Consider the following 57,671-nt stretch of genomic DNA (forward strand, 5'->3'; position numbering starts at 1 on the left):
GCACTCAAAGGTTATTCAAAGTGCCCACACAGTTTGTCTTCTCTCTTCTTAATGAACCTGCCCCGAAGGCGTGCTGCGTATTCTACTGATTTCACCCTCAGTGTCAAACACTTTTTTCATTTTTTTTTAATTGTTTTCTTTTATTTATCTAGAGTAGTCCATATCGATCTCTACCAGCCCATTTTGGACATTTTTTGCCTCAACAACTTGCACTTCACTTTAGTTTTTGAGTAGTTTGTGATACAGAATATGGAAGAGTTCACCGATAGACTAAGATACGCCCTACGATGAAACTCAATATAGAATTGAAATTAGTACTGAGCTACTTATAAATATATAAACTACTATCTGGTACGCTCATAAGTGCGGAAGGTCAGGTCGTATTCGTTTTTTTCATCACATGGTCTAAATTGTTCATCACAACAAAGCCATAATGATTCATCAATTTCTGGAAAAAAAACATCTGCTGCAAATTGATGATGGATACGTGTTATATATAGACGGCTTGCTTTTCCTATTGCTTCCGCAAAAAGTTCTGCGCCACCTATAATCATAATTTCAGGGAATTCTTCTGTTTGCTTGATGGCTTTTTCCAAGGAATCAACTACAGTAACTCCTTCAATTGACGATACATTACGGCTGAGTACAATATTTAATCGTCCTGGCAGTGGCTTCCCTATAGAAGCAAATGTTTTCCTTCCCATAATAATGGGCTTACCCATGGTTGCAGATTTAAAATGTTGTAAATCGGCGGGTAAATGGCAAAGCAATTGATTATTAAGGCCTAATCCCCCAGTTTCATCAATTGCAGCAATTAAACTAATCATGATTTCATCCTAGATAATGCCATAGCTTTCGCCATATCGACAGCAGCAAACATTGAGCCCGAATCGAGTCTATTTTTGCCTGCTAACTCTAAAGCAGTGCCGTGGTCTACTGATGTACGTATTATAGGTAAGCCCAAAGTTACATTCACTGCATTATGAAAATCAGCATACTTAATTACGGGTAAGCCTTGATCATGATACATGGCAACATATGCGTCACAATTTTTTTGATTACTATTAATAAACATTGTATCTGCGGGCATAGGGCCTTGAACATTCATACCGCGTTCTTGTAATACAGTTAAAGCTGGAGTGATTATCTCAATTTCTTCACGCCCCAAATATCCCGACTCCCCAGCATGTGGATTTAAACCCGCCACTTTAATGCATGGTTCTTTAATATTGAAATCTTGAATTAATGATTGATGTACCTGAGTAATCACTTTAATAATGAGTTCGGATGTAATTGCATCAGACACCATACGCAATGGAAGATGAGTAGTCACTAATGCTACCTTCATTACATTACACGCCAGCATCATCACCACATCTACTTTATAAAATTGTGCAAAAAATTCTGTATGACCAGTAAATGAGATGCCCGCTTCGTTAATATTTGCTTTGTGGACAGGAGCCGTAACTAAACCAGAAAAATCACCTTGCCCACATAATATGGCAGCCTGATTTAATAACTCGATTACATAAGGAGCATTTTTGGGGTTAAGACAGCCACTTTGAACTGTCTCAGGACAAGTTACCGAACATACGGTCAAATGACCAGGTTTAGGCTCAATAACTTGTCCGCTTTTATAAGGTGTAAAACAAATATCGCAATTTAGTTCTTCAGCTCTGGCCTCCAATACAGCCTGATCTCCTAAAATTACCAAAGGAAAACCATACTCCGCAAGAGCCAGACATAAATCTGGACCAACTCCGGCAGGTTCTCCGCTGCTTATAAGCAGTGGCTTCACGCCAGTTCCTTTTCAATAATATTCACATAAGCATCCGAACGTATGTGTTGTTGCCAATTTTGAACTGCTTCGGCAAATTTTCGTTGTTGTAAAAATTGGCGTACTTGCTGCTTTTTAAATGCCTCCGAATCATCTTCTTGTTTACGACCAAGCACTTGAATAAGGTGCCAACCAAATTGTGATTTTACAGGAGGACTAATTTCGTTGACAGCAAGCTTATCCATGGCTTTCTCAAACTCCGGGACTAAAACCCCTGGCGAAACCCATCCTAAATCACCGCCTTTAACCGCACTGGATGAATCCAGGGAATATTGTTTTGCCATTAGTGCAAAATCTTTACCTGATTTTAATTGCTGATAAATGTTCTTCACTTGTTTCTTTGAATCTTCAGGAAGCATGCTTGGATCAGGCTTTAAAAGAATATGACGAACATGGGTTTTGGTAATGACATGATGTTGATTGTCTCCACCAATAGAAACCAGTTTAATTAACTGAAAACCATTACCTGCACGTAAGGGACCTGCTACTTGGCCCACTTTCATGTTCACTACTTCCTTTGCAAACAATTCTGGTAATTCAGCTAAATGACGCTCACCTAAATCTCCTCCTTCCAATGCAAATTCACCACTGGAGTTTTCGATAGCCAGACGGCTAAAATCTCCACCTTTTTTAATCTGCACTAATAAAGAATCAGCTTTGCTTTGTGCTTTTTTTACTTCTTCAGATGTAGGTTCTTCATTTAATGGAATAACTATATTCTGAAGATGATAGGTGAGCGCAGAACGATTAATTATTCCGCCTTCCGTTTTAAGATATTGCTCGACTTGCTCATTCGAAACAGCAGCGTCCCGCCCTACCGCTTTTTGTTGTAAGTTAGAAAGCAGAATTTCTTTGCGAATATTTTCTCTATATTCATTCCAAGTCATTCCTTGCCTAGTAATTTCCTCACGCAACTGAGTTACAGTAGCGTGGTTCGCAGTGGCTATTTTTTCAATTGCCTGATTTAACTCCGTATCATCTACAGTAAGACCATGTTGCTTTGCCATTTGCAGCTGCACATTCACATCAATTAAATGTTGAAGAACTTGCTTACGCAACACCGAATCTTCTGGAACTTGCATTCTTTGCGCAATAATTTGTTTCTTTGTTAATTCAACTTGTTTGTTTAGTTCACTTTCTGTGATCACTCCGTTATTAACAACTGCAACCACCTTATCCAATAATTGTTTCGCTTCGGCCATACCAACGACAGCAAACAATATGCATGCAAGGGTTATTTTTTTATACATGTTAATCCTTATTACTTTTTTTTCGAGCAATTTAGGTTATTTTTATTCAAAACACAAGCGGCTCTGTTTTAATTTATACCACTATTCGATCTAACTATGAAATGGATCACTATATCCGGGAATATAAGTACGCAATACACTTCCAGGATCACTATTTGCCACTGATCCTAAGCCTTTTAATAAAATTTGCAAATAGATGTTGTTATTATATTGGGGCATATATTCTTCATTTAAACTCTTAAACGTCCTTCCTCCCAAAATTCTCACAGCCCAACAGCAACTATCATACTGCATTCCTAATAAAGACATCATGCTGTAATCTTTACTAATATTATGACTGTATGCACCAATAGCGCTCCATCGATCACTGATAGGCCATGCAGCAGAAACCATACCTTGATGTAATGCATTATCAACTCCTGCATTATTCCTAACTTTGGTCACATCTCCATTGACTAGGTAGCTATAGCCAAAATTAATAACCGCATTAAATTTAGGTTGATAGTGTAAATTTAAATCTCCATTGTTTGTCGCAGAAGTAGCAGGATCCCATACATAATCACCCAGAATTTTTAAAGACCGACTGAAGTGATAAACCACCCGAGAAGCTATAGGAGATGTTCCAGAAAATGGAGATAAGTGTCCAATTTCAAGAGGACTTGCGGTACAAATGCCGGTAGGACTACGACATAACTGTACTTGTCTATCAGTAAAATATTTGATTTGGCCAACAGAAAAACTGGCTAATTCAGCACCGGTCCCTTCTGACATCCATCGAGTAGTTACTGCGTAGGATAATTGATTTGCATCACCAATTCGGTCGAACCCTGAAAAACGATTGGTTCTAAAAAGCTGATCAAAATTAAAAATCATATTGGCAGTATCATAGATAGGTAGCTGACTTTGATTATAAAAGGGAACATACAAATAATATAAACTTGGCTCTAAAGTTTGCGTATATGAATTACCCTTCCAATTAAAGTTTCTATCAAAAAATAAACCGCCATGAGTACTAAAACGCGGAATAAAGCGGTTATCTTCAGTGTTCGTATCAACCCAATTATTCTGGACCTGATAGTAGTTTTCTACGAACTCAGCCGATGGTGTAATAAATCCCCAACTAACTCGCTGCGGCACTGAAAGGATTGGGTTAAGATGAAACCTAGGTCCCTGAGGCATTTTTCGCACAAAAAATTGTGTTGATGTTGGCCAAAAAAACTGATCATATTGCCCAGTTATATTTAAATTTGCTTGTGCAGGTAATTCATAATAATAACCACGAGCATTTATTTGAGGTAAACGCTCATATTGATCAAGAATAGGGGTCTCATTGATCGGATGTAATGTTTGAAAACTTTGAACCATACTTCTAAAAGTCCAATGTTCTGTCGAATAGGTTAAATCAGCTTGACGCAATAATTGTCGCTGGGTAATTCGGGCCAAATTGGTACTAAAATCCTGAAAGTAATAATCGTCAGAAACTTGTTGAACATTTACATTTAAACGCAAATTGGGACTCAATTGCGTGGTATCACGTACCCCATATAACCATCGGTTTGTTGACTTATCTCTAAAAAAAGGAAATTCTTCCGCATGATTGTTCAAAAAATTCCGATATGCAGCATCATTCGGTAAAAAACTCCCAGTAAGAAATCCGACACTATGTGGAGTTAAATATCGGAAATCGCCACTTAACATGACGTTCCGCTCGGTATAAAGATGCGGTGTTAAAGTCAAATCGTAGTTGGGAGCAATATTCCAATAATAAGGAAGTCCTAGATCAAAGCCTCCTACATTGGAATACCCCACTATCGGCATTAAAAAACCTGATTTACGTTCTTTAGTTGTTGGAAAACTCAGATAAGGAACATAAAGTAGAGGCCAGTCATGGATGCGCAACTTCACATTCCTGGCGACACCCATTTTTTTCTTGTTATCAATAACGATTGATTTAGCCTCAATATCCCAAGCTTTATCTTGTGGCGCACAGGTAGTATAAGTCGCTCGACGTAACAAGTAATCTGAATTAGGGAAACGCTGCATTAGACTAGCCCTTCCCCATGCAGGTAATATTGCCGAATGTTTGTTGGTATTAAAACGGTAGAGTACATCTTCAGTTTGACCTGATTTATCTTGAGGATTAATTGTTGCTTTACGAGCAATCAATATTTTATCAGGTTCCAGATAATGAACATTACCTAAAAACTCAATTTTCGTGACCTCTTTACTTTTGGGATCCCGATATACATGCGCTGTTTGGGCATTGACTATTCTTTGGCCTTGCTGTACTTCAACATGTCCAGATAAAGTTGATGGCTTATCCTGATAGAAAGAAACTTTATCTGCCATAATCCTGATTTCATCAGGTGAAGCAAGCGGTGTAACAGTGAGGGGTTGATATGAACCAAGACAAATCGGAGAGCTTTGATCGGCATTCCAACCCAAGCACTGGGCAAATTTTGACCTAACCGCATCCGTTAAATCAACATCACGAGCGATCACACATGCTTGAACAGGTTCATTAATTAAAGAAGCAGAATGGGCTAACGCATGATAAATTACCATGAGCAAAATAAGTAAGGTCGTACATATGCTCATCAAGAACCATTTAAATGAAATCTTGTTCACGGGTAATAAAATGCCTTATTATGCACACAAAAATATGTAACTAATCACTTTAGATCGTCGCGTTCACGCTAAAGGTATTGCGGTATAATTCATACCACAACATTCTCCTTTATTCTCTCTATTCATGAGAGAGGAGATCTTGGTTATAAGTTACAACCAGAAATAATGATGGGAAAGTATACCATGCATGCTAGAGAAAACGCACTTAAAGAATGGTTAATTGATACGCTAAAACTACAGGATTTCCAATTAGCTCCTTTGGCTGGAGATGCCAGTTTTAGACGATATTTTCGTCTTCAATATAACGGTCTCACACGAGTTGTCATGGATGCGCCTCCAGGAAAAGAGGATCTAAAACCTTTTATACATATTGCACAAATGCTGGAGAAAGTGGATGTTCATACGCCGAAAATTCTGGCGGCTAATTTAGCGGATGGATTCTTATTATTAAGTGATTTAGGAGATCAACTTCTTTTGAATGATCTTCATTCTGAAAATGTGAATGCTCATTACCATCATGCCATAAACACTTTATTTAAAATTCAAACGTGCCCAACTCATGATCCGATACTTGCACCGTTTGATAAAGCGCATATGCTCAAAGAAATGAGTTTATGCCCCGAATGGTTTTTTAAAGCATATCTTGATTTAAAACTAAATCAGGATGAAAGTACTTTAGTACAACAAACCATGGAATGGATTGCAACAGAAGTAGCTAAGCAACCGTTGACTTTTATCCATCGTGATTATCATTCTCGCAATCTGATGCTTTTACAAAATGAAGCTGAATCAACCTTAGGAGTTATTGACTTCCAAGATGCAATGGTTGGCCCATTCACCTATGATTTGGTTTCTTTACTCAAAGATTGTTATATTTCCTGGCCGCGCAGTAAAATTCTAGAATGGGTGGAGTTTTTTTACACTCAAAGTGCTTTAACTAAAGATTATTCCTTGCCTGAATTTATCCGTGCATTTGATCTTTGTGGTTTACAAAGACACTTAAAGGTTTTAGGAATCTTTAGTCGCTTGTATTTACGAGATAGCAAACCTGGATATCTTAAAGACTTACCTTTAACCTTAAAATATGTCCTTGAATGTACAGAAACTTATGAAGAATTGCATTCTTTCTTCCAATTTATGCAAATGAGAGTTGATCTACCATGAAAACTGCTATGATATTGGCTGCTGGACGTGGCGACCGTTTAAAGCCGCTTACTGATATCACCCCCAAAGCGCTGTGTATTGTTAAAGAAAAGCCTTTAATAGAACATCATGTAATCAATCTAGCAAAAGCAGGTTTTGAACGATTAGTCATAAACCATGCCTACCTTGGGGGAAAAATTCGACAACATTTAGGTGATGGAGCTCGTTGGGGAATTGAAATTTGTTATTCACCTGAACCGCCAGGAGGCTTGGAAACAGGGGGGGGCATTGTAAATGCACTGCCGCTACTCGGCGATAAACCGTTTATTACCGTCAATGCGGATATCTATACGGATTTTGATTTCTCTCAATTACAACCCGAAATTACTCGTGCAATTCATGTAATCTTAGTAAATAAAAATCCAGCCCTTAATCATCCTGGAGATTTCGGATTAATCAATCAAACTCAGTTGAGTAACGAAAATCGAAAATATACGCTTGCAGGTATCTGTTGCTATCATCCACAAATATTTGCAAATTACAAACAAGGTCGCTATTCGGTTGCCCCTATAATCCGTCAATACGCGGATCAAAATAGGGTAACTGCTTGCCTATATGAAGGCCTTTGGTTTGATATAGGAACTCTAGAGAGACTACATGCAGTGAATAAGATTTAACAAAAAATCATCATTCTTCACTACATGTACTAACTTAAGCCCTTATTTAATGCTTATTCAGGGGTAAAAAAAGAGCCCTAATTAGCTAGGGCTAATATTTGTCGGTTGCACTTCGGGCTCGATTTTCTCCGCTTCTTCGGCCTCGATAACACGTTCGACAGCTTTTTGAGCTGCGGCCTTCTTGGCTTCTTCCAATCGATGTTCACCTGGATAGTCTCGTTGTCGAGATACAAGTGGGGTTTCAGCATGATTACTTTGTAAATAATCCTTAAAGCCTTGTGCTGAATCAGCCATTATCGCTTCTACTTCATCTGCTGTCAGTTGTCTCGTTTTATTTCCTTCTGCGTCCGTTTTAAAGAAAAAACCATTTTCAGTTAAAACTTGATGTTCATTCGCTAACCATGCGTTAAACAATCGATCTAATGCATCAACTGTTTCTTCATCCAACGGAGGAGCTCCTTTTTCTATAGATGCATAGCCGCGAACAAAATGTCCTTTGTCATCGCCAGCCTGCTTGACAGCAAAATCGAATCGAATTCCTGGATAACCTTTTTTCTCTAATAATTCAACAGCCTCTTGGGTAATTCCACGATGTATATTTTCAAATTTGGAACTCGGTGGTATACCAGCCCAGATTTTCTTTTCTTCTTCAGAAAATTTATATTCCACAAGTTGGGTAAACTCATCTACTGCTTTTAATATTTGTTGCGCCACTTGCATTTTCTCGGGCGATTTCTTAAAAGCTCGTGAATTATCCACTATATCATGGACTTGTTGTCTTAAATATTGAGCCAACTCTACTGAAGTTCCTGCGAGTTGCATTGCTTTTAAAAGATCTTCTCTAACAAATGTTTTATCATTAACCGATGATATTACAGGTGAAGTTGCAGACATACATTAATCTCTCACATGAATTCTATTTTGTATTGACCTAATTATAGCAAACCAACACTGTTTATAAGATAACTTCTTTTTTAGCTCGTCTGTTAAAAATTTGTAAATATACGCCAGGAAACGTATTTTAATTCTCTTATTCTTTGTTCGCGGCAAAACCGATAGAACTCAAAACGTAAACCCGCGGTTTCCCGAGGGACATCCATTCCTTAAGAAGAAGCATCCTCCTGCATAAATGGTGATTTAATCTCGTCAATAACCGAGTTAAATAACTGGTTTTTCATAGAATCAAAAGTAAACTCATCAACTAAAATAGCATCCCATCGAGCCGCTTCGGTTGCAAGTAACGCATCCATTTCCTGTTGTGTGAGTTCATTACTCACCACTTTTGCTTTCAATTTATCTTTTAACTTACCAAATTTAACCCGTCTTAAATCACCCACTTTTTTGGCAAGATCATCTGTTTTAATGATTTGTTGTAAAGCATGCTCCACTTTGTCTATTGGTTGTTTTGCATCCCCACTTAAATAAACTAGATTTTTCAATCGATCACGATACTGATTATTTGTGGTCATCAATCGTGCTAAATTCTGATCCAACTTATCCGTTGGGTAACGCATCGTTTGCCCCAAAGGAAATGCCAAAACACGAGCAAAAGCGCCTAAAAATCTGGATGGGAAATTGTAACACAACGCGATCATTGCTCGTTGGGCATGATAAAAACAATAAGACACTGCCCATTGAGCGTGCACTAAATCATCAGGATTTTCATTATTCAATTGCACATTGCGTAAAACCGCCATTGCCATATAAAGATAGGACATACCATCAGCAAGACGTGCTGAGAGACGCTCTTTACGTTTTAAATCCCCACCAAGCATAATCAAAGACAAATCCGCAAGCCATGCATATGCGTGGCTTAGACGAGCCAAACGTTTATACTCACGTTTCATTTTTTGCTTAGGAGCGCTAATAAATATCCCACCTGTCCATCCAGAACAAATTGTTTTGGCAAAATTTTGCATGAAATATTGAATATGTTTCCAGATTACATCTCTAAAAGCCTCTTTATCCTGATTAGAAATTGCGTAAAATTCTTGACGGATATAAGGATGACATGCCATCGAGCCTTGTCCAAAAATCAACAAGTTGCGTGACATCACATTGGCTCCTTCCACCGTAATAGAAATAGGCACTCCATTATAAAAATTAGTAAGATAATTACGGGGCCCCACAACTACGGCACGTCCTGCATGAACATCCATCGAAGCATTAACCACAGCTCGCGCCAATTCTGTATTAAAATATTTCGCAATCGCCGATGCCACAGACGGTTTTTTATGCTCGTTCACTGCGGCTACCGTCAGTAAGCGATTTGAATTAATCAAATAATTTAAACCTGCGATTTCTGCAAGTTTTTCTTCAATTCCTTCAAATTGACCAATTTCCACATTAAATTGGCAACGTATGCGGGCAAAAGCACTCGTTGCGAGATAACACGTAGAGGAAGAACCTGCTCCAAGCGCCGGTAACGAAATGGAACGACCAATCGATAGACATTCAACTAACATTTGCCATCCATTACCTATTCGTTGCTGTCCACCAATCACTGTTGTTATTGGCACAAAAATATCTTTTCCACGAATCGTGCCATTCATAAAGGGTTGATCAGAAGGTAAATGGCGATTGCCAATTTCTAGATTTTTGGTATCGCGTGGAATCAACACACAGGTGATGCCTTCTTCTCCTTCACCCTGCAACAAACCATCGGGATCTTTCACATTCACTGCGAGACCAATTAAGGTGGCTACGGGCGCTAAAGTTATCCAACGTTTATCTAAAGTAATGTTTAATCCAAGCACCATTTTACCATCAACTTTTTTCTTCATGACGATTGCAGTTGATTGAATGGAGGTTGCATCACTACCAGCCCCGGGTTCAGTTAAAGCAAAGCAAGGGATATCAATACCTTTTGCAAGACGGGGTAAGTAATGATTCTTTTGTTCTTCGGTACCATAATAATTAATTAATTCGCCAGGGCCCAAGGAGTTAGGTACCATCACGGTTACCGCAGCAACCCCCGAACGACTGGATATTTTCATTACCACATCAGAATGCCCACGCGCAGAGAATCCCTTACCACCATATTCTTTTGGGATGACCAATCCAAAAAATCCATTTTCCTTCATATAGGACCAGACATTTTCAGGTAAATCACGTTTTTGGCTAATTTCCCACTCATCGATCATACTGCATAAAGTGTTCGTTTCATTATCAAGAAACGCTTGCTCTTCTGCGGACAGCACTGTAACTACACTTGCTAATCGGTTCCAATTAGGAGTTCCAGTAAAAATATCTTGTTCTAACCAAGTATCACCGGCATTAAGTGCCTCTTCCTCTGTTTTGGATAACTTAGGAATCGACTTGCCAGCGGTTTTATAAAGGTAATCCGCTATCGATGCGCGTAACGGCTCAAGGTAGACTACGAGTAGTGCAACAATAATCACAAGCCAGAGCAAAAAACCAATTATCCAAGGCAAACCAATAGCAAATGTGGCAACAATTAAGTAAAAAACGCTACCCAACTCCCAAACTAATGGATTCATTGCTCTATAAAGAACAATTAAAGTAAATATTAGGTAAACTAAAAAAAACAGAATGGCCATAATATCAATACCTTCCCTTGCTTTGCATAATAAAGGTGTAGTATATACTCTTTATTTTACGAGTAGCAATTGAGCATGAACCAACGTTTGGTTTGGAATTTCGAATTTACTCCCAAAACAAGCTTGTCTTTGGCCACTTTAGTGGATAAAAAAGACGAAAAGATAAAATGGGAGCGACGTTTTTTTTGGCCGGATAATACGATAATTACCTTAAATATTATTGATCCGTCATTACTCGACTTAGCTCAATACAAGCAAAAACATCGAGAAGATTACTATTATTTGCTACCAGGAACAAATTACAACATTAAGAAACGTCGGGAACAATTGCTTTACAAGCCTCTACTCAAACAATCAAACCATGCTGCAGGTTATGGAGCAAAAATAATTCTTAGCGGCCCTCAAGATCAAATTCTTCCCCCCGACCTACATGAAATAGCGCAACAGGTTGAACGAGAAGGAATAGAAGTTTATGTCAAAAAGGAAGCGCTTATTTATAAATTACCGACCAATCCAAGTATAAAAATTGAGCTCGCTCGTCTCGAAGTATGCAATCAAATTTATTTTAGCTTATGTATTGAAGGAAAATCGCTGCATTTGGTAGAGACTATTTCCAAACACTTGCTGGATGAGCCTGTTTCCTGCGAATATGTAACTTTCCTGAAAAATTTAATGAAATTATGATAAACACCTTGGTCGCGATCATTCTAAGCTTTGGAAAAATTGGTCTTATTTCCTTAGGTGGTGGGAATTCAATGTTAAAACTGCTGGAGTATGAGGCTGTTGAATATCGACATTGGATAGGGCAGGAAGAATTTATCGCGATGGTGGGTTCAAGCTTTATTTTTCCAGGATTAACTGGTGTCAAATTATCTGCCCTTATTGGATATAAAGCGGCCGGAATCACCGGTTTAATTCTTGCTGTTCTCAGTCTTAATTTACCAGGACTCCTGATGGCTATAGCCGGCTATCATTGGCTTACAAGCCATAATGGACCTGGAATGCGAAAAATAATGATTGGCGTACAATATGGCGCATTAGCCCTGCTCGCAGCCGCAAGTTACTCCGTTGCTCAGGGTGTTGTAGGGATGTATTTTTCAATCCCTATGGCGCTGTGTTGCTTTGTGTTTTTCCTTGCTTTGACTTTTTGGAATTTATCACCTTTTTATGGGTTTCTAGGATTTATCGTTGTATGTTTTTTTCTGGTTCGTTAAGACCTAAAATAGTACCATAGCCAGGCCTTATTACTTTTTGTAAGAAAATGGAGTTACCCTTGGACACTGTGTTGGATAATCCTGAATACTATATCAATAGAGAATTCTCTATTATCGCATTTAATCAGCGTGTTTTGATGCTGGCTAATGACGAACGGGTTCCTTTGCTGGAAAGAATGCGTTTTCTAAGCATTTGTAGCAGTAACCTCGATGAGTTTTTTGAGATACGGGTAGCTGGGCTTAAAGAAAAAATTGCCATGTCATCAGGAAAATTAACTATTGATGGGTTACGCTCTGATGAAGCATTTAGCCAAATCAGCCAAAAAACACATAAACTAATTGATCAGCTTTACTCCATCTTTAATAAGCAACTTCTCCCAGCCTTAGCTAAGGAAAATATTTATTTTCTTGATACCGAGCAATGGACCGATGACATCCACTTGTGGGCAAAACATTATTTTAAACATGAGATTCAACCAGTAATTAGTCCTATCGCTCTTGATTTGGCACATCCTTTGCCGCAACTGATTAACAAAAGTTTAAACTTCATTATTTCTTTAAGTGGTAAAGATGCTTTTGACCGTAATATTAATTATGCTGTAGTGCATGCCCCCAGATCGATTCCTAGAGTCATTCATTTGCCTTCAGAGTTGTGTGGAGATGCTCATTATTTTGTTCATCTTTCATCTATTATTACTACCCATGTTAATAGTTTATTTCCAGGAATGGAAATAAGTGGTTGTTATTCCTTTCGTCTAACTCGAAATAGCGATCTTTTTTTAAGAGAGGAAGAAATTGATGATTTGGCCAAGGCCGTACAACGCGAGATCTTTTCTCGTCATTATGGTCATGTGGTTCGACTGGAAATTGAAAAAAATTGCCCCGAAAAAATTGTGGATTTTTTATTACAAAAATATCATCTCCGTCATGAAGACACCTATTATTGTGATGGGCCAGTTAATATACAGCGCCATTTAACTGCGATTAATAGCATTGATAGACCTGACTTGAATTACCCGCCTTTTTCAGCGCAATACCCTCAATTTCCTAAATCAGAACGAAATCTATTCAATGTTATTGATGAGCAAGACATCCTTCTCCACCACCCCTACCAAAGCTTTGAGCTCGTTATTGATTTTGTTAGACAAGCAGCAAGCGATCCCAATGTTTTGGCAATTAGCCAAACTTTATATCGTACTCGTTCAGAATCCGTAATGGTCGATGCTTTGGTTGATGCAGCTCATTCGGGTAAGGAAGTGACAGCAGTTATCGAGTTACGGGCTCGTTTTGATGAAGAGTCCAATCTGAAATTAGCAAACCGTTTACATGCCGCGGGCATTCTAGTGCTTTATGGGGTAGTAGGGTATAAAACACATGCTAAAATGACTCTAGTTGTTCGCCGAGCTCATGGAAAACTAAAGCGTTACGTCCATTTGAGCACCGGAAACTACCATGAATACACGGCAAAACGATACACTGACCTAGGTTTATTAACTTGCGAACCGACGATCACCTCTGATATCCAAATCATTTTTCAACAGTTAACCGGGCTGGGTAAAGTAGTCAAACTCAAAGCACTAAGTCATTCGCCATTTACGTTACAAAAAACATTACTTCAATATATCGAGCAATGTACTGCAGCTGCATTAAAAAATGAAGACACCGAAATCCTTTTAAAAGTAAATGGATTAGCTGATAAAACGATAATTCAAGCTTTATATAAGGCATCACAAGCTGGGGTGAAAATAAATTTGCTGGTGCGCGGAGTCTGTTGTCTCAAACCCGGAATAGCCGGTATTTCGGAAAATATACGTGTGCTTTCCTATATTGGGCGCTTCTTGGAACATCATCGAGTATTTTATTTTCGTATTCATGAAGAGGAACATTATTTTTGTTCTAGTGCTGATCTTATGGAAAGAAATTTATACCATCGCATTGAAATTATGTTTCCAATTCTGGATGAAAACTGCAAAAAACGAATCAAGCAAGAAATTATCAAAAACTACCTCAAAGACAACAGCAATACGTGGGAAATGCAAAGTGATGGTAGTTATAAACCCGTAACCCAAGGAAATACTTGCGCTCAAGAAAAACTGATTAAGCTTTATCAAGATGAAGGAAGGACTATATAAATAATGTAGTACCTGGGGCTACTTTGCTGTCCTCAGGTTTACCGAAAACACGTTAATTGGGCCCGTTCACCAAGTTGTAAATGCGCCTCTGTTCCCAAAGGAATCGGGAAATTAATGAAACCATGACCTATTCCTGCAATTCTGAGAACTGGGATAGGGCTACTTTCAGCAAAACGTTTTAAGATAGGTTCAATTAAAGAAGAACCGTTCGGTTCATCACCATTGAGAAAATCTCCCACTATGATTGCAGCCGCATTGGTAAAAATGTTTGCTTGCTTTAAATGTTCCAACATTCGATCAACACGGTATCCTCGTTCACCAATTTCTTCGAGCAAAATAATTTTATCTCGACCATCCATTTGCCAACACGTGCCCACCCCAGATTGAATAATTGCTAAATTGCCTCCAATGACCTGAGACTTAATAATATCTTCTTTTTGTGCAGGGTTATTCAATGGAATTAGACCAGTGAACTTAACCGGACCCTCACCAAATAAAATAGATCTCACAGCAGCAATTGATTCTTTGGAAAATTTATCAGGCGCAGCAGCACCATGAATTGTTGGCCACTTCCAATGTTGTTGCAAATAAAGATGCAGACACGTGATGTCACTGATGCCAATAAATAGTTTGACTGATTCTGGAGGTCCAACTTCTGCTAATTTGGGGATTAAACGTGTCGAACCGTAACCACCACGCACACAAATTACTGCTTTTGTGTTGGGATTGTGTAGCGCGCTTTTCAAATGTTTAAATCGCATCTCATCTGTATTAGCACATAATAAATCTGGAGCAAAAATGTCTTCTTGAACAATACATTTTAATTCCCAAGACTCTAGTAATTCACTCAACTCAAGCAATTGACTGTCCGTACTACGAGATGAAGGTGCAATAATTTCAATCGCATCTCCAGGGCTTAATACAGGTAATTTTTTCATTCTTTACCTCTTCAAAACTTTTCATGGGGATAAAAACTAAGGTATGTTGACATTTATCTTCACCACCTACGTTCCGCGATTTGTTCGCTGAGTCCACAGCGATCTGATTTATAGCCAAACATTTCAGCCTTTATTCTCCATTCCTGGATTACGCGAACAAGTCGCGGAACGTGGACTACGATGAATTGTAATCACACTATTCTACTGCAATTTTTTTTAAAGAAAACAAAGTAAAATGTTTCAAATAGTTACGCTCTCTTCTCGTACTTAATGTATACATTTAAATTAATAGAGTTTTACTTAATTTTCCTGGCTCCTCACATACTAAACGAGGCAAAAGATATCCTGGTAAAAGTTTTTGTAGTTGCTGATAAATTGCTTGTACCCTATCAAAAGGCAAATCAAAATGTGCGGCTCCTTTTACTTTATCCAATCGATGTAAATAATAAGGTAAAACTCCATATGCGAATAAAGTTTGACTCAAATTAGCCAAGATATGAGCCTCATCATTTATTCCTGCGAGTAAAACAGTTTGATTCAGCAGATGACATCCTATATTTTGCAACTCACGAAGCGCTTGGCGTACCGAGTCATCCAGTTCTTGCTCATGGTTACAATGCAACACGATTACCTTGTTGAATCGAGTTGTTTTTAATAGTGAAAGCAAGCCATGCTCGATCCTTTCTGGAAAAACCACAGGAATTCGTGTATGAATGCGTAAGGTATGTAAATGAGGAATTTCTTCCAATTGTTTTATTAACTCAGTCAGTACCAAATCGGATGCCAATAAGGGATCTCCGCCACTTAAAATTACCTCGGTAATACTGGTATCTTGGGCTATATAGTCACAAATGGCTTTAAATCCGTTGCGGCCAGGATTATTGTCTTGATATGGGAAATGTCTGCGAAAGCAGTAACGGCAATTCACAGCGCAAACCCCAGTCAAAGTTAACAACACGCGACCGTGATATTTATGTATTAATCCTCGAATTGGATTACTACTACGCTCCTCTAAAGGATCGATACTATACCCTTCATTTCCCTGTAATTCATCTTCGGTTGCTAAAACCTGGAGCAATAAAGGATCGCGAGGATTTCCTTTTTGCATCCGTTTCGCAAATCCTAAAGGAACACGACTGGAAAATTGCTTTTCAGCATGCACGTTTCCAGTAGATAAAGGCAGCTCCAGAAAACTCAATAATTCAGTAACAGAAGCAAAACCTTGCGCCAAATTTTTTTGCCAACTTAAAGAGGTATCTCGCATTAATTACACAGACTTGATAAACTGTGCGAACTTTAACTAAAACCAAGCAAAATCTCAACTGTGGAGCACTAATGGCAATTTATAGCACCAATGAATTTAAAAATGGCTTGAAAGTAATGGTTGATGACGCCCCATGCAGCATTCTCGACTGTGAATTTGTAAAACCAGGAAAAGGACAAGCTTTTACTCGCATTAAAATCCGTAACTTGAAAACAGGTCGAGTTGTAGAACGCACGTTCAAATCAAATGAAACATTACCTTCTGCTGACGTTGCCGATGTGGAAATGCAATATCTTTATAATGATGGTGAACACTGGCATTTTATGGTTCCTGAGAATTTTGAACAATATGCCTTAAGCCAAGAAGTACTCGCAGATGCGGCCCAATGGTTAAAAGAGCAGGATATTTGTATCGTTACCCTTTGGAATAATGAACCAATCCAAGTGACACCACCTAATTTTGTGATTTTAGCTATTACTGAAACAGATCCAGGATTAAAAGGTGATACCTCTGGAGGTGGTGGAAAGCCAGCTACCTTAGAAACAGGGGCTGTAGTACGTGTTCCCTTATTTGTACAAACTGGAGAGTTAATTAAAGTAGATACTCGCAAAGGGGAGTACGTTTCTCGAGCTAAAGAATAATTCAAATGAACTCCCTAATTTTTAGGGAGTTTTTTGAATGTGAAGTAACACTTAAAAACCCAATTTCATTTAAATTAGTTAAAAGTAGATGAAATCAATAGATCCTCGCACCTAAACACGAGGATCTGACACCTTAGAAAAACCAAGATGTAATTAATAAACCTGATAGGTATTGTACATACCCCAATACCCAACATCACCTAAATCGTTATAACCATAATAATAAGCATCGCTATCATTATAATAATCTACATCCCAATAAGGACTAGTATGATAACTGGCCGAATAAGTGTAGGCTGGAGTCTTGTACGCTGGGGTATAATAAGTCTTAGTATAGGATGGATTATAATAAACACGCTCCGTAACACACCCTGTGACTAAAAATGTGATCCCTGATACCATTAAAATAAGCATTAATCTGTTCATGATCTCGTCCTCGATAGTGAAAACTTAGAGACTTAACATAAAAATTTACCCATGGTGCCAATGATGCCATCTGTTCCAGTGATGCCATCGATACCAATAGGCGTAATTGGTTGCTTTGGGTAAATTATTTTTAACTACAGCAGCATCTTTCCTCAATGCTGGATTCTCAAGAGCAGAGGGTAGAGCCGAAAAAGCAGGTAGAGCTGTTAAGAAAAGCGGTGTACTTAAGACTACGGAAATAATTAGTTTTTTCATAATAGCCTCCTGGCCTTTATTAGAACTCTAATTTCTGTAGCTTAAGTATACGATATGTATATAATTTAATCAAAATGAATATTATTATAAATTATTGGGATTTTTACTTAGAAATACAGGCGACGACTTCCTGTATCCTGAGCCTCTTACGTGATTCACTCTGGAGGTTTATGGAGTGCTTTAGGCTTCCTACTAGGTACATAGGCTTGCTCACCACACTCCAACACAACCTCCCAATCTGAAACTATTAAATGGTTCAGCCAGGATTAGTCATCACCTATATGTATAAATAATAGACCATTGAAGGTAATGGCTGTGTAATTTTTGCACAAAATTTACTTATTTCTTATCTCTCGATAAATGATTCGCAGAAGCTTGTACTGTAGGCATAATCGTCATTTCCTCGATATCCACATGTTGTGGGCGAGTAATACAATACAGTATCGCATCAGCTATATCATCAGCTAATAAAGGTTGAAAATCTTGATAAAATTCTTTTGCCTTTTGTTTATCATTCCATCGTACTTCACTAAACTCAGTTTCTACTGCACCCGGAGCAATTTCAGTAACTCGAACAGGGCTACCTAACATATCCAATCTCATTGATTTTGAAAGAGCATGTACAGCATGTTTCGTCGCACAATAAACATTCCCATTGGGATAACATTCATGACCAGCCACGGAACTGATATTTACTACATGACCACGACCTCGCTCCAACATACCAGGAATCAAAGTACGACTGACATAGAGTAGTCCTTTAATATTGGTATCAATCATGATATCCCAATGTTCTTCAATTCCCTTTTGCAAAGGCAAAGTATCTAAAGCTAACCCTGCATTGTTAATTAATACATCAACAGATTGCCATGAGCCAGGTAAAGAACCCAATTGTTTTTTAACTTGCTCAGGATCACATACATCTAAAGGCAATACGTAATGTTCCTCTCCATAAAGCTGAGTCAACTCTTTTGCTAGAGCTTCAAGACGTTCGACTCGTCGAGCACAGAGTATTAACCGAGCTCCATGCTGTGCACACAACCGAGCACACGCCTGACCAATTCCACTGGAAGCTCCGGTAACTAAAATAATTCTATTGGTTAAATCGTTCATCTCTTGCCCCTCATTTTTGCAATCGTAAAATTTTACTGTTTATTAGGGTATATTGACAATTAAAGAGATCCAAAGATCTCTCCATGCTCGATGTGAAGGTATTAAGTTTGATATATTTTTCCTAGTAATGCTTAGCTTTTTTGCAATAATTGCATCACTTCATCGTCGGTTGTTTGTGAAAAATCATTGTACCACAATCCTACAGCATAAAAATTAACCGGGCGCATTGGGCAAATAATCTCGTCAACTAAAGGGGCGATTTCATCACAAGTCGAACGTGCGGCAACTGGCACTGTAACCATAATTTTTGCTGGATTTCGCTGTTTCAATGCGGCAATTGCAGCTCTCATGGTGTAGCCTGTCGCAATACCATCATCCACAAGAATTACAGTTTTTCCTGCTAACTCAGGGAACGGTTTCTTACCACGATAAACCAATTCACGTCGTGATAATTCTTCTTGTTCTGACTTTTGAATAGTACTAATCGCTTTTTTTGATATATGCAGGGAATTGACTATCTCTTCGTTAAAAACAGTTATTCCGCCAGAAGCAATAGCCCCCATAGCCAACTCTTCATGTCCCGGGACGCCAAGCTTACGAACAATAAAAATATCAAGTGGAAGCGAGAGTTTACTTGCAATTTCGTAGGCAACAGGAACACCGCCACGAGGTAATGCCAACACGATTACATCTGTCCGTTTCGCGTAATCCTTTAGTGAATCCACTAGAACACGGCCTGCTTGATATCGATCATCATAGTTCATTGCCTTATTCTCCAAACGATCTCAATTTGAAGTCTAGTTCATACTTTGGAAGGTCACAAAATGGATTTCGCAGCATCCTTCTGACTTTTTTCCAATCTATAACTCATATCTTGTTCTCGCAAGTTTATTTATTCCATTGTGCTATATTTTAACAATCAGCTGTTCTCAAGGAGGATTTAGCGATGAATGTAACAGAAAAGATCATCAAAGCACATCTTCTAGAAGGCAAAATGGAACCCGGTAAGGAAATTGCCTTAAAAATTGATCAAACTCTGTGTCAAGATGCTACAGGAACTCTGGTCATGCTTGAATTGGAAGCCATTGGACTTGAACAAACTAAAGCCGAAATATCCGTTCAGTACGTCGACCACAATCTAATTCAAGAAGACAATAAAAATCCTGACGATCATCTTTTTCTTGCAAGTGCAGCAAGAAGATTTGGTTTTTATTTTAGCCGGCCTGGAAATGGCATTAGTCATGCAGTACATATGCAAAACTTTGGAAAACCGGGTAAAACACTAACAGGTTCCGACAGCCATACCTGTGCCGCTGGCTCTTTGGGAATGATTGCCATTGGTTCGGGTGGGCTCGAAGTCGCACTGGCTATAGCCGGCTACCCGCTGTATATAAAAATGCCCAAGGTTATGGGTATTCATTTAACAGGCTCCTTACCTAAATGGGTCAGTGCAAAAGATGTCATTCTAGAAATGCTGCGACGTTATAATGTTAAAGGTGGGGTAGGCTACATCTTGGAATATTATGGAGAAGGATTAAAACACTTAACTGCCATGGACCGACATGTAATTGCTAACATGGGCGCGGAGTTAGGAGCAACGACTACCGTTTTTCCTTCAGACGAAATCACCAAAGAATTTTTACTAAGTCTAGGTCGTGAAAAAGACTGGATGGAATTAACCGCAGATCCCAAGGCTTCCTATGATGAACACGTAGAAATCAATTTATCTAAATTGATACCCCTCATTGCAAAGCCTACTAGCCCAGGTAATGTAGTCCCTGTAGCCGAAATAGCCGGCGAAGAGGTTTATCAAACCTATATTGGTTCCTCTGCGAACCCAGGATATCGTGATTTTGCAATTGCTGCTGAAATAGTCAAAGGTCAGACGATACACCCCAATGTATCATTTGACATCAATCCATCTTCGCGAACCATTTTAGAAGAGTTGGTACGCGATGGCTATTTAGGAAGTCTTATTCATTCGGGAGCGCGCATCCATCAAGCAGGATGCAATGGGTGCATTGGGATGGGACAAGCACCTGCAACAGACAAAAATAGCTTACGAACCGTACCTAGAAATTTTCCGGGACGTTCGGGTACAGAGGAAGATAAGGTATTTCTTTGCAGCCCAGAGACTGCAGCGGCGTCTGCATTGACAGGAGTGATTACTGATCCCACAACATTGGACATGCCCTATCCAGAAATAAAAATACCCAAGCAAAGGATATTAAATCCAGCATGTTTTGAAGGACCGTTGCCTTTAGAAGAAGCAAAAAAAATTGAACTAGTGAAAGGCCCAAACATCGTAACTTTGCCAGAATTTGAACCATTACCTCATTCATTAAAAGTACCCGTATTACTCAAAGTAGAAGATAATATTTCAACTGATGAAATCTCTCCTGCTGGTGCAAAGGTTCTTCCCTACCGTAGTAACATACCTAAAATTAGTGAATTTACTTTTGGTCATGTCGATCCTGATTACGCGAAACGTACTCAAACACATAAAATGGGCCATGCGATTATAGGTGGAGAAAATTATGGTCAAGGCTCTAGCCGAGAGCATGCAGCTTTAGCTCCTCGCTATTTAGGTTTACGAGTAGTCATTGCAAAAAGTTTTGCGCGCATCCATTGGCAAAATCTGATTAATTTTGGCATTTTACCTTTGGTTTTCAAAAACACTAAGGATTACGATGAAATCCATCTATATGATGTTGTTGAAATCCAGGACTTACCAGACATTCTGGACAAAGAATCATTTAAAATAAAAATTAATGATAAAGAAATTGAGGTAGCACAAACCTTGTCCAAACGTCAAATTGAACTGCTTATTGATGGTGGATTAATTAATTGGGTGAAAAAAGATCTAGCAAACAGGAACAATGCGCCAAATTGATTCCATCTCAATGTGTTAGACACAAATTGTCTATATATAGTGTCATTCCCCTGCACGGGAATGACATCAATTAAGCGGAATTAGACTTCAATTTAGAGAAAAAGGGAATCATTAATACTGACATTGATTAACCCACTCAGCTCAAAATGGACCCAACCTATGGGTATCATTGCAGCAACAATTATCAAGAATCAAACTTTAGTTTTGGTCCTAAAGGTACGATTTGTGTTGGGTTTATGGTTTTATGACTAAAATAATAATGTTGCTTGATATGTAAAAAGTTTACAGTGCCGCGTATTCCAGGATGATGATAAAGTCTTTCTAAATAAGGCTGTATCGCTTCATAATCACTAATTCGCTGCTGATTGGTCTTGAAATGACTGTAATATACCGCATCAAAACGAATTAACGTGGTAAAAAATCGCCAGTCCGCTTCAGTTAACTGCTCACCCAGTAAATATTTTTGGTTACGTAAGCGTCCATCCAGTTCATCAAGTAAAAGAAATAATTGGATGTATGCCTCCTCATAGGCCTCTTGAGTTGTCGCAAATCCACAACGATAAACTCCATTGTTAATGGCATTATAAATTCGGTCATTTAGTACATCAATTTCCGCACGCAGAGATGCAGGGTAAAAATCTTGATTATCCCCTGTTAAATGATTAAATGCCTGATTAAACTGACGAATAATTTCCGCTGATTCATTACTAACAATGGTTTTTTCCTTTTTATCCCATAAAACAGGGACAGTAACTCTACCTGTGTATTTCTTATCTGCCTTAACATAAAGTTCGTATAAATAGTTCAATCCATAAAGGGTATCTCCAGTAGCACCCATTTCTTTTTTAAACTCCCAACCTTTTTCAAGCATATGCGGATGCACTATAGAAACATCAATATAGTCTTCCAGTTTTTTAAGTTTTCTGAAAATCAAAGTCCGGTGGGCCCAGGGACAAGCAAGAGATACGTATAAATGGTAACGTCCTTTTTCAGCAGGAAATCGAGCATTGGATTCATTACTGATCGCGGAATGAAATTGGGTGGGTTCTCGTTTGAACGCCCCTCCTGTTTTAGAAGTATCGTACCAAACATCATGCCACTGACCATCAACGAGAAGTCCCATGATTTTTTCCTTATAAATTCATAAAAGTAATCTGCAAAACGGTTTATATTAGAAAACTTTTTTTACAAATTATAGATTTTGTCTATTGCAATCGACATTAGAAAAGAATAGCACAAGAATCATTAATTCTTATCCCTCAGGAAACTCAGCTGTTCTCATGCTATGATGCTTGACTCAAAACATTTTATTGACCCATTAATGAATAGAAAAATAATATGTATTGGCGGCATAACCATTGATCGGAAATTAACCTCACTTCATCAATTGCAATTGAGGACATCCAACCCCGTTACATCCATCTCAACATTTGGCGGTGTTGCTCATAATGTAGCAAAAAATCTTGCATTGTTGACGAACAATGTTCATATCTACAGTGTAGTAGGCCAAGATAATGATGGACTGCAGGCAATTGCACATTTAAAGAATATGGGTATAGGAATCCAAAATATCCTTACAATTCATAATAAACCCACAGCGCACTATGATGTTCTTCTCGATAAAGATGGAGAATTAATTCTTGCTTTAGCCGACATGGAAATTTTTGATCATGTTCCATATGACCAATTCACCCAATCGTGGCAAGAATGGACTAATGAAGAAATTATTTTTCTAGATACCAATTTACCTCATACAATCATTGAATATGCAATTCAAATAGCAGGCATCCAAAATATTAAGTTATGCATTGATCCGGTTTCAGTGATTAAAGCCCAAAAATTACCATCTTCCTTAGAGAATGTTTTTCTGTTGAAACCAGACCGTTTTGAAGCAGAAGCATTGACCCATACCCGTATTCATTCAGTTGCTGACTGCATCAGAGCAGGAAAATTGTTGTTAGATAAAGGGGTTAGGAATTGCATTATCAGTTTGGGAAAATCTGGTTATGTAATTGTTAATGAAACCGTTCAAAAACATGTTCCAGCATTTTTTATCGATCCAATAGTCGATGTCAGTGGAGCAGGCGATGCTTTCATTGCAGGGATCCTCTATGAATTGAAACAGAACAAATCAATTATTGATGCCTGCCATACAGGGGCAGCAATGGCGGCTTTAACCGTACAATCGTGCCACACCGTCAATGAACAAATTAATTATGAAGCATTAAAAAATATTCAATTAAACCATTCAGTAAGAGAAACTCATCATGAAACAATTTTTTGATTATTCCCCAGAAGTAAAAACAGCGCTCGAGCATAAAAAACCGATACTGGCATTAGAGTCCACAATTATTTCCCATGGGATGCCTTATCCTGATAATTATGAAACCGCACTAGCAGTAGAGCAAATTGTGCGCGAACATGATGTCACGCCCGCAACAATTGCTGTGATTGATGGAACAATTAAAATTGGTTTAACAGCTAATGAATTGCAGCAATTTGCAAACAATAAAGAGGTGTTGAAAGCAAGCCGACGCGATTTACCTTTTATAGTGGCCAATAGACACTCTGCCGGAACCACGGTTGCTGCAACCTTATTTTGTGCTACTAAAGCCGGTATTAAATTATTCGCTACTGGAGGAATTGGCGGGGTTCATCGAGGCGATGCTCAAGATATTTCGGCTGATCTCATTGAAATTTCCAGAACACCAATTGCCGTGATTTGTGCAGGTGCAAAAGCTATACTGGACCTGCCACGTACCTTAGAATTTTTAGAAACGATGAGTGTACCAGTCATTGGTTATCGCACGAAGGTACTACCCGCGTTCTATACCGATGCAACCCACTATCCCTTATCAACCTGGGTAGATGATGTATCAACCCTTGCTCATATATTAACAGCGCATTGGGATTTAGGCATGTCATCAGGAGTCTTGGTCACCAATCCAATTCCTACTGAATTTAATATCCCAATTCAGGAAATTGAACCAGTAATTATGAATGCGATACAAAAAGCGGAACAAAATAACATATCAGGAAAAGCATTAACTCCTTTTCTCTTAGCCGAAGTAGCTCAGCTCACCCAAGGAAAAAGTTTGCTTGCCAACATTGCTTTAATTAAAAACAATGCACGCCTAGGTGCTGAACTCGCACGTATTATTTATTCATAACTATTTACAGAATAACACCTGAGGTGCGGCGCAGCGAAACTTGGGAGTAGATAATCAATTTTCCCTTGGTTTCGCTGCGCTGCAACCCAGGCTACCATATTATTCATAGTACTTTTTTCTGCCTTTGAGAAAAGAGTAGTACCTCATGATAAATTATTTTTGGAGAGGGTTATTGCCAATTGGAACTCTTGGTCCTCGTAAAAAGCTGGCCAAGCCTTAATAAATAACATTAAATTTTTATTAAGAATAAGAGGTTTACCTCTGATATTCTCATCAGTCGTTGGATCAGGAATTGGAAGTATATTACTCACTGTGGGCAAATCAACTTGTTTCTTTTTTATCCATTCCTCGATAGATTTTTTCTCATAGGAATGACCGCTAGGACTTAAAACAGGTTCTATCAGGGTTTCCAAAAATATTGGATCTTTAATATCTTCATCTATTTTCTGTAATTTCGCCCAATAGTCTTCTGGCTTCAAAGAAGTTGCAGAGATATAGTTGATAATTGCTTTGAGCCTAATATTGGGATAAAAATCCGTTCCTTCTTGCAAATCAGGATATTTTTCCAGTAAATAGCCACGCTCATAGGAAATACCATCAATAACTCGGGTCACTGGGTCCTTCATTACTTTCATCTGCCCTGTTTTTAATAGCGTAATTGGGCAAGAAAGTGCCATAATGAGCCCTTCTGGTAAACAAACTTCCGTAGATTCCAGCTTGGGACTCGAATCTTCTCGTTTTGGTGGCAAAAGATCGATATGGTAGCTTGTATATCCTATTAATTGTGTTTGTTCCCCAACTTTCGGGTTAACTCTATTTTCTACATCATATCCATTCTCAGAAAGAATTTTTAATAATCCAGGAAGATGAGGCTTCGCTTTATCTTCAGTCATATCGATAAAGCCCCCCACTGAATCTACTACTGCAAGAAATGCATCGCTGTCCGGAAGCGAATTATTTAAAATCCATCCATAGTGATTTGATAGCATATATCGCTCAGGTTCATTAATTCCCCAGAATGAGAATTCTTTATTCCAGCTAATCGATTGAACTGTAAGTAAGCCAGGCACCCGACTATCGCGGATTAACCATAGCTTCGCGCCACTGTGTTGTAACTTAGCAATTTTTGAGAAGCTATCAGGCTTAATATTTTGACTTACCTTAGATAAAAGCATTCTGTTCGTTTCATTGGGATCCATTTTACCGTATATAAAAACATCCGCATCCTCCCTTGCTTCTATCTTAAGCTCCATTTTTCCTCCTCATTTTCAAGTTGCAATCATAAAACCATATACATACGACAAATGTATGCTCGAATTAAAAATCACGCTTTTCGCGCGCAATAGTGATAAAAAACATAGAAATATCAATAAGATAGGCTATAAAAAAGAAAATAATGGTCATCTTTTGTCGTAAAGAAAAACCACATGAATACTTATATTATTTATTGCCCTAAAGTCCGAATGTAAACCAGAACTTTAGGGTGATGCATAATTATCTATTTGTTAGTTAAAGTGGTCGGAACGTGGTGATCATGTGTTTCTTCTTTCTCTACTGAATGACTCTTCTCCTGCCACCAGTATTGTAGTTTTTGACAACCATGAAGTGCTGCTCTATATAAATCGGGAAGGACGGATACAATGGCATCAAGAAAATCAGTAAAACCACCTTTATTATAGCCGTAAATACAACGGCTAAATTCTGCACCTTTTTTACTTAATGCAATGGTATCATCTGTTTTAGAAAAGAATTGACTTGGATTGAAACCTAATTGATATCTTTTTTCATATTCTCGTAATTCTTCAGCAAATTTCTCTTCAATATCATCCGCAATGAGATGTTTTACTTGTTTTTCAGTAAGAACAGGATAAAGCACAGCCATCATATCTCGTACTGATTCATTCGTAGTCAAATTACTAATAATGCTTTGGCGTTGATTCACACCTTCACCAAGACTCCAATTACATGCCCCCACTAAAAGAGCTAATGACTCTTGATATTGAGTATATGCAATAGCACGTTGTTGGATAAAATAAGCGGCCGCCCCCCAGCCTATCCAACCTAAAAAGCCCACTACTGGCAGGAACGATAAGGCAGTTGCTGCTGCACCAAAGACCACACTTCCTATGATTTTGTGATCAATACTCTTCAGTTGCGTGGATTTTTCTTTAACAAGCGCAGTACATCTCTTTAAAAAATCGATATGAGCTTTAGTGTTTGTTTGGAAATGCTCCCCTTCTTTAATAGCTACACCAAGTACGTTAAAATCAGCAGCCTGAGCTCCTTTTGCAATGGTAAAATAATTTTGTGATTCCAATTGCAACTTACTGAGATCACTGTTAATACCCAGTTCAGACATTGAAGTATAGGGCTCTTTGTCTTTCATTCCTAAAAATGATAATACTGATGTCATTTTGGTCTACTCATAATAAAAAAGGCATTCTAAATTTAATTTAGAACAATGACAATGAGTAAATGTGCAAAATAGTGCTTAGATGCATAAATTTTTGATTTATTTTTCTTTTTTCTATTGGAGAGGGATAGGTTTTCTTTTTAAAAGACTAAAGTCGAGTTAAAGAAACAGTGCTAATAATTTATTAAAGAGAACTTCATTTTCACTTAATTTTTTTTCGCAATTAATTGTTTAATATCAAGTGCGATTTCACGGATTGTTTTTTCTTTATGGATGTCATTACGAATATCAAGATCAAACTCATCCTCCAAGTCAAAAAATAAATTAACTAAATCCAGAGAACGAGGAACAATTTGGTCGATTGATTGATCCAAATCAATTTCTTCAGCAGGGATTTCTTGAGTTCTTGAAATTAAATTTATAACACGATGTTCTACTGTTTGCGCCATAAAAAATCCTTTTTTTATTCACTAATATAATTAATACCTCTTTTTATGGAGTATACAACCAGCTTCCTCTCAACTCCATCAATATTTACCCCATCCATCCATGGTAAATTTTTTACTCGTAGCTCTTGATTGAAATCTTCACTTAAAAACCAAATTTCTTAAAGCACTGAACCCCTAATGATTTCATCGCACTGCATTGAATTATTGTTGTTGTCGCAGCAGCGTCATTAGCGATTTGAATGACAAATGATTGACCATAAGAACAGTCAATATTCCAATAGGCAGCATCATTAAGATCCACCCCCTGATAAAAAGCTTCCTTAGGAATACACGGCTCTCCTGCTGCATTGATTATTCCACTTAGAATTTGTGTTTTCTGTTCAGATGTTCTGCTTAATAAGATATTATTGGCAATGTTAGCATAACCACAAGAAGCAACCACCAAGAAGAGCAGTATCGTCATAGACTTACTCATAAATGCATCCTTAAAGTTGAATTGCATCGCTAAAGCAAGATTTAGGTCTATATGATGTTATTGTAGGATATGTAATTAATTTATCCATTTAATTCATGAAATGCACATCAGAATAGTGAAGAATTAACTACGGTGACTAGGAGAAAAGGTTCGTAACACTTTTATCTCCTGTAAATTGGTTAGCGCTTAGCGTTCATCACAAACAGTGTAATATCCATGGCGAAAAGGATTGCTGCGCGATCTAAACTTATAATCACGACAACGTTGCCCATGATCATCGCTATACCGTCTATCTAAACGAAATGAAAAATCACCAAAATTCATATCTTGTTGCCATTCTCGTTCTTGACGGGCCCTATCTTCCTCATCCATTTGTTTTAAAAATTTACTAAGCTTACTGGCATGTCCAACTGAAAAAATAGAAGTAATGAGTAAAAGTAAGATTATTTTTTTCATAATTAGGTCTCATAAAACACAAAGAGCGCTTTATTAAACCATAGTTTGTCTCAATAAACAAAATTTTAAAGAGATGGGCAAAGAGTATGTATACTAGAAATGACAAGAGATCACTGAATAATAAGGACTTTTATATGCTAGGCCAGCCATTTAAAATAACGATACTTTTTATTTTACTCAGTATGCTACTTTACCTTTTGCTACTCTCTTTTATTCAATATCCTTTGACCACCTTATTCAAAGCAATTCCCATTGCCTTACTGATGTTATTTACCGTCCAAACCAATCCCTCAAGACCCATAAAAATCTTACTACTTTGTGCCTTAGGCTTTTCACTAATCGGTGATATCTTTTTGACTCTTCCCATGAAGATTGCATTGCATCTAGGAATCTTGGCATTTATGGGCGCCCATTGCATGTACATTAGTATCTTTTTAAAGAACATGCGATTTCAAAGAAAAAATTTGCTTTTCTTTTTACCCGTTTTAGTCTTTGTCCTAATAAGTTTTTACTTTTTATTTCCTTATCTTGGGGAAATGAAAATACCAGTAGCCATTTATCTATGCCTGCTGACCTTAATGGTATTTTGTTCCTTTCAAGTAAAACAACACTCGCTATTGATAAGGACTGGAGCGAGTCTTTTTTTACTCTCTGATTTTGTTTTGTCATTAAACTTATTTGTATTAACGGATAATAAACTCATGCCGATCTTAATCATGTTTCTCTATTTTGCCGCCCAATTTTTATTAGTAATAGGCATCACTAAGATTAAAGATTGATTCGTTCTGGAGTTAGATGATATGTCTGCAGTTAAGGGGAAAGGCCTGAGTCAATACTGTTTTGCCCAGGCTCTTAAATACGGGTTTATGAATTACCCTATTTTTTTATAAGAATCGTGGACAATAAAACGCGCTCCGGGACCTTCGTGAGTAATGTCGCTTGCTTGCTTGCTAAGTATGGATATGGTGTCAATGGCTTGCTGGTTTTTATCAAAATGACCACTAATACTCAATACCGATTCACACATTGGATAAACCACACTAAACGATAGCGCATTACCAACCATATAACCAATAATCGGTCTTTTTTGATTAATTGCTTGTGGGCACGTTTTAGAAGCAACTGCGGTGGTGAAATAACCTTCAATTTTATTATCTGCCAAGATATTAAGCTCTAAAATTGATCCTCTTTCATTTTTATAAGAAATTGTTTTTTGCTCAGCATAGACAGACTGGGCTAATAAAGAAGAAGCTACAATTGTTAGACAAAAAAACGATTTAAAATTCATCAGATACTCCTTGGGGTTTTTAAACACTTAGTGACTTAATGCCGGGTTGTTGTTTAACATGTTACTAAGCGTAGGTCAAATAGTATCACCGCCATAAATAAAGAGGGATATCTGCATCATAAATTGAGTCACTCATCAAATGAACAACTCTTTTTGACACATAGAATTCTTGGGCTTAATATACATAACTTAAATACCCCAAGATTGCATATCTGCTGATGTTTCAGCAGTTCGTAATAAAGCTCAGGATGGGTTTGAAATGCATAAACTGCTGCTCGCTGCTTTGACTCTTTTATTGCTCACAGCCTGCGAAAAAGAAAATAAGATATTTAGTGGATATATTGATACGGATCTAGTCTATTTGTCGGCGGATTTTGGCGGTCGACTAACCGATTTAGCTGTATTAAAAGGACAGTTAGTCAAAACAAATCAATTTCTATTCAAGCTCGAACAAACGAGTGAACTTTTTAATGTCAAAATGAGCAAACTAACCCAAAAAGATCTGCTTGCTCAACGTCAACAAATAGTGACCCAACTCAATTACAATGAAATCAACTATCGGCGTACCCTGGAAATGCGTAAGCAAAATGCAGCAAGCCAAAATGATCTTGATGCAGCTCAACGAGATTTAAACATTTCAAAAGAGCAACTTAATGATATTGATTTTAGACTCAAGAACAATCAGGTAGATACCGCCGACAAAAAATGGCAGATGACGCGCAAAGAGAACTTTGCACCGGATTTGGGAATTGTATTTGATACGTATTACACACGCGGCGAGTTTGTCCAAGCAGGTGCGCCTGTGCTTTCCTTAATTACCAAAAACAATATTAAAGCTATATTTTTCGTTCCTGAAGAACGGCTTTCTCAATTGAGCCTTAATGAGCACGTTAAGATTAAGACCGATCACAATGAAAATTTTGCTGAGGGGCATATTTTCTTTATTTCAAATATTGCTGAATACACTCCCCCTATTATTTATTCTCGCGAGGAACGTCAACGCCTTGTATTCAGAATCGAAGCCAAAATCGATTGTCCTGATCTAGAAAAAATTCATCTCGGGCAACCGGTGACTTTGGAATTAGCTTGATGAGTGATTTTGTAATTGATGTGAAACAATTAACAAAAAAATTCGATAATAAAGTGGCAGTCGATCACATTAACCTACAAGTAGAAAAAGGCTCCATATTTGGTTTTCTGGGCTCAAACGGTAGTGGTAAGACAACAACGATCCGGATGATCTGTGGTCTTTTAACGCCCACAGATGGAGAAGGGGCCTGTCTTGGATATGATATAAAAACCCAAAGTGATGAGATAAAAAAACGCACTGGGTATATGCCTCAAAAATTCAGTTTTTATACGGGATTGACTGTTCATGAAAACCTCCGCTTTATTGCCGATATTTTTCAAGTAAAAAATTGCGATCAAGCAATAGAAGAAATGATTCAAGAACTCGGGCTTACAGACTATCAAAAAGTACAAGCAGGTAATTTATCGGGGGGATGGAAACAGCGTTTGGCCTTAGCATGCAGTTTGCTGCATAAACCTCAATTATTATTTTTGGATGAACCTACAGCTGGCGTTGATCCAAAAGCACGTAAAGAATTTTGGGATTATTTGCATAAGATTTCCTCACGCGACGGCACCACAATTCTGGTAACTACCCATTATATGGATGAAGCCGAAAAGTGCACTGATCTGGCATACATTAATTTAGGGAAATTATTATATACAGGCCGCACAAAAGATTTAATTCCGCAGTCAAAAGTTAAAACATATATCTTAGAAGTTGATAGAAAAGAGCAAAATAAATTAATGGAACAATTGCTTGATTCATACCCAAAGCTATTAGCTTCAATTGTAAATAATGAATTGCGAATTTCATCACGCGATCCTGATTTATTGGATAAAGTCATTCAAGAAAACAGCGATCGTTCATTTACAGAGAGCACACCTTCTTTTGAAGAGGTTTTTATCGGATTAATGCGATGAACTATAAAGGTCTATTACAAGGAATATCTCTAACCCGTCTTGGTGGGTTAATACGTAAAGAATTTATTCTTGTCACTCGAGATCATGGTACCATTGCGATGCTCGTTATTTTACCCATTATGCTACTTATTCTCTTTGGCTTTGCCATTCAATTCGATCCAAAGCACCTGCCTACTACCATCATCAGTTATGATAACACACCACTGACTCGAAGCTATGTCAGCGCACTTGAAGCTTCAGGTTATTTTAAAATAACGAACGAACTATTAGATGAACATAAAAAGAATCAAGATTTCGCGAATGGAAAAATAAGTCTCGCTTTTACTATTCCTCCCAATTTTACGCGGAAGTACATTCGTAAAGAAAATCCCCAGTTACTGGTTGAAATCGATGGCTCCGATCCAGGAAGCAGTGCCAGTGCACTTAGCAATGCACTGCCTATATTGAATCGAACCCTAAATACGTTCAATCAACAAGGTTTAGGCTCACCCTCTCCAACGCATTCAGATAGAAGCGTTAATCTCACCATTCACCGACTTTATAACGAATCCAATACAAGTTCTTATAATATCGTTCCTGGCTTAATTGGTGTGTTGCTAACCCTGACCATGGTAATGCTGACGTCAACTGCGATTACCTCAGAAAAAGAATCTGGCACTATGGAAATGCTCTTAAGTACTCCATTAAAACCATTGGAGATCATTCTTGGTAAAGTGATCCCCTACATTGTGTTAGGTTATTTACAACTCACAAGCATACTCATTTTTGGCAAGTTATTAATTCATATTCCTACCGAAGGAAGCATTCTTTTGCTTTACATAGCCGTCGCGCCATTTATTATCGCTAATTTAATGGTTGGCATGATTTTTTCTACCATCGCCCAGATGCCGATGCAAGCGATGCAATTGAGTGTCTTTTATCAATTACCCTCTATGTTTTTATCGGGTTATATTTTTTCTTTTTATGGCATGCCGACATGGGCTCAGTTCATAGGATACTGCCTGCCTATGACCTACTTTGTCCGAATTGCCCGCGGAATTTTACTAAAGGGCAACACACTCGTTCAAATTATCCCAAATATTTTACCTATTTTGTTAATCTCTTTTGTTTTGATTCTTTTGACAGGAAAAATATTTAGAACAAAGCTCGACTAATTAAATTTATTTAAAATTGGCCCAATTATGAAACTAAAAATTATCTTGCTCAATCTATTTGCCATAATACTTGGAGGATGTTGCAAAAACTGCATTATTCATGAAAAGGTGAGTTATCCTAAAAGTACGCGTAGTGGAGTAAAATACCTCAATAACCAAGCTGATTTAAGTCGTTTTGCGTGGTGGAAAAAGTTGCATGATCCAGAGCTCAATCAACTTATGGCCCAAGCCTTAGCCTGTAATGATTCGATTAGAAGTTCCTATGCGACAATTGAGCAAGCACAAGCCCAACTTAAAGCGGCTCAATATGCCTGGATACCCACTCTAGATGGAAGCGGTACTGGGTTTACAGGTGGAACTTGGAATACTCATATTACACCCAAAGGCCAATTAGCAAATAATCCTTTTTTTGGAAACATTTCCAATCTGAGATTTAGAGGATACAACGCCGGATTTGTTCCAGGGTACACCTTAAATATCTTAAATAATATTAGTAATATTAAGGCGGCAAAAGCCTCTTTAGCCATGGAAGAAGCGCAAACCCAGTCAATAAAATTAAGTATTATTAGCCAAATGAGCGGTACGTACTTTATGCTCTTGAGTCAACGAGAACAATTGGCCGTAGAAAAAGCTCTGAGTGGCGATTTGCGGAAACTACGTCAGCTCGAACAAATTCGATTCAAAAAAGGCGCCAGTAATATCGAAGCCATCACCAATTTAGATCAACAGATTGCCCAAGAGGAAGCAAATATTCCTCTAATTGAAAATATCGCAGCACAAAGTGAAAATACAATTCGCCTCTTATTGAATCAAAATCCAGGGCCTATTACTACTCATCGTAGCTTATTTTCTTTAAATACAAGTCATCTGATACCTAAATCCTTACCTTCAGCAGTATTAAAAAATCGTCCTGACATTATGATCGCCTTAAATAACTTGAGAATGGCGCAAGCGCAAATTGGAGTCGCCTATTCTGCATTTTTCCCAACGATTGCCCTGACTAGTTTAATTGGCGGGGCATCTGTTGATTTAACCCATATTTTAAAATTGAGTACTAACATTTGGATTGCTGAAGCAGCTGCATCAACAAAAATTCTCAATGCCAGTTCCTATCAAAACATCAAAGCAGCCAAGGCTGGATTCAAAGCAATTTATTATGATTACCTTGGAACCCTTCACTCTGCATTCGTAGATGTTGATGATGCTCTTACAAACGAGCAAAAAAACAATTTATCTTACATACAAACACAAAAAGGATATTTGGCAGCCCAAAAAGCATATGCTATTGCAAAAGCCCAATATAAAGCAGGGGCAAGAGATTATCGCAATGTGATCAATGCAAAAATAAATCTTGACCGAAGTAAATTAAATTTAATTCAACAAAAGGCTCAATTACTCGATAGTCTCGTGCAAGTGTATAACGCTGTTGCGGGAGGATATGCAGCGGGGTAATTTACTGGATCCCGCGAACACGTCGCGGGCAGTAGGCAGAGAGGAAATATCAAAAAATAGTCTTATCTTAGTACCATCATGATTTACCTCTTGATAGACTCTAATTTCAATTCCAGGTTTCACTACATCGCTTTAAATCAGGCCTTTTCATCAAGCGCTTGCTCAACAACTTTGACTAATCTTCCCGCTTCTGGAGATGTAGTTGAATAGAAATAGTCAATAAGCTCGCCGTTACGATTAATAAGATATTTATGAAAATTCCATTTTGGTGCCGTGCCAAACCCTAATTTCTGTCTAGCCCAAAGATAAAAAGGATGCGCATCTTTTCCTGAAACCACTTCTTTCGCCGCCATCGGAAAAGTTACACCATAATTAACTTGGCAAAAACTAGCAATTTCCTCCTCAGTACCCGGCTCTTGACCACCAAAATCGTTTGAAGGAACTCCAAGTATAACTAAACCCCTATCTTTATAGGTTTCATAAAGTTTTTCTAAGCGTGCATATTGCGGAGTAAAACCACATTTTGACGCCGTATTTACAACAATTAACACCTTCCCTTTAAAAGATGACAAGGGAAGGGAATCATGCCCGCGTAATGTATGAAATGAATAATCATATGCATTGTCATGAAGTGGTGTATCAGCTGCTGATAAATTAGAAGTCATCGTAAACCATCCTAGTATTATAAATGAGAGAAAATACATGGTTATCCCTAATATTATTGAAACTCAGAACTGAATCCGTTTTGGGACTAAAATCAATAATATACTATTGACCTTGTAAAGCAAGAATGAAAAAATCAGCCCCCATCCTTAGGTTGACTCTAAGGAATATTTAAATTTTGCAATCTAGCCAAAGGAAAAGGAATAAGAGGTATGCTGTATGTTGTTTTCTTCTAAACTCCATGAAGAGTTTTTTTCCGTAGCACCAGACTTTTCTAATTGTTTTCACTTGATTAATAAAGTTCATCATGAAGAATGTACTTATTTTATTGAGTCTTTATCCACTTTAGAAAAATTACTTGAAGAAAAGCGGTTTAGGAATGAAGACCCTACCCTACGTTTTTTAGTTGATATGGACGGGCGTGTATGGTTCGCCAGGGAAACTCGCCCCAATATCAGTGCTCCTAAACATTTTCAAATGACTGGCAAGCCTCAAAATAAAGCGCAATGTCAAACTGCTGGGAATATAAAATTTACCAATTCCAAATGCACGACTTTAAAAAATATTAATCATCGAAGTGGCGACTTTCAACCCTCTTTTTATTCATTACGCATCTTTTTAGCCATTCTCATTTTGAACGAAGAGGCTTTACCTTTTAAGTTACCAAGAACCCTTGTGGTAAAAGAATTGGATAGCAATGGTGAGGTCATTAATAAACACCGATGGCCTGTTTCCAAGATTAAAAAATGGGTGGGAACTTTTAATAATAAATCATTGGTTATGCAATTAAAAAAACAAGGCGCCCAAACAAAACAAGTACATTACAAAGCAACAAATGAGTTGTGTTATGAACTTTAAAAACCATTAAATATGCTATTTTTGGAGTGTGTGTTTGTCTAACTGCCGACTAATTTTTTCTCGCACTTCAAGCATCTCTGCTTCGTCCTTATAATTAGTTCGCGGCCAGAAAAAACCTTTAAGTCCATCGTGTTTGTTTCTGGGAACAATGTGTATATGAAGATGAGGGATGCTTTGGCTAATTGAATTATTCATTGCAATGAAACTTCCTGCCGCGCCCATCGCTTTCTCAACAGCGGTTCCCAGTTTTTGCGTGAGTAAAAAAAGGGGGGCGACCTGAGCCTCAGGTACTTCATAAAATGTTTTAATATGCATTTTAGGGGCTAACAATGTATGGCCTGGAAAAAGAGGTCGAGAGTCCAGAAAGGCTATAAAATGCTCGTCTTCAAAAACAATAAATGATTTTTCTTTTTTTGCCACGATCAAATCAATAACACATTCATTGGTCATTTTATATCCCTATTGTTACTTCCATTATACCTCAGGAATTACCTCAATTGCAGGTAAAAAATACTACACTATTATTTGTTCTTTTTTATCTAGATGATTTTAGTGCCATACTTTATTATCTAGTTTTTTTAAATAAAGATAAGTCGGAGTAAAAAATATTATGAAAAAATATTCTCTCCTTTTGTTCTTAGTCCTTTCTCTGTTTCAATACAATAATGTTGCCCATTCACTCACCTTAAAAAGTCCAGACTTTAAAATGAATTCGCTAATTCCAGATCCTTATACGTGTACTGGAGCAGATCAATCTCCACCTTTAGCTTGGAGTAACATCCCACCCAAAACACAATCGTTTGCGCTGGTTGTAGACGATCTAGATTCTCCTGAAGGCATCTGGACGCACTGGATTTTATTTAATATACCTCCCAATGTAAAAAATTTAGAAGCTGGAAGCCCAGTTCCTTCTGGAGCCGCAAATGCAAAAAATAGTTGGGATGGTTTAGGATATCGAGGTCCTTGTCCTCCTTTTGGAATTGCTCATAGCTATCATTTTAAATTATACGCTTTAGATACCGTATTAAATCTAGGTGATGGTACAACACGAGATTTAGTTTTGAATGCCATGACTGGACATGTTATCGGTGAAGCTGATTTAGTCGGAATATACCAAAGATTTAAGCAATAAAACCGGTTTGTATACGTTACAAAAATGTAGCCTGGGTGCAGCAAAGCAATACACGAATTTCACTTTACCGCACCCAGGCTATAATGCACTATTCTAAGCCAAATCTACTTGGCAAACATCTTTTTTGCAAATGCATTCCACTGCTCTTTGACAAAAAACAATCCAGAACTGATAATTAATTATCAGTTTAAAGATCATTTTACTTTTACTTGAGAACATGACATGCACGCTGAGCTTTTTTATACAATCAATCGTGTCAACTCTATTCCACTTTATTTAATATCTCCGAAGCAATTACAGAACCAAAATACGACCTTAACTCCAGCAGAGCGTAATTATTTTGTCCAAACTCAATTTAATGGAGCAATCGGCGAATATTGCTTATTTCATAATACCGAGGGTTTATTAGAGAAAGTCTATGTAGGGACTGGTAATGAACCGCAAATATTAGCGATGGCTCATGCAGCTCTCTTATTACCAGCAAACCATTATCAACTGCAAGAACCTTGTTCTCAGGAAGCAGCTTTATATTGGGCGTTAGCGCAATACCGTTTTGAACAATACAAAAAAGACGCTCCTCCTCCTCGTGTCTTAGTAGTTGAACCCCCAATACTTTCTGATTTAATCCTTTTAGCCCAAGCTCACTTTTTAGTACGTGATCTAATCAATCAGCCCGCGAGTGATATGGGACCTAAAGAAATGGCAAATACGGTGGACGCATTAGCCGCCGAACATAATGCACAATTCGAACAATGGATTGGCGATGAATTGTTACAGGCTAATTATCCCGCCATTCATGCAGTTGGCCGTGCCTCCCAATCAGAACCACGCCTGCTCTCCTTAACCTGGGGTGATGAAAAAAATCCTCACATCACCTTAATTGGCAAAGGGGTTTGTTTCGATACTGGAGGATTGAATCTGAAATCTCCCTACGGGATGCGCATCATGAAAAAAGACATGGGCGGAGCAGCCCATGCAATAGGTCTTGCTTACTGGATTATGAAACGAAACTTACCTATTCGTTTACATTTACTTATCCCTGCAGTGGAAAATGCTGTTGGGCCTCATGCTTTTAGACCAGGTGATATTTTAATTATGCGTAATGGCTTAAGTGTTGAAATCGATAATACAGATGCGGAAGGACGTCTGATTTTAGCCGATGTTTTAGTAAGAGCTTGTGAAGAAGAGCCTGAATTATTGATTGACTTTGCCACTTTATCCTCCGCAGCTCGTGTTTCTGTAGGAACTGAAATATCAGCATTTTTTACCAATGATGAATCTTTAGCCGCGGGAATAATCAAGGCCTCCCATAAAGCGGCTGATCCTGTATGGCAACTCCCGTTATTTGCAGCTTATGAAAAATTTCTGCGCTCATCTATTGCTGATATGACCAATAGTAGTGACTACCCTTATGGTGGAGCGATTATCGCAGCATTATTTCTCCAACGATACATCACCAAAACAACCCCTTGGGTACATTTTGACATTATGGCATGGAATGAGCAAAGTAAACCTGGGAGACCCGAAGGCGGAGAAGCCATGGGATTACGTGCAGTCATGGAGTATTTGTTGTCTGTTTATGGCTAAGTGTGGGGTTGTAACTTAAAGCTTGGATGAATGCGTAAGCTAAACCGAGGCTAGTTTGAACTCAGCCAATGGATAGTAATTTTGCCCACCCTTTTCTGCTCTACTTTCTATAAGATGGATCTTATTAACCGTGATTGCGGGAATCGTTGGTTTTTTTATGGTCTCCAACAATTCATAGCGCATTCCCCTCCGAATCAATCGTCCCATGGTCATGTGTCCGCGAAATGGGCGTGTTTCAATTGGAATATTTAAACCAATTAGCGCACTCCCAATTGTATCAGCCAACTTCGCTAAAGTAACTTGGGGTTGAACGGACAATGAAAGAATCTTAGGATGACGTAATGTTGGAAACCATTCAAAAGGACCGAATTCGAGTTGAAATGCGGGGACATTTTTTATTGCAGCGTCTACGCTTTTAGTCACAGCCATCAACTGCTCTTGCGGTAAGTTCCCGAGAAACTGTAATGTAATATGCATTTTTTCTATATGAACCCAGCGAATGTACTCTGAAGGAATAATATGATGTAACATCTTTAAATCAGCTGAGAGACCAACCTGAGTTTCCTTCGGGAGGACAATGGCGAAAAAAGTTCGTAATGTATGCATCATTTTCCTCATAAATTGGGACTATCTATAATAGTATTGCTCAAATGTGACTGTCCTATAGACCGCAAATCTCGTTGCATGAAGTAATCGGTTCTATCAATTAGAATGGGTTATAGATAAATTTTAATCAAGGTGATAGGATTGCGACTTTTTGTTTGAACGTCAATGACATACCGCCCTGATATTGATGGACTTAGAGCCATTGCGATTATACTGGTCTTAATTTATCACGCAGGACTCTCTTTTTTTCCTTCAGGATTTATAGGAGTCGATGTATTTTTTGTTATCTCTGGTTTTCTCATTACGCGGATTATCCATGAATCACTCCAAAATGATTCATTTTCCTTTTTAGATTTTTACAATCGAAGACTCTGGCGCTTGCAACCTGTTTTTATCTGTTTGCTCTTTTTGACAACTACCTTAACTTTGATGTTTTTTTTACCTGATGACTTAATGCAATACAGCAGGAGCGCTCGCAAAACTTCTTTATTTTTGTCTAATATGTTCTTTGATAAAACGACAACCGGTTATTTTTCACCGGATACGCATCAACTTCCTTTACTGCATACCTGGTCTCTTTCAATAGAATGGCAATGTTATTTACTTTTACCACTCCTTATCTATTGTTTACATCGTTTCGCACCTAAGAGATATTTGATTCCTATTCTAATTGGACTGACCTTTTTCGCATTGCTAGGCTCTTTATACAATGCCAGAACATTACCTGCGCATACGTATTACTTACTCCCCAGTAGAATCTTTGAATTTTTAACTGGTTCGTGTGTTGCATTCATTCAGATGACAATTCATTCAACCAAGAAATACCTTTTAAGCCTTATGGGTGGTCTGGCATTCATAACCTTACTCTATATTGCTCGTCTTAATCCAATTTTAGCAGGGTATCCTGATGTGAATGCCTTGGTTGTATGTAGTGCCACTGGTTTTCTTATTGCCATAGGAACGTGTTCCCCTAAAAACATCTTCAGCCAATTACTTTCCAGTAAACCTTTAGTATTCATAGGCCTGTTGTCTTATTCACTTTATATTTGGCATTGGGTTATTTTCTCAGTTCTAAGATATCAAAGCATAGTGGAAACCCCCATCGTTTTATTGGCTGCTTTAGGGATTACTTTTGTTTTAGCCTATCTCTCTTGGCGTTTTATCGAAAAACCATCCAAACGTTGGAAGAACATGCCCTTTCGTCATACCTTTGTGCTTCTATTATTAGCTCCCATGCTTGTTGTTCACCTGACTGACTATGTGATAAAAAAAAATCATGGGTTTCCTCAACGTTTTGATGGAGAGCTATTAACCGTGTATCAACAATTAGACCAATACAACAGCCCGCTTAGGGATGTGTGTATTACCGATCACCTGCATGAAATCAATATGCAATGCCTCGCCGGCGCAAAGAAAGCAGATAGTAAGCGTGCGTTAATGATTGGGGATTCATTTTCCAATCATTATTGGGGCTTTGTCGATGTATTAGGGCAAGCAGCGAATGTTTCCATTTTAATGCAAACCGTATCTTCCTGCTTAACCTTACCTGACATTTATCTTTATGACTGGTGGCACTTTAAAAATCAAGTTTATCCACTCTGTCATGAACTAACCCAAAAGTATTATCAAATGATCCAAAATAATCATTATGATTATGTCATTATTGGACAATTATGGGCTGATTATTTGTCAGAAAACATCATCAATAACTTGGATGATCAACGCTCTTTACTCTTGACCAAAAAGCGATTGGAAGAAGCTTTGGATAAAGCTCTATCAATCATTACCAAATCGGGAGCAAAACCCGTATTGATGCACTCAACCGCGTTAATGCAAAATAATTTCCATGATTGTTTTTTTAAACATATAAAATTAAGAACATCATATACGCCTCATGAATGTGATTTTAACTTTAATGAGGAACAGTGGTTTAAGCAATTATTTAATAAAATGAAAAATAAATACCCGCAATTAATTATAATCGATCCCAAAGAAGTACAATGCGAGCAGAATGTTTGTAAAGCAGACATCAATGGCATCCCCGTATATCGTGATGTAGGTCATATTACTGATTACGCTTCATACCAATTTGGTACGCTTTATTTACAAAAATTTCCTAATCCTTTGGGCTAATTTACTCTCTTAAGACAATGTTATAAGAAATTTTGTAGTTATATGCTACATTAGGTTTGATGTTATTCATTCTCATCAGGGATTTTGTTCTATTCTTTAATAGTACTAAAAATATCATGTCGAGTTATAACTGCGAGTTATCATGAATACAACGACTACACACTCTTCTGATATCCTTTTGGAGATTGCCAACCATAAGGATTTACAAGGCGAATTAACCTATCAAGAAATTTTACAAATTCTAGGCGAACGCGCATTTGGAATTGTATTGTTGTTTTTTGCTTTACCAAGCGCTTTACCTTTTTCTACGGTGCCCGGTGTTTCGCTTGTATTTAGTGTGCCCATAGCACTCTTTGCCTGCCAAATGGTATTTGCTAGAAAGACATTATGGTTACCCCAAATTATTGCCAAACGTACGATTCATCAAAAAACCATTTCTAAAGTAATCCGTGTGACAGTACCTTATTTGACTAAAATTGAACACTTTTTGAAACCACGCTGGGAGTTCATGACCTCTCGCATTATGGAAATAATCAATGGAATACTTATTTTTTGTTTAGCAATACTGTTGATGCTACCGATCCCGTTAAGCAATTTTATCTTTGCGGCTCTGCTCATTATTTTTAGCTTGGGATTAATCGAACGCGACGGCTTACTTATTGTTGTAGGATATATTGGGATCATTTTTTACTTCAGCTTCATCTATTTTTTTATTGAAACCGTCACGAAGCATTTATTTCATTAGATCGTACTTACTAAAACTTATGTGGACCATTTGCAGAACAGATCAAGATTTGAACACCAATCACGGATTCAAATCTTGATCGAAGATTAATTATGATCTATCCAGCACTTTTGGTCTGATTTGTTATAATGTTAGACAACCCATAAACCATGATGGATTTACCAACATCTGCAGAATTAAAATTACCGTACCCGCAACCAAGCATAACAAGGCCTTTGGCAACAGATGGTCCTACATACATAGCCCCCTCATCACAGTTCATTTCCTTTAAATAGGCACCTGTTTTAGCATCAAGCGCATACACTGTTCCATAATAGACAGGCCAATAAACAATGTCATTCGCATTTGCAGGTACACCATTACTTCTCCCTTTTTGTTGATGCGCTAAAGGAATTTTGCTGCTGTTAGGCATTACGTTGACCGGTACCTTAAATTGCTTATTTTTTATTACGATGTCAAAATTTAGCCCATATTTAAATCGCTCATCGACCGAATAAAGCTTATTTGGACAACCAGGAGAATTGACATCAACGATCTCGGATCGTGCAGGTAGAGTTTGCCATTTTAGTTGCCCAGTATTCGCATCAATCGCATTAAGATAACCTGACATACAGGTTTTCCTACCATTTGCTAATATAGACAAATAATTTACAAATCCTCCAAAGTTCGGCACAATCCCACCAGCAGAACAAGCCATATAGATCGTTTCATTCTTTGGATCGTAACTTAATCCCCAGTGAGCTCCTCCTAGAGCGCTTCCTACACATACATCAGCTTTTCTAATAACCTTTCCAGTCGCAGCATTAATCCAAAATAGGGACCCGCCCTTATTATGGGAAATAACCACTTTACCTAATGATTTGAGATCGGCCACAATAGGAGAGCTACCGCTCACATCCCAGTCAGGACCTGGAACTGGAACACTGCACGGTTGATCAATATTAAGTCCACAAGAACCTTGCCAATTATCAATACCTTGTGTTGACACATGCCAAGCGTAGCTACCATCTTTTATCTTCAAAGCAATTATAGAATTCGATGCAAGTGGTTGCGTGATTCCTAATTGCTTTAATCTGGCCTCTGCTTCTTTTAAACACTCAGTAGACCCTTTTCCTGTTTGTCCTTTTTGCGTGGTACTAAATGTAGGCGTAGTAATTGATTGCGGTCTTTGCATACATGCAGTAACAAAATCTGGATAATTATAAAGTTGTCCCGCACCATAAATAACCAGACCAAGCTCTGGGATAATCGAAGGGGCACTCGCCCAAACACCACCACCGGCAAACCAAGTACCTGGTTGATAGTTAGCCGGACGGGGTGGAATGGTGAATTGGGTCCACTTGATTGAAGGCATATCTGGAGATAAACCTTGCCCCCCTAAATTAAGGGCGATCATATGCCCTCTAAAAGTCATGGGGATGTTATCAAAAGCATTATTTAAACTTGAAAATCCAAGATAAGCGGTATTTTTATAGATGCGCGGACTTGCCGTAGTACTTGGTGTCACCGCATCCATTCCCACAGCCACCTCACTTGGGTCCACCAAGTCTATTTGCCACAATTTTTCGCCAGTTTTTGCATCAACCGCAACTGCAAAGGGAGGGGTTATAAACCATAAGCTGGGAGGTAAAGAAAAAACGCTATCAATAGCAGTATACAGCAGTGCCCCCTGACCATTACCCCGCTCATAATAAGCGGGTGAGGAACGAACCGATGGTGTAAATCCAAAAGGAAGAACAAGACCCACTAAAGTACTTACGTTTTGTACCCAAAGTTGATTACATCCTATAAAGTTACCATACTCATCGCGTTGAATTTGATGAGCCCCTATTACTCCAGCAAAACCAGTCCAATAGATAGTATCATTTACAATAACTGGTTTGGCACTGTTCGAAAAACTTGATGAATTTGATGGAGTGGGTACAAGACCTTGGGTATAGTCAATTTTGCATAATTCTACGATTTTTTTCACATTATCGACAGTAATACCCGAGTTGATATTGTGCTGACTATTTTGAATATTTTGTCCCCAGTTATTCCAATCCGCTAATTCTTTCGTTTTAGTAATGGACAAAATATTGTCCTTATCAGGTTGATAACACTGATTTGGATTAGCACCTCCATTTGAATTCGCCTGGCATAGTACTGGGCCGTGATGGATACCACTAATCGGGAGCATATGCCCAATGATTTTAAATGTAGCCACACAACTATCTCTCTTGGTTCCTTTAGGTGCTAGACGACAAGTATTAGTCTGGACAAGGCCGGGTGTCGGTTGTAAGGCGAGAATTTTCGCTTTTTTTGATTGGTTTTGAACCTTATACGCAATCGTTGCTGTTACATTTTCAGGAATAGATTGTTTGTTATTGCCAGCCTCTAAGGTCATCGTCCATAGAGGCTTCTCGGCCTGTACCGTAGATATACAGCTTATTCCGAGAAAAAAACAAAAGATAGGTAGCTTTTTTATCATACAAAGTCCTTAAGCTGTATAGGTTATATTGAACATTACACCGTTTGTATATAAATGGTTGAGTGTTATCCCAGAGTTCAGAGTTTGACCCTCTGCTCTACCCAGACGACTCTTACCCCAGTCAGAAAACTCATAACCTGCACCTACTTGCCAATTCTGAGTCAATGATTTTTGGATTCCTGCGCCCACAGTATAAGTAAAGGTGGTTTGAGTGTGAGAGGCAAAATTAGGATTGACTATGGCTTCAAAAATCTTCGGAGTATTTCTAAAAGAACGAGCCTCATTAAAACCAACACCAATACTCCCACTCACCCAAGGCATCACTACAAATCCCATATCAGCCAATAATTTCCCTTTTGCAGCAATATGAGTATGCTGAATTTTGTAGCCATAGGTAAAATTATCAAATTCAGGATCTGCATCATCCCAAATTTCCCCTGAAAGACTTGCATTCGTCGTTGCAGCTACTGCCACTCCTAGCTGCCCCTGAATGGTGGGATTAAATGACCGGTGTAAACCTAAAAATACTTCAAAATTTGCTAGTGCATCCGTTGAGTTATCTGCAGCATAAGTCTTTTCAATAAAGGGAGTTAGGAAAAGGCTTTGGCTTTTACCCCCATCTTCCCACACAGGGCCGATACTAAGCGACCCAACCCAGGGAAACGCTGAAGGTTCAATAGCCCCCATAGTTCCAGCCAAAGAACTTTTTGTCAGAATTCCTGCCAATAAAATTACAAGTGATTTTAGTTTCAAAACACAGCTCCTTGTTTATAAATTGTCTATCCATGAACAGTAAAAGTAGATATCAAAAAGATAAGCCCCTCTTAATTTAAAATATTTTTTTAAGATAATCAAAATAGAGCCCTAGCATACATTTCTATTTCGAATGATATTGATTGTCTACGCACTCATCTTTTACTTCATAAATACTGTAAAAATTGAGTGAATACCGAGTAATATGACTACGATTCCAGCCAACAACATAATGAGTCGAGGTTGAATATAACGAACGAGGAAGGCAGCAAAAGGAGAGGCTATTGCCCCCCCGACAATTAACCCTAGAATAATTAACCAATGAGTGATTCCAATTGTAAAAAAGAAGGTAGCAGAAACACTAATAGTAATTAAAAACTCGGTTAAATTAACTGAACCTATGGTGTAATGAGGGGTCGTACCTTGTACTAGTAATGTAGAATTAACTATAGCTCCCCACCCGCCGCCACCTGTGGCATCAAAGACCCCCCCAAAAAATCCAAGTGGAATTAATCCCCGTGCATGATTAGAAGGCAACGCACGCCTTGTAACTCGTTTAACCATAAAATTTTTTATGAGTCGAATAATTTTTCCACCTTGGAGAGCCCGGTACAAAATAAATACACCCATGATGATTAAGTAAATTGCAATAAAAGGCTTTGCCAATTTTTCTGAAACTTTTGTTAAACCATATGCTCCTAAGATACATCCTAAAATCCCAGGGATAGCCAAACGCCTAAATAAAGCATAATCAATGTTTTTAAACATTGCATGAGAAAAACCTGAAATACCTGTGGTAACAATCTCAGAAGTATGCACGGTCGCACTTGCCACTGCGGGAGAAATCCCATAAGTAACTAATATACCGGTAATAATCACCCCATAAGCCATGCCCAATGCACCATCAACTATTTGTGCAATAAAACCAACTAATGCAAAAATTAAGAATTGCTCCATAAATATCCCTTTTTCATGTGAACACAGTTTGGCTTATTTACTTATTACGCCACAACTTGCTCGCAACGATTGAGCCCCCGAGTATTATCACAATCATTGCAAGGGTTAATACTACAGGAATATCAATGATGTCATGCACAATCATTTTTATCCCAACCAAACCTAAAATTAAACCTAACCCATAATTGAGATAATAAAATTTATTTTGGATGTGTGCCAAGATAAAGTACAAGGATCGCAGTCCCAGTATGGCAAAAGCATTCGAAGAGCACGCAATAAATGGGTCTTGAGTAATTCCCAATACGGCAGGAATACTGTCGACAGCAAAAATTAAATCGCTTACTTCGATAAATATAAGAACTACGAATAAAGGAGTTATAAAATACGAATTATTCTTTTTAACAATTAAACGTTCATCGGTAATGGTTTTTGTTATGGGAAAGAATTTTCTTAATGTTCTTAGAACAAAATTATTCGCAATAAATTGTTCGTCTTTAAATAAAGTAAAGAATTTAGATGCGGAATAAAGGAGTAATAATCCAAATAAGTAAAAAATCCAATGAAATTTATTGATAAGCCATATGCCAACAATAATAAGTGTTATTCTCATCACTATAGCACCCAATACCCCAAACAAGAGTAGACGACGCTGATATTTCATAGGTATAGAAAAATATTTAAAGATCATGACAAAAACGAATATATTATCGATAGATAATGACTCTTCAATCAAATAAGCAGTAAAAAATTCAAGTGCTTTTTGGTTTGCAATATGGCTTGTTTCACTATGCAGTAGATACACCCATAAAAAGGCATTGAATAGTAACGCTAACAAAATCCACACCGTGACCCATATAATCGATAACTTTAACGAAGTATGGCCCCCTTTTTTACGGGTTAAAAAAATAATATCAATACTTAAGACGATGAGTATTAAGACAATAAAAAACAACCATAACCACCAGGTACCTATAGAATGCATTTTACCTTTCCTGACTCTTTAAACACTTATTGTTATTCATTTCTAGATTCATTTCTTTTCATTTGCTACCAAATCTTTATAAAGTTCTGAGCCACTCATAAATTTTTGCACTAAATAATCGTGGCGCAAGCGGTTCGCAATGACCACCAGTACCGTCCTCATCATGAAAAAGTATGTATTGTTTTTTGCATTGCAACTGATCATATAATTTTTTTGCTTGACCTAAGGTGATGTATTCTAAAGTATTATCACAAACCAGCATGGGGCACTGAATACCTTCGACCAATCCATTCAAAGTATACGCACGAGTTCTACTGAGCATTTCTTCAACCGTTTTCGCACCAAACCGCCACTTCCTACTTTCTAGCATAAACCTTAAATTTTCATCTGTCCTCATGAGATGTGTTAACGCATGCTCTAAAGGAACATCCTGCAAATCTGGGAACTGAGTCATAAAAGAATTAAATTTAGCCTCGAGATTACCACTTGCATCAAATATACCGGGATCCACAATACAACCTGCAATTCGCTTTTCTTTTGTTACCGCTCGAGCAGCAAGATAACCACCAAAACTTCGGCCCATTAAGAAAATCTTATTAGGATCGATTTCAGGACGATTGATAATAAAATCAATGACTGGCTCAATTACTCGCTCCCAATCCGGGATAAAAGGCATTTTGTTTAATCGGAGCATGCTGCCTTGACCTGGACCTTCAAAGTTTAGGCAGTGAAAGCCCCTCTGTAGCGCTTCGGCTGCTGTACTAAAATATAATTCTTCCTTGGTGCTATCGCCCCCACCCGTATCAATAAGAATGGGTTTGGGATGATTAGATTGAGTCTGATTTAGGTAGAGATATCCAGGCAAGGAGGTATTTTCAAAGGGAATTTCTACTTTTTCTACTGGAGTTTCAAAATACTCAAGTGCTTGATGAAAAGCACGAATGCTATATTGTAATGCCTGCTCAATCCTGGGATCAGTAGGTACATCCTCCAAGAAAAAAAACGCGGTCCGATAATAAGTACATGCACGCAGAAATGCCATTTTTGCATCAAAGTGCAACCCTTGGCTACGGTAGGTTTCAGCCATACTAAAATTGCTATCACCAAAGGCAGTCCATCGAGCATACCAGCTTTCTTTATCACCCGGCTCTATTTGACTTGCTATAGCAAAACATTCTCCAATTTCAGCACCTTGATAGGTTGCACATCCCAAGCTTCTTATTAACTGCGCATTAAAAAGTGCCGGCTTGATGAAGTCTTGCATGAAACATCCTTATTTTTCAGCGATTTTCTAATAGTCTATTAGAATTTAATACTAAAAAATATCCTATTTAACTTTTTCTAAAATGGGGCTTATACGAAGGAAAATAAGGATTAACTTAATCCGTCATAACATAGACGATCCATGGTTCACCTCGTCCAATTTTATCGTACAGTGCTCGTGCGACCTGATTATCTGGTTTGGTTAACCAATAGACTTTATTCCAATCCCGCAATTGACTAATTTGTTTTAATTCATCGATGAGCATTCTCGCCACCCCAGCTTTTCGATGTTCTGGTTTTACATATAAATCATGTAAATAACATTCGGGAGCAATGCTCCAAGTGCTTAACTGAATAATAAAAGTCAAAAATCCCACTGCGACATTTTGGGAGTCACACGCAATGAGACATCCTATTTTTTTATCTGCAGAGAGTAGTTTATCAAATGTATTATTGACCACTTCTGAAGGCAGAGATACTTGATAAAACTCCATATATTCATGCCACATTGCAAACCACTCTTCTTTATCAATGGACTGTAACCATCGTACCTTGTAATTCTTCATTAAATTCTCAATCAGTTGTAACTCGTTCCGTTGGGTTATTTTTTGCTACTTAGCCAAAGAGCATACTCAAGAACTCCACCACCCAATAATCGCTTACCAATAAATAGAGCAAATCAGAAGTGGGATGGTCAAAGAGTTACGGATTTGATGCTTTTTAAACGCTGCAAAGTAAAAAAAATCGTGTACTTTAAGACAGTGAACCTCCCCTTCATAAGTCAAAATACCACCGCCCTCTAATACAATCCAAATTTCTTCTTCCTGATGATAATCCACTGGAGTTTCACACTGAGGCAACACTTGGAAATAAGTTGTTTGGAACGGAGGCGATGCCTTTTTTTGTGCAAAATCAATAGGATTTACCACCACTCCGGGAGCAATATGTTCAGGATTAGAAAAAACTAACCCAGGGGCTGCACAAATATCCGTTTCAAGCAATTGAGACATATTTTTGTTCCTCATGGAATTCCCGTCCCCAATCCAAGACCGTGCTCTCCTGATCCAGTTCATAGATTTTTGCTTGTGCAATACTATTAATTATTTTTGCACTTCGCCAAGCCATAACATTTAAATTGGGCTCAGCGATCCCATAAGCCTTGTGCGCTGCATTTTGGACATAAATGCGATGTTGTTTGGGCCCATCCCAGGCAATGGAAAAATCCGGATTGACGCAAAATGCACCATTATTTAAGGGTATTTTATCGGCAAGCGAAGCAAGATAAGAGGGAAACTCCCACTGATAACCGGTGCACAGAATAACAATATCCGCAGAAATTAATCTTTTTTCCATCGTATCAAGCTCGGTCAGTATTAACTGATAGGTACCTAATTCGCTCTCCATATTTGTTAATACATGACGCGGTAAAAACTTAAACAACCTCCCTTTATTTTCCAAAAATTCGAGGCTATAAAGTTTTTGATAAATTGCTTGTAAGACGTGCAAGGAAATACCATCACTGGCTAAGAGTTGCTCTTGCAATAAACAGGCTTTTTCTTTTTCAGATAAATGAAAAAAATATTCCGTATATTTAGGCGTGAAAAATTCATTTACAAATGGAGAAGTATCCATCGGTAAGAGTTGATGTCGCTTCGAAATCCAATTTAGTTCTAAAGGTAATTGCTCATCATGAGATAAAATATGCTGTACAATTTCGGCACCACTTTGCCCACCACCAATAATAGCAACTCGTTTTCCCTGCCAATTTATGGGGTTAAGTAAAAAATTCTTATTATGTAATACATTGTTACCTAAATAAGGTTTGGCACAATCAGGAACTCTTGCAGTTAAGCCATTACCTAAAATAAGATGTTTTCCCTTAACTTTTCTCTGCGTTGTATGCATGACAAAATGCGATTTATCAAAATAAATATCCTCAACCTGTTCATTGAACAATAAATTAGGTAATGACCCACTCACCCAATTTAAGTAATGGCTAAATTCAGTGCGTAACACCTGTTTAAATTGTGCATTAATAAAACGATACAAGCGTTTGTGTTTTGCAAGATAAGCAATGAATGAATAGGCATTAGTAGGATCGACAAGCGTCACCAAATCATTTAAATAACTAACCTGAATTTCAGCTTTAGGAAATAACATTCCAGGATGCCAAATCATTTCTTCATTTTGCTCGAAAAAAATACTGGAAATCTCTTCGACTGATGATAAAAGAGCCGCAATACTTAAATTAAATGGTCCAACACCTACTCCAAGTAAATCGGAAATTTCATGATTTATTTTGTTCATAACAGATTCCCTCTGCTTGTGTCTCAAATTCCTGAGTAATTCGTTTTAGTGTGAGTTGTATTTTTTTCTGGACTGTCCGAGTTGGCTTAACAAAAAAGTCAGCGTAAGTAGGTAATTGCCCATATCCCAGAGCATGCCAGATTGTTTCTCCGAGTTCGGGCATATAAGGATAAATCATCAAAGAAAACCCTTTTAACCACCAGAAATAATCCTCAGAGCAAGGATCGATGCTTTGACTTAAAAGCATCCAATCATTTAGGGATTGAACCCCTATGTGGGGAACAAATTGAGCCGGTTGTAATGCATTCTCCTGAATGGTAAACAATTCGCATAATTGATGTTGTAACGATTGAGTACAAGAGTTCATGACGGATTCAGGAACGTTTTGTATCCCTTGAACAACACTGCGTTCAAGCCAATCTACAATTTTGTTATAATATTGGATGAACTCATCCATGACAAAATTACCTGTTTGATTACGTACATCAATCGAAGCCAGATACAACCGAATAATATCACTGGAAAGCCCTTTTTGATTGATGGCCTCATCCACGCCAATCATATGCTGTCGGCTTGTTGAAAATTTACTGCCATCAAGATAATAAAAATAATTCACGAGGTAATAATCAAATGGTTTATATTGAGGACATCCAGAACTAATTCCCAAGGCACTGCTTAAAAAAGGTAATGAATTATCAATACCAAAACTGGAAATAGTAATCACCTCAGAATCAGCCGCAAACGCATTTCTGTTGGTATCCATGAGCCTTGCCGCCAGTTCTCCCAACATCAAAAAATAGGCAAATACAAAACCATAACTAAACAACGTTCTGGGATGCTCAGGATCAGTCTTATCGACTAAACCCCAATCGCACTGAGTCGTGAGCCTGAATCGATTGTTTTGCAACACTTGATAACTTTGAAATAGTGATTGGATGTTTGGATTAATTCCTTTGGAAATGAGATCAATATCTCTGGGAAGTTGTAAAAAAATATTTTCAACTTCCTTTTGCTCTAAATTGTGATCATGAATCATTTCTTCTGGGCGAAAATGGGCACCACAATGCTCACAAAAATAACTAGCGGTTTGTTCATAACATATAGGGCAATCCCCTTGCAGCCAGTACCCGTTGAGATAGCGTTGATTCGTTTCATCCCAGAGCATTTTTTCTTTTAATCGCGTCGTGGCTTTATTATCCAATAATTGCCCCATAATCTTCTCATGCCATTTCTGATACGATGCATGCCATTGCTTATCGAGGGGATTAATAAATTGTTCGCATTGAATGTTCATTTGTTCTAAATCATGTGCAATTAATGCATGATAATGATGGCATGTTTCCTCAGGACTTAAATGTTCCTCCTCTGCTTTTCCTGCTGCGTAGGACTCGTAACTGTCGGTTCCTGAGATTATCAATGCGGTATGCCCAAGAAGTCGTAGGTATCTTGATAGTATATCTGCACTCAAAAATGGACCGCCAATATGGCCTAAATGCAATCGACCATTAGGGGTAGGTACCGAAGGAATGAGTAGATAATTTTTTTTATGTTCGTTCATTGCTTTATCCCTAAGCATTTTTATCTTTCAAACGGTCTGCCATCATTTGAATTGAGTTATCCCAACCCATTTGCGAAATTTGAATTGCTTTCTCAGTATTTCTCGCTAATACCGCAGAGACTAACTCCTCATTTTCTTGTTTGAATTCCATTAATACTTGCTCATCGTTATGATGGAGCCCTAAGCATAAAAAGCGATACCGTGATGAATGGTCATACAACATATCTTGGATTTTGAGTAACCAAGGAGACTGACAGGCTTTGATCAGGGTATAGGTAAATTCTTTTTGTAACGCATCCCATTCAATAGGATTTAATCGTTTATTTGATGATGGGCAGAGGTATTTTGCATATCGATGCCAACAGGCAATAATATCTGCTTCCCAATACTCATCCCCATATTGTATGGATAATTCCAGAGCACGTGTTTCGATCTGAATCCTAACGGCATAGAGGTCATATAATTCTGCTAAAGATAAAGAAGGAACAGAAAAACCACATAAATCCTCAAAGTTGACTAAGCCATGACTTACTAAGCGAGATAACGCTTCGCGTAAAGGACTGTATCCTACCTCATAACGTTCTTTTAATTGTTCCATTTGCAATTTTTGACCCGGCTCAAAATAGCCGTTCACTAGATCAAGACGTAATTTCTCTAATACCGTGCTCGTCTTTGATTGCTTCACTTTAATTTGAGACATGTTATTGTTCTTCAATTTAAAAATTTTGAATAGTATTAATTATTTTCGAAAATTTGTAAATTATCGAAAATAAAAATAATTAAATATTTATTACTGATGTGGATGAGTACTTCGATACCCTAATCTTTTTTCGAAGTTTACATTTTCGGAGTTAAATCGTCAGGTTCTGTTAGTACATATCCTGTAAATGCTTTTTCAGCAAACCATTGTGCATAGTCATCAATCTCTGGGGTTAGGAAGGCTTTAAAATCCCAACCTAATTCATTGTGGTTAAAAGGTCCTAATTCAATATTCTTTTCATGAGCAAGTCCTCTAACCATCCATTCAACAATGGCTGAGTTTCCTCGACCAACGGGTTGTAATCGGGCAAGACTATAGGCAAGTTTTCCCGCATTCATGAGAAAATCCTTTATATCCTGCTCAGGAGTCCAATCAACACATTCCTTAAAATAAGGTTGGATTAATTCAAATTGCACCTGAAAATAGCTGGAGCGATCACGATAATCTTGATGAAAAGGAGTAGGACAATGATCAATAACGATCCCTGTTTTACTATCGTTCTTCCCATAATCATCGAAGGTAATCGTAAGAACAACATCATCTTCAATAAAGGGAAAGGGGGATGAGGTATTCTTCTTATGTAATAAATCAAATTCCTCAGCAGTTAATTTAATTTTAATCGTATATTTTGCACCCTCTTCGGATTTGTGTTCTTGTCGCATTACCTCAACATGATTATTTTTTTGATGAATCAAAACCATTAAATGCTCATAGATCATATCCTTTTGGGTAGGAAGATGCTTTGATAAATTAAAATCATCTGTGGACACAAACCCTGCTTTATTGATTAATCCGAATTGATGTCTTAGCGGGCCTTGTTTCAACATTTTCGCTACTTCTCGTCTTTTATCAGCCAACCAAGCATAAGCACAACCTACTTGAGAGCTCAACATATCTGGAGGGCAATTAATATCTTTACTAACGGGGGGAGGCACTTCTGGAAAAGAAGATATTTTCGATCCCAATTCATGAATCACTTTTTTACTGTACTCCAGCCATTGATCCTGTTTCAATGCATCAAAATCTTTTAAGCGATCTTTAGAAGAGACCGTATTTTCTGTTGCCGAAAATAGAGTATTGCGGTTGGTTCCTACTAATTTTTCGGTTTTCTCATCTTTCATAATCATCTCCAACTGCGGGGATAATTTTAATTATAGATGCGAAATATAAACTTAGAGGGATGCCCCAGAAGCAAGCGCTCCTATTTGAAAATATTGGACCCCACTTCTATATTTATTTTTTACCCTTCTTTTTTTGAAACAAAAATTTGAACAGAACTTGGTCTGTTTGCATTGTGTCGTACAGCTCATAATGTAAAAGGATTAAGAAGTTCATTGTTTTTAAAGCGTAATAAAAATAAAAAATGGAGCTTGCTTATGAACACCAATGAACATACGGAACTGGGTGATGCATTACGATTTCAAGATTGGGAGAGCTTAGAAGGCAATCCATACCTAACAATCGATGAGAAGGGAGGCTTGCACTTGCAATTACAAGGGTTTAATGAAATGGGCCTTCCTGAACCCATTGGATTAAATATATCTGCAGGCGTCATTATTGCCATGTCTGGCGACTATTTTGGTGGAAAAGAAGTCTCTTTTGATTTACCAAGCATTGGTGAATTTAAGGCGCAACGAAGAACTTTTGATCGAACAGGATCTAGTGAAACCTTAGGTAAATATTTAATTAAAAAGCCAGTTACCGCGAATGAGGAACACAAATTAATTAGCTCTTATAAACGACTGGCAAATAAAAACGTACAACAAAGTGATATTGATACCATTTATACTATAAATAACGGCAACTACATCCCCTTTTCTACTACTTTAAATTTCTACGTTCAACAGCTCATGTTTGCTCTGAGGGTAAACAATTACAGTGACATTTTGAATCGAAATTTATCGCATTTTACCCCATGGTCTGTCCGTGTTTATACTATAGGCCATCATATAGCTCTCAAATATGCACTCATTCATTATGAGTTAAAACAATATATTACGCATGCAGATTATCAATCAAAGAACAGCGACTTCACTGCACTACTTGAGGTTCTCAAACAGACTCCTAATGGCTTGACACCAGAAAAACTGAAGGATCTAGCCCATCGATATCAAGCTTTGGCATTAGGTATGGAGTTCTTTTGCTTCCATTATTATACCGATCACTTTGCTGCAGGTCATATTTCATTTATGGGGGATCTACGTGCCCTGCTTCCACAACGCTTTGGAGTTTGGGGTAGTATTTTAGTCAACAATTTGCATGATGAGTTAAACAAAGTAACCGTTTATACCAAACGTATTTACGATCCTTCACCCGATAAAAGCGAGCCTCCGGTTACTGCAGGTGGCGATGATGATTTTAATACTGCAAATAATTATTTTAATAAACAAGCCTGTTTGGCAGGTATGACCTGTTCATTAAACGATTTAAATTCTGTGTTTAACGGAAGCAAGTTGCCTGAACAGACTCAATATGGCGGTCTGGAACAAATGCCGGATGTTGATAAAGAATATCGCCAACCACAGCCCTTAATTTTACAGGGAGATGACGGTAAAATTTATTATCGTACCGATCTCAATCACATTGAGATTTTATCCCCTTCTCAATTGCAGGCAACATTAGCTGCACCATCTCGACATGGATACACTGAGTTAAGTAATAAATTCGAGGCGTTCTTATTGGTGTTCAAACTTCGTATGTTACCTTTTATTTATTCCAGCCAAGTCGAAACACCGACTGCAGAGCAACTTAAATTCTTGGAGGCTGAGGAAAATGAACTGAATCCCGGAAGAAGGCCGATACCGCAACCACCAACTGCTCTTGGGCAAACACCGGTTACAGTACCGGTCTGGCAACAACCTGCGACTAAGCATAGGGTAACCGAGGGGCTTTTGAGGAACGGTTTCTTGGCTTCTTCTGGAAAAAAAGAACGTTCATTGGAACAGGATATCTCTTTGGACCTCGATGCTACATTGAGTCATTCTTCCCTGTAAACTGCGCGAGCCTGTATTAGTTAGTAGCTACTAATACAGGCTAACTCACTTAGAAAAACTTTTTTGCAAAGAAACAAGATCTCCGGTCGATGCGGATCTTTTCATACTAAAGAATGAGTGCTTCTCAGAAACTGACGGAAACCCTTGTTTCCCAGAAATTTGAAATGGCACAGTGGATTCTGGTTCATCAAAGGGTGCATCCACTGCCCCAGCATGTGCGGGTTCAGATTCTGGTACGTGTTGTGTTTCTTTAATCATTAGTTGCGCACTTAATCCAGCTGCTCTTTCTTCCGCGGCGATCGCTTGTAAACCTAAGGCTTTTTTCTCACTCTTTAAAAGTTCTATTTCTTTTTGCATTGCCTCGATTTGCGCTTTATCTGTAGCCCTATCATTAAGCAAGTCAATCTCAGAAGTAAGCTCCTCAATTAATACACTTAGTTTATGCGTTTCTTTATCCACAACATCACTTTTACATAATTCATCAATTTTCTCTTTATCCAATCCTCTCCACCGACTGATTAAATTTTCAATTCCTGGACGCTCTACATACCAGTACACAGCCAACGCTGCCAAACCAATCGCTACAGATGCAACAAGAATAGGCCATGCAGTTGCAGACAATGTAGTAACAAATAAACCTCCAATCGCCAAGGATACAGTTTGCCCTGCAAAAAAACCGCCACTAAAAAAGATAAAGCCCGCAACACCAGCTGTAATCTTTTTCGCATAATATAAGAGCCCATCATTTGAAGCTAATGTTAGCTCATAGCGGATTACATCTAATGCTCGGTGTTTTTGGAGTAACATTTGCGCCAGCTGAAGGTATTCTTCAAGTTCTTCTTTCGATTTTTTGGAAAAATGCGTAAGGCGGGCACGTACCGCTTTTATTTGGTTAAACTCGTCAAGTGCAGCATCAATTAATTTGGGGGTTTCTGAAGATTTAACCCCCAGGTTCTTTGAAATCTCAACTAAATCAAAACTGCAAAATACAATTATGGAAACAATTGAAAATGCAAGCCCAACGGCAATAACTGCAAGAGATGGAATATAAGTAAAAATTCCCATGAATGCGCTTATACCATCA

At 38.0% G+C, this 57,671-nt stretch carries 54 protein-coding genes (1 of these 54 running past the window's edge); 20 read left to right on the plus strand and 34 right to left on the minus strand.

What is annotated here, in order from left to right; all coding sequences use genetic code 11:
• Positions 1-344: 344 nt before the first annotated feature.
• The 4 genes from ACWTEW_RS32315 to ACWTEW_RS32330 all read right to left on the minus strand — a co-directional run bounded on the left by ACWTEW_RS32315 (position 345) and on the right by ACWTEW_RS32330 (position 5,685).
• Positions 345-827 carry a dihydrofolate reductase gene (locus ACWTEW_RS32315; protein ID WP_454782072.1) on the minus strand — a complete coding sequence of 161 codons (483 nt, stop codon included), beginning with the start codon at positions 825-827 and terminating at the stop codon, positions 345-347.
• A complete protein-coding gene (gene pdxA / locus ACWTEW_RS32320) occupies positions 824-1,798 on the minus strand; it encodes a 4-hydroxythreonine-4-phosphate dehydrogenase PdxA (RefSeq protein ID WP_454782073.1) in 975 nt (324 codons plus the stop codon). Before pdxA ends, ACWTEW_RS32315 begins: the two co-directional genes overlap by 4 nt.
• The gene (locus ACWTEW_RS32325; RefSeq protein WP_454782074.1) at positions 1,795-3,087 is read right to left on the minus strand and encodes a peptidylprolyl isomerase; all 1,293 of its coding nucleotides are present in this window, start codon (positions 3,085-3,087) and stop codon (positions 1,795-1,797) included. The genes pdxA and ACWTEW_RS32325 overlap by 4 nt, the downstream gene beginning before the upstream one ends.
• A gap of 90 nt (positions 3,088-3,177) precedes the next feature.
• Positions 3,178-5,685, minus strand: a complete 2,508-nt coding sequence (locus tag ACWTEW_RS32330; RefSeq protein ID WP_454782075.1) for an LPS-assembly protein LptD — start codon at positions 5,683-5,685, stop codon at positions 3,178-3,180.
• A gap of 213 nt (positions 5,686-5,898) precedes the next feature.
• Here ACWTEW_RS32330 and ACWTEW_RS32335 point away from each other — a divergent pair, with 213 nt between their 5' ends.
• A complete protein-coding gene (locus ACWTEW_RS32335; protein ID WP_454782076.1) occupies positions 5,899-6,879 on the plus strand; it encodes an aminoglycoside phosphotransferase family protein in 981 nt (326 codons plus the stop codon).
• Positions 6,876-7,535, plus strand: a complete 660-nt coding sequence (murU, locus tag ACWTEW_RS32340) for an N-acetylmuramate alpha-1-phosphate uridylyltransferase MurU (protein ID WP_454782077.1) — start codon at positions 6,876-6,878, stop codon at positions 7,533-7,535. The genes ACWTEW_RS32335 and murU overlap by 4 nt, the downstream gene beginning before the upstream one ends.
• A gap of 81 nt (positions 7,536-7,616) precedes the next feature.
• Here murU and ACWTEW_RS32345 read toward each other — a convergent pair whose 3' ends face one another.
• Entirely contained in the window at positions 7,617-8,429 is an 813-nt protein-coding gene (locus ACWTEW_RS32345; RefSeq protein WP_454782078.1) for a hypothetical protein, read from the minus strand.
• A gap of 209 nt (positions 8,430-8,638) precedes the next feature.
• On the minus strand, positions 8,639-11,095 hold the full coding sequence (locus tag ACWTEW_RS32350; protein WP_454782079.1) for an acyl-CoA dehydrogenase: 2,457 nt from the start codon (positions 11,093-11,095) through the stop codon (positions 8,639-8,641).
• 75 nt (positions 11,096-11,170) lie between these two features.
• Between ACWTEW_RS32350 and ACWTEW_RS32355 the strand changes: the two genes are divergently transcribed.
• From ACWTEW_RS32355 to ppk1, 3 genes are read left to right on the plus strand one after another with little or no spacing between them, the layout of a single operon-like run.
• Positions 11,171-11,779, plus strand: coding sequence for a hypothetical protein (locus ACWTEW_RS32355; protein ID WP_454782080.1), 609 nt, complete (start codon positions 11,171-11,173; stop codon positions 11,777-11,779).
• Complete coding sequence (locus ACWTEW_RS32360; RefSeq protein WP_454782081.1) at positions 11,776-12,309, plus strand: chromate transporter; 534 nt, start codon at positions 11,776-11,778, stop codon at positions 12,307-12,309. The genes ACWTEW_RS32355 and ACWTEW_RS32360 overlap by 4 nt, the downstream gene beginning before the upstream one ends.
• A 59-nt stretch (positions 12,310-12,368) precedes the next feature.
• The gene (ppk1, locus tag ACWTEW_RS32365) at positions 12,369-14,441 is read left to right on the plus strand and encodes a polyphosphate kinase 1 (RefSeq protein WP_454782082.1); all 2,073 of its coding nucleotides are present in this window, start codon (positions 12,369-12,371) and stop codon (positions 14,439-14,441) included.
• A 38-nt stretch (positions 14,442-14,479) separates the two neighbouring features.
• On the opposite strand, the gene ACWTEW_RS32370 is transcribed toward ppk1, so the two are convergent.
• Together ACWTEW_RS32370 and epmB are read right to left on the minus strand one after the other, a co-directional pair.
• Positions 14,480-15,379, minus strand: coding sequence for a S66 peptidase family protein (locus ACWTEW_RS32370; RefSeq protein ID WP_454782083.1), 900 nt, complete (start codon positions 15,377-15,379; stop codon positions 14,480-14,482).
• Between the two features lie 280 nt (positions 15,380-15,659).
• On the minus strand, positions 15,660-16,643 hold the full coding sequence (gene epmB, locus ACWTEW_RS32375; RefSeq protein WP_454782084.1) for an EF-P beta-lysylation protein EpmB: 984 nt from the start codon (positions 16,641-16,643) through the stop codon (positions 15,660-15,662).
• A gap of 71 nt (positions 16,644-16,714) precedes the next feature.
• Here epmB and efp point away from each other — a divergent pair, with 71 nt between their 5' ends.
• Entirely contained in the window at positions 16,715-17,284 is a 570-nt protein-coding gene (gene efp, locus ACWTEW_RS32380) for an elongation factor P (RefSeq protein ID WP_454782085.1), read from the plus strand.
• 153 nt (positions 17,285-17,437) lie between these two features.
• On the opposite strand, the gene ACWTEW_RS32385 is transcribed toward efp, so the two are convergent.
• The 4 genes from ACWTEW_RS32385 to ACWTEW_RS32400 all read right to left on the minus strand — a co-directional run bounded on the left by ACWTEW_RS32385 (position 17,438) and on the right by ACWTEW_RS32400 (position 19,842).
• Entirely contained in the window at positions 17,438-17,710 is a 273-nt protein-coding gene (locus ACWTEW_RS32385) for a hypothetical protein (protein ID WP_454782086.1), read from the minus strand.
• Positions 17,711-17,755: 45 nt separating this feature from the next.
• A complete protein-coding gene (locus ACWTEW_RS32390; protein WP_454782087.1) occupies positions 17,756-17,965 on the minus strand; it encodes a hypothetical protein in 210 nt (69 codons plus the stop codon).
• 339 nt (positions 17,966-18,304) lie between these two features.
• The gene (locus tag ACWTEW_RS32395; RefSeq protein ID WP_454782088.1) at positions 18,305-19,078 is read right to left on the minus strand and encodes an SDR family NAD(P)-dependent oxidoreductase; all 774 of its coding nucleotides are present in this window, start codon (positions 19,076-19,078) and stop codon (positions 18,305-18,307) included.
• A 131-nt stretch (positions 19,079-19,209) separates the two neighbouring features.
• A complete protein-coding gene (locus tag ACWTEW_RS32400; protein WP_454782089.1) occupies positions 19,210-19,842 on the minus strand; it encodes a phosphoribosyltransferase in 633 nt (210 codons plus the stop codon).
• Positions 19,843-20,024: 182 nt separating this feature from the next.
• Here ACWTEW_RS32400 and ACWTEW_RS32405 point away from each other — a divergent pair, with 182 nt between their 5' ends.
• The gene (locus ACWTEW_RS32405) at positions 20,025-21,971 is read left to right on the plus strand and encodes an aconitate hydratase (protein WP_454782090.1); all 1,947 of its coding nucleotides are present in this window, start codon (positions 20,025-20,027) and stop codon (positions 21,969-21,971) included.
• Positions 21,972-22,155: 184 nt separating this feature from the next.
• Here ACWTEW_RS32405 and ACWTEW_RS32410 read toward each other — a convergent pair whose 3' ends face one another.
• Entirely contained in the window at positions 22,156-23,094 is a 939-nt protein-coding gene (locus ACWTEW_RS32410; protein ID WP_454782091.1) for a glutathione S-transferase family protein, read from the minus strand.
• A 198-nt stretch (positions 23,095-23,292) separates the two neighbouring features.
• Between ACWTEW_RS32410 and ACWTEW_RS32415 the strand changes: the two genes are divergently transcribed.
• Positions 23,293-24,255 (plus strand): carbohydrate kinase family protein, encoded by a 963-nt coding sequence (locus ACWTEW_RS32415; protein ID WP_454782092.1) that lies wholly within the window; start codon positions 23,293-23,295, stop codon positions 24,253-24,255.
• Entirely contained in the window at positions 24,236-25,141 is a 906-nt protein-coding gene (locus ACWTEW_RS32420) for a pseudouridine-5'-phosphate glycosidase (RefSeq protein WP_454782327.1), read from the plus strand. Before ACWTEW_RS32415 ends, ACWTEW_RS32420 begins: the two co-directional genes overlap by 20 nt.
• 143 nt (positions 25,142-25,284) lie before the next feature.
• On the opposite strand, the gene ACWTEW_RS32425 is transcribed toward ACWTEW_RS32420, so the two are convergent.
• From ACWTEW_RS32425 to ACWTEW_RS32445, 5 genes are all read right to left on the minus strand, one after another.
• On the minus strand, positions 25,285-26,394 hold the full coding sequence (locus ACWTEW_RS32425) for a U-box domain-containing protein (protein WP_454782093.1): 1,110 nt from the start codon (positions 26,392-26,394) through the stop codon (positions 25,285-25,287).
• Between the two features lie 245 nt (positions 26,395-26,639).
• A complete protein-coding gene (locus tag ACWTEW_RS32430; RefSeq protein ID WP_454782094.1) occupies positions 26,640-27,554 on the minus strand; it encodes a hypothetical protein in 915 nt (304 codons plus the stop codon).
• Positions 27,555-27,760: 206 nt separating this feature from the next.
• Positions 27,761-28,003, minus strand: coding sequence for an acyl carrier protein (locus ACWTEW_RS32435; RefSeq protein WP_454782095.1), 243 nt, complete (start codon positions 28,001-28,003; stop codon positions 27,761-27,763).
• A 142-nt stretch (positions 28,004-28,145) separates the two neighbouring features.
• Complete coding sequence (locus ACWTEW_RS32440) at positions 28,146-28,478, minus strand: hypothetical protein (RefSeq protein WP_454782096.1); 333 nt, start codon at positions 28,476-28,478, stop codon at positions 28,146-28,148.
• Between the two features lie 186 nt (positions 28,479-28,664).
• Positions 28,665-28,934, minus strand: a complete 270-nt coding sequence (locus ACWTEW_RS32445; protein ID WP_454782097.1) for a hypothetical protein — start codon at positions 28,932-28,934, stop codon at positions 28,665-28,667.
• Positions 28,935-29,068: 134 nt separating this feature from the next.
• Between ACWTEW_RS32445 and ACWTEW_RS32450 the strand changes: the two genes are divergently transcribed.
• Positions 29,069-29,713, plus strand: a complete 645-nt coding sequence (locus tag ACWTEW_RS32450; protein WP_454782098.1) for a lysoplasmalogenase — start codon at positions 29,069-29,071, stop codon at positions 29,711-29,713.
• Between the two features lie 92 nt (positions 29,714-29,805).
• Here the strand turns inward: ACWTEW_RS32450 and ACWTEW_RS32455 are convergent, their stop codons facing one another.
• Positions 29,806-30,222 carry an avidin/streptavidin family protein gene (locus tag ACWTEW_RS32455; protein WP_454782099.1) on the minus strand — a complete coding sequence of 139 codons (417 nt, stop codon included), beginning with the start codon at positions 30,220-30,222 and terminating at the stop codon, positions 29,806-29,808.
• A gap of 259 nt (positions 30,223-30,481) precedes the next feature.
• Here ACWTEW_RS32455 and ACWTEW_RS32460 point away from each other — a divergent pair, with 259 nt between their 5' ends.
• From ACWTEW_RS32460 to ACWTEW_RS32475, 4 genes are read left to right on the plus strand one after another with little or no spacing between them, the layout of a single operon-like run.
• Complete coding sequence (locus tag ACWTEW_RS32460) at positions 30,482-31,312, plus strand: HlyD family secretion protein (protein ID WP_454782100.1); 831 nt, start codon at positions 30,482-30,484, stop codon at positions 31,310-31,312.
• Positions 31,312-32,214: an ABC transporter ATP-binding protein gene (locus tag ACWTEW_RS32465; RefSeq protein WP_454782101.1), complete on the plus strand. Its 903-nt coding sequence runs from the start codon at positions 31,312-31,314 to the stop codon at positions 32,212-32,214. Before ACWTEW_RS32460 ends, ACWTEW_RS32465 begins: the two co-directional genes overlap by 1 nt.
• Positions 32,211-33,368: an ABC transporter permease gene (locus ACWTEW_RS32470; RefSeq protein WP_454782102.1), complete on the plus strand. Its 1,158-nt coding sequence runs from the start codon at positions 32,211-32,213 to the stop codon at positions 33,366-33,368. The genes ACWTEW_RS32465 and ACWTEW_RS32470 overlap by 4 nt, the downstream gene beginning before the upstream one ends.
• 27 nt (positions 33,369-33,395) lie before the next feature.
• On the plus strand, positions 33,396-34,820 hold the full coding sequence (locus ACWTEW_RS32475; protein ID WP_454782103.1) for a TolC family protein: 1,425 nt from the start codon (positions 33,396-33,398) through the stop codon (positions 34,818-34,820).
• 137 nt (positions 34,821-34,957) lie between these two features.
• Here ACWTEW_RS32475 and ACWTEW_RS32480 read toward each other — a convergent pair whose 3' ends face one another.
• Positions 34,958-35,485: a glutathione peroxidase gene (locus tag ACWTEW_RS32480; RefSeq protein ID WP_454782104.1), complete on the minus strand. Its 528-nt coding sequence runs from the start codon at positions 35,483-35,485 to the stop codon at positions 34,958-34,960.
• Positions 35,486-35,702: 217 nt separating this feature from the next.
• On the opposite strand from ACWTEW_RS32480, the gene ACWTEW_RS32485 reads away from it, so the two are divergent.
• Complete coding sequence (locus tag ACWTEW_RS32485; RefSeq protein ID WP_454782105.1) at positions 35,703-36,341, plus strand: hypothetical protein; 639 nt, start codon at positions 35,703-35,705, stop codon at positions 36,339-36,341.
• 15 nt (positions 36,342-36,356) lie between these two features.
• Here the strand turns inward: ACWTEW_RS32485 and ACWTEW_RS32490 are convergent, their stop codons facing one another.
• A complete protein-coding gene (locus tag ACWTEW_RS32490; protein WP_454782106.1) occupies positions 36,357-36,791 on the minus strand; it encodes an HIT family protein in 435 nt (144 codons plus the stop codon).
• Between the two features lie 160 nt (positions 36,792-36,951).
• Between ACWTEW_RS32490 and ACWTEW_RS32495 the strand changes: the two genes are divergently transcribed.
• Together ACWTEW_RS32495 and ACWTEW_RS32500 are read left to right on the plus strand one after the other, a co-directional pair.
• Positions 36,952-37,473, plus strand: a complete 522-nt coding sequence (locus tag ACWTEW_RS32495) for a YbhB/YbcL family Raf kinase inhibitor-like protein (protein ID WP_454782107.1) — start codon at positions 36,952-36,954, stop codon at positions 37,471-37,473.
• Positions 37,474-37,695: 222 nt separating this feature from the next.
• Positions 37,696-39,060 (plus strand): leucyl aminopeptidase family protein, encoded by a 1,365-nt coding sequence (locus ACWTEW_RS32500; RefSeq protein ID WP_454782108.1) that lies wholly within the window; start codon positions 37,696-37,698, stop codon positions 39,058-39,060.
• Between the two features lie 39 nt (positions 39,061-39,099).
• Here ACWTEW_RS32500 and thpR read toward each other — a convergent pair whose 3' ends face one another.
• Positions 39,100-39,669, minus strand: coding sequence for an RNA 2',3'-cyclic phosphodiesterase (gene thpR / locus ACWTEW_RS32505; RefSeq protein WP_454782109.1), 570 nt, complete (start codon positions 39,667-39,669; stop codon positions 39,100-39,102).
• Between the two features lie 162 nt (positions 39,670-39,831).
• Between thpR and ACWTEW_RS32510 the strand changes: the two genes are divergently transcribed.
• A complete protein-coding gene (locus ACWTEW_RS32510) occupies positions 39,832-41,799 on the plus strand; it encodes an acyltransferase family protein (RefSeq protein WP_454782110.1) in 1,968 nt (655 codons plus the stop codon).
• Positions 41,800-41,941: 142 nt separating this feature from the next.
• Positions 41,942-42,544, plus strand: a complete 603-nt coding sequence (locus ACWTEW_RS32515; protein WP_454782111.1) for an exopolysaccharide biosynthesis protein — start codon at positions 41,942-41,944, stop codon at positions 42,542-42,544.
• Positions 42,545-42,641: 97 nt separating this feature from the next.
• Here the strand turns inward: ACWTEW_RS32515 and ACWTEW_RS32520 are convergent, their stop codons facing one another.
• The 11 genes from ACWTEW_RS32520 to ACWTEW_RS32570 form a co-directional block, all read right to left on the minus strand.
• Positions 42,642-45,014 (minus strand): hypothetical protein, encoded by a 2,373-nt coding sequence (locus ACWTEW_RS32520; protein ID WP_454782112.1) that lies wholly within the window; start codon positions 45,012-45,014, stop codon positions 42,642-42,644.
• Positions 45,015-45,023: 9 nt separating this feature from the next.
• A complete protein-coding gene (locus tag ACWTEW_RS32525) occupies positions 45,024-45,767 on the minus strand; it encodes an outer membrane protein (protein ID WP_454782113.1) in 744 nt (247 codons plus the stop codon).
• A 162-nt stretch (positions 45,768-45,929) separates the two neighbouring features.
• Positions 45,930-46,724 (minus strand): sulfite exporter TauE/SafE family protein, encoded by a 795-nt coding sequence (locus ACWTEW_RS32530; protein WP_454782114.1) that lies wholly within the window; start codon positions 46,722-46,724, stop codon positions 45,930-45,932.
• A gap of 37 nt (positions 46,725-46,761) precedes the next feature.
• Complete coding sequence (locus ACWTEW_RS32535; RefSeq protein ID WP_454782115.1) at positions 46,762-47,706, minus strand: TerC/Alx family metal homeostasis membrane protein; 945 nt, start codon at positions 47,704-47,706, stop codon at positions 46,762-46,764.
• A gap of 76 nt (positions 47,707-47,782) precedes the next feature.
• Complete coding sequence (locus ACWTEW_RS32540) at positions 47,783-48,970, minus strand: alpha/beta hydrolase family protein (RefSeq protein ID WP_454782116.1); 1,188 nt, start codon at positions 48,968-48,970, stop codon at positions 47,783-47,785.
• 115 nt (positions 48,971-49,085) lie between these two features.
• The gene (locus ACWTEW_RS32545; RefSeq protein WP_454782117.1) at positions 49,086-49,535 is read right to left on the minus strand and encodes a GNAT family N-acetyltransferase; all 450 of its coding nucleotides are present in this window, start codon (positions 49,533-49,535) and stop codon (positions 49,086-49,088) included.
• A 93-nt stretch (positions 49,536-49,628) separates the two neighbouring features.
• Entirely contained in the window at positions 49,629-49,979 is a 351-nt protein-coding gene (locus ACWTEW_RS32550) for a cupin domain-containing protein (RefSeq protein WP_454782118.1), read from the minus strand.
• On the minus strand, positions 49,963-51,276 hold the full coding sequence (locus ACWTEW_RS32555) for a lysine N(6)-hydroxylase/L-ornithine N(5)-oxygenase family protein (protein WP_454782119.1): 1,314 nt from the start codon (positions 51,274-51,276) through the stop codon (positions 49,963-49,965). The genes ACWTEW_RS32550 and ACWTEW_RS32555 overlap by 17 nt, the downstream gene beginning before the upstream one ends.
• Positions 51,257-52,834 carry a methionine--tRNA ligase gene (locus ACWTEW_RS32560; protein ID WP_454782120.1) on the minus strand — a complete coding sequence of 526 codons (1,578 nt, stop codon included), beginning with the start codon at positions 52,832-52,834 and terminating at the stop codon, positions 51,257-51,259. Before ACWTEW_RS32560 ends, ACWTEW_RS32555 begins: the two co-directional genes overlap by 20 nt.
• Before the next feature lie 10 nt (positions 52,835-52,844).
• Complete coding sequence (locus tag ACWTEW_RS32565; RefSeq protein ID WP_454782121.1) at positions 52,845-53,534, minus strand: GntR family transcriptional regulator; 690 nt, start codon at positions 53,532-53,534, stop codon at positions 52,845-52,847.
• A gap of 137 nt (positions 53,535-53,671) precedes the next feature.
• Complete coding sequence (locus ACWTEW_RS32570) at positions 53,672-54,715, minus strand: hypothetical protein (RefSeq protein ID WP_454782122.1); 1,044 nt, start codon at positions 54,713-54,715, stop codon at positions 53,672-53,674.
• A gap of 255 nt (positions 54,716-54,970) precedes the next feature.
• Between ACWTEW_RS32570 and ACWTEW_RS32575 the strand changes: the two genes are divergently transcribed.
• On the plus strand, positions 54,971-56,587 hold the full coding sequence (locus ACWTEW_RS32575) for a hypothetical protein (protein WP_454782123.1): 1,617 nt from the start codon (positions 54,971-54,973) through the stop codon (positions 56,585-56,587).
• Positions 56,588-56,632: 45 nt separating this feature from the next.
• Here the strand turns inward: ACWTEW_RS32575 and ACWTEW_RS32580 are convergent, their stop codons facing one another.
• Positions 56,633-57,671 carry the 3' portion of a hypothetical protein gene (locus ACWTEW_RS32580; protein ID WP_454782124.1) on the minus strand. It continues 332 nt past the right edge of the window, so only the last 1,039 of its 1,371 coding nucleotides appear in the window; the start codon falls outside the window, past its right edge — the gene reads right to left on this strand; its stop codon occupies positions 56,633-56,635.

The sequence above is a fragment of the Legionella stuttgartensis genome (genome assembly GCF_977063405.2).

Excerpts from the sequence above, each read along its gene's own strand:
- ACWTEW_RS32530 (WP_454782114.1), bottom strand. The coding sequence starts at position 46,724 with ATGGAGCAATTCTTAATTTTTGCATTAGTTGGTTTTATTGCACAAATA.
- ACWTEW_RS32510 (WP_454782110.1), top strand. The coding sequence starts at position 39,832 with ATGACATACCGCCCTGATATTGATGGACTTAGAGCCATTGCGATTATA.
- ACWTEW_RS32565 (WP_454782121.1), bottom strand. The coding sequence starts at position 53,534 with ATGTCTCAAATTAAAGTGAAGCAATCAAAGACGAGCACGGTATTAGAG.
- ACWTEW_RS32500 (WP_454782108.1), top strand. The coding sequence starts at position 37,696 with ATGCACGCTGAGCTTTTTTATACAATCAATCGTGTCAACTCTATTCCA.
- ACWTEW_RS32350 (WP_454782079.1), bottom strand. The coding sequence starts at position 11,095 with ATGGCCATTCTGTTTTTTTTAGTTTACCTAATATTTACTTTAATTGTT.
- ACWTEW_RS32520 (WP_454782112.1), bottom strand. The coding sequence starts at position 45,014 with ATGATAAAAAAGCTACCTATCTTTTGTTTTTTTCTCGGAATAAGCTGT.
- ACWTEW_RS32425 (WP_454782093.1), bottom strand. The coding sequence starts at position 26,394 with ATGGAGCTTAAGATAGAAGCAAGGGAGGATGCGGATGTTTTTATATAC.
- ACWTEW_RS32435 (WP_454782095.1), bottom strand. The coding sequence starts at position 28,003 with ATGGCGCAAACAGTAGAACATCGTGTTATAAATTTAATTTCAAGAACT.
- ACWTEW_RS32430 (WP_454782094.1), bottom strand. The coding sequence starts at position 27,554 with ATGACATCAGTATTATCATTTTTAGGAATGAAAGACAAAGAGCCCTAT.
- ACWTEW_RS32450 (WP_454782098.1), top strand. The coding sequence starts at position 29,069 with ATGCTAGGCCAGCCATTTAAAATAACGATACTTTTTATTTTACTCAGT.
- ACWTEW_RS32560 (WP_454782120.1), bottom strand. The coding sequence starts at position 52,834 with ATGAACGAACATAAAAAAAATTATCTACTCATTCCTTCGGTACCTACC.
- ACWTEW_RS32415 (WP_454782092.1), top strand. The coding sequence starts at position 23,293 with ATGAATAGAAAAATAATATGTATTGGCGGCATAACCATTGATCGGAAA.
- ACWTEW_RS32455 (WP_454782099.1), bottom strand. The coding sequence starts at position 30,222 with ATGAATTTTAAATCGTTTTTTTGTCTAACAATTGTAGCTTCTTCTTTA.
- ACWTEW_RS32315 (WP_454782072.1), bottom strand. The coding sequence starts at position 827 with ATGATTAGTTTAATTGCTGCAATTGATGAAACTGGGGGATTAGGCCTT.
- ACWTEW_RS32495 (WP_454782107.1), top strand. The coding sequence starts at position 36,952 with ATGAAAAAATATTCTCTCCTTTTGTTCTTAGTCCTTTCTCTGTTTCAA.
- ACWTEW_RS32345 (WP_454782078.1), bottom strand. The coding sequence starts at position 8,429 with ATGTCTGCAACTTCACCTGTAATATCATCGGTTAATGATAAAACATTT.
- ACWTEW_RS32440 (WP_454782096.1), bottom strand. The coding sequence starts at position 28,478 with ATGAGTAAGTCTATGACGATACTGCTCTTCTTGGTGGTTGCTTCTTGT.
- ACWTEW_RS32535 (WP_454782115.1), bottom strand. The coding sequence starts at position 47,706 with ATGCATTCTATAGGTACCTGGTGGTTATGGTTGTTTTTTATTGTCTTA.
- ACWTEW_RS32470 (WP_454782102.1), top strand. The coding sequence starts at position 32,211 with ATGAACTATAAAGGTCTATTACAAGGAATATCTCTAACCCGTCTTGGT.
- ACWTEW_RS32465 (WP_454782101.1), top strand. The coding sequence starts at position 31,312 with ATGAGTGATTTTGTAATTGATGTGAAACAATTAACAAAAAAATTCGAT.
- ACWTEW_RS32390 (WP_454782087.1), bottom strand. The coding sequence starts at position 17,965 with ATGAAAAAACTAATTATTTCCGTAGTCTTAAGTACACCGCTTTTCTTA.
- efp (WP_454782085.1), top strand. The coding sequence starts at position 16,715 with ATGGCAATTTATAGCACCAATGAATTTAAAAATGGCTTGAAAGTAATG.
- ACWTEW_RS32570 (WP_454782122.1), bottom strand. The coding sequence starts at position 54,715 with ATGAAAGATGAGAAAACCGAAAAATTAGTAGGAACCAACCGCAATACT.
- ACWTEW_RS32460 (WP_454782100.1), top strand. The coding sequence starts at position 30,482 with ATGCATAAACTGCTGCTCGCTGCTTTGACTCTTTTATTGCTCACAGCC.
- murU (WP_454782077.1), top strand. The coding sequence starts at position 6,876 with ATGAAAACTGCTATGATATTGGCTGCTGGACGTGGCGACCGTTTAAAG.
- ACWTEW_RS32480 (WP_454782104.1), bottom strand. The coding sequence starts at position 35,485 with ATGACTTCTAATTTATCAGCAGCTGATACACCACTTCATGACAATGCA.
- ACWTEW_RS32555 (WP_454782119.1), bottom strand. The coding sequence starts at position 51,276 with ATGAACAAAATAAATCATGAAATTTCCGATTTACTTGGAGTAGGTGTT.
- ACWTEW_RS32405 (WP_454782090.1), top strand. The coding sequence starts at position 20,025 with ATGAATGTAACAGAAAAGATCATCAAAGCACATCTTCTAGAAGGCAAA.
- ACWTEW_RS32445 (WP_454782097.1), bottom strand. The coding sequence starts at position 28,934 with ATGAAAAAAATAATCTTACTTTTACTCATTACTTCTATTTTTTCAGTT.
- ACWTEW_RS32485 (WP_454782105.1), top strand. The coding sequence starts at position 35,703 with ATGTTGTTTTCTTCTAAACTCCATGAAGAGTTTTTTTCCGTAGCACCA.
- ACWTEW_RS32550 (WP_454782118.1), bottom strand. The coding sequence starts at position 49,979 with ATGTCTCAATTGCTTGAAACGGATATTTGTGCAGCCCCTGGGTTAGTT.
- ACWTEW_RS32515 (WP_454782111.1), top strand. The coding sequence starts at position 41,942 with ATGAATACAACGACTACACACTCTTCTGATATCCTTTTGGAGATTGCC.
- epmB (WP_454782084.1), bottom strand. The coding sequence starts at position 16,643 with ATGCGAGATACCTCTTTAAGTTGGCAAAAAAATTTGGCGCAAGGTTTT.
- ACWTEW_RS32385 (WP_454782086.1), bottom strand. The coding sequence starts at position 17,710 with ATGAACAGATTAATGCTTATTTTAATGGTATCAGGGATCACATTTTTA.
- ACWTEW_RS32400 (WP_454782089.1), bottom strand. The coding sequence starts at position 19,842 with ATGAACTATGATGATCGATATCAAGCAGGCCGTGTTCTAGTGGATTCA.
- ACWTEW_RS32335 (WP_454782076.1), top strand. The coding sequence starts at position 5,899 with ATGCATGCTAGAGAAAACGCACTTAAAGAATGGTTAATTGATACGCTA.
- ACWTEW_RS32360 (WP_454782081.1), top strand. The coding sequence starts at position 11,776 with ATGATAAACACCTTGGTCGCGATCATTCTAAGCTTTGGAAAAATTGGT.
- ACWTEW_RS32545 (WP_454782117.1), bottom strand. The coding sequence starts at position 49,535 with ATGAAGAATTACAAGGTACGATGGTTACAGTCCATTGATAAAGAAGAG.
- ACWTEW_RS32355 (WP_454782080.1), top strand. The coding sequence starts at position 11,171 with ATGAACCAACGTTTGGTTTGGAATTTCGAATTTACTCCCAAAACAAGC.
- ACWTEW_RS32325 (WP_454782074.1), bottom strand. The coding sequence starts at position 3,087 with ATGTATAAAAAAATAACCCTTGCATGCATATTGTTTGCTGTCGTTGGT.
- thpR (WP_454782109.1), bottom strand. The coding sequence starts at position 39,669 with ATGATGCATACATTACGAACTTTTTTCGCCATTGTCCTCCCGAAGGAA.
- ACWTEW_RS32410 (WP_454782091.1), bottom strand. The coding sequence starts at position 23,094 with ATGGGACTTCTCGTTGATGGTCAGTGGCATGATGTTTGGTACGATACT.
- ACWTEW_RS32330 (WP_454782075.1), bottom strand. The coding sequence starts at position 5,685 with ATGAGCATATGTACGACCTTACTTATTTTGCTCATGGTAATTTATCAT.
- ACWTEW_RS32395 (WP_454782088.1), bottom strand. The coding sequence starts at position 19,078 with ATGAACGATTTAACCAATAGAATTATTTTAGTTACCGGAGCTTCCAGT.
- ACWTEW_RS32370 (WP_454782083.1), bottom strand. The coding sequence starts at position 15,379 with ATGAAAAAATTACCTGTATTAAGCCCTGGAGATGCGATTGAAATTATT.
- ACWTEW_RS32475 (WP_454782103.1), top strand. The coding sequence starts at position 33,396 with ATGAAACTAAAAATTATCTTGCTCAATCTATTTGCCATAATACTTGGA.
- ACWTEW_RS32540 (WP_454782116.1), bottom strand. The coding sequence starts at position 48,970 with ATGCAAGACTTCATCAAGCCGGCACTTTTTAATGCGCAGTTAATAAGA.
- ACWTEW_RS32575 (WP_454782123.1), top strand. The coding sequence starts at position 54,971 with ATGAACACCAATGAACATACGGAACTGGGTGATGCATTACGATTTCAA.
- ACWTEW_RS32490 (WP_454782106.1), bottom strand. The coding sequence starts at position 36,791 with ATGACCAATGAATGTGTTATTGATTTGATCGTGGCAAAAAAAGAAAAA.